54 protein-coding genes and 1 pseudogene are annotated in these 52,362 nt (G+C 70.4%); 23 read left to right on the plus strand and 32 right to left on the minus strand.

Annotated features, from left to right (window positions below):
• On the plus strand, positions 1-497 hold a 497-nt coding region (locus ACFPZ3_RS67035), incomplete at its 5' end, for a GNAT family N-acetyltransferase (protein WP_379524771.1).
• Between the two features lie 334 nt (positions 498-831).
• Here ACFPZ3_RS67035 and ACFPZ3_RS67040 read toward each other — a convergent pair.
• From ACFPZ3_RS67040 to ACFPZ3_RS67050, 3 genes are all read right to left on the minus strand, one after another.
• Positions 832-1,974 (minus strand): sensor histidine kinase, encoded by a 1,143-nt coding sequence (locus tag ACFPZ3_RS67040; protein WP_379524772.1) that lies wholly within the window; start codon positions 1,972-1,974, stop codon positions 832-834.
• A 627-nt stretch (positions 1,975-2,601) separates the two neighbouring features.
• Positions 2,602-2,856 carry a hypothetical protein gene (locus tag ACFPZ3_RS67045; protein ID WP_379524773.1) on the minus strand — a complete coding sequence of 85 codons (255 nt, stop codon included), beginning with the start codon at positions 2,854-2,856 and terminating at the stop codon, positions 2,602-2,604.
• 125 nt (positions 2,857-2,981) lie between these two features.
• Positions 2,982-3,575 (minus strand): helix-turn-helix domain-containing protein, encoded by a 594-nt coding sequence (locus tag ACFPZ3_RS67050; protein ID WP_379524774.1) that lies wholly within the window; start codon positions 3,573-3,575, stop codon positions 2,982-2,984.
• A 282-nt stretch (positions 3,576-3,857) separates the two neighbouring features.
• Here ACFPZ3_RS67050 and ACFPZ3_RS67055 point away from each other — a divergent pair, with 282 nt between their 5' ends.
• Entirely contained in the window at positions 3,858-4,364 is a 507-nt protein-coding gene (locus tag ACFPZ3_RS67055; protein WP_379524775.1) for a DinB family protein, read from the plus strand.
• Between the two features lie 665 nt (positions 4,365-5,029).
• Here ACFPZ3_RS67055 and ACFPZ3_RS67060 read toward each other — a convergent pair.
• From ACFPZ3_RS67060 to ACFPZ3_RS67080, 5 genes are all read right to left on the minus strand, one after another.
• Positions 5,030-5,404 carry a nuclear transport factor 2 family protein gene (locus tag ACFPZ3_RS67060; protein WP_379524776.1) on the minus strand — a complete coding sequence of 125 codons (375 nt, stop codon included), beginning with the start codon at positions 5,402-5,404 and terminating at the stop codon, positions 5,030-5,032.
• 125 nt (positions 5,405-5,529) lie between these two features.
• Positions 5,530-5,826, minus strand: a complete 297-nt coding sequence (locus ACFPZ3_RS67065; RefSeq protein ID WP_379524777.1) for a DUF952 domain-containing protein — start codon at positions 5,824-5,826, stop codon at positions 5,530-5,532.
• Positions 5,823-6,377 (minus strand): GNAT family N-acetyltransferase, encoded by a 555-nt coding sequence (locus ACFPZ3_RS67070; RefSeq protein ID WP_379524778.1) that lies wholly within the window; start codon positions 6,375-6,377, stop codon positions 5,823-5,825. Before ACFPZ3_RS67070 ends, ACFPZ3_RS67065 begins: the two co-directional genes overlap by 4 nt.
• A gap of 20 nt (positions 6,378-6,397) precedes the next feature.
• On the minus strand, positions 6,398-6,973 hold the full coding sequence (locus tag ACFPZ3_RS67075) for a TetR/AcrR family transcriptional regulator (protein ID WP_379524779.1): 576 nt from the start codon (positions 6,971-6,973) through the stop codon (positions 6,398-6,400).
• Positions 6,970-7,293, minus strand: coding sequence for a DMT family transporter (locus ACFPZ3_RS67080; protein ID WP_379524780.1), 324 nt, complete (start codon positions 7,291-7,293; stop codon positions 6,970-6,972). The genes ACFPZ3_RS67075 and ACFPZ3_RS67080 overlap by 4 nt, the downstream gene beginning before the upstream one ends.
• 110 nt (positions 7,294-7,403) lie before the next feature.
• Here ACFPZ3_RS67080 and ACFPZ3_RS67085 point away from each other — a divergent pair, with 110 nt between their 5' ends.
• Positions 7,404-8,357, plus strand: a complete 954-nt coding sequence (locus ACFPZ3_RS67085; protein WP_379524781.1) for a radical SAM protein — start codon at positions 7,404-7,406, stop codon at positions 8,355-8,357.
• 39 nt (positions 8,358-8,396) lie between these two features.
• Complete coding sequence (locus ACFPZ3_RS67090) at positions 8,397-9,125, plus strand: phytanoyl-CoA dioxygenase family protein (protein ID WP_379524782.1); 729 nt, start codon at positions 8,397-8,399, stop codon at positions 9,123-9,125.
• Between the two features lie 49 nt (positions 9,126-9,174).
• Here the strand turns inward: ACFPZ3_RS67090 and ACFPZ3_RS67095 are convergent, their stop codons facing one another.
• The 6 genes from ACFPZ3_RS67095 to ACFPZ3_RS67120 form a co-directional block, all read right to left on the minus strand.
• Positions 9,175-10,020, minus strand: coding sequence for an aldo/keto reductase (locus ACFPZ3_RS67095; RefSeq protein ID WP_379524783.1), 846 nt, complete (start codon positions 10,018-10,020; stop codon positions 9,175-9,177).
• Positions 10,017-10,856, minus strand: a complete 840-nt coding sequence (locus ACFPZ3_RS67100; protein ID WP_379524784.1) for a MurR/RpiR family transcriptional regulator — start codon at positions 10,854-10,856, stop codon at positions 10,017-10,019. Before ACFPZ3_RS67100 ends, ACFPZ3_RS67095 begins: the two co-directional genes overlap by 4 nt.
• 676 nt (positions 10,857-11,532) lie before the next feature.
• Positions 11,533-11,787 carry a helix-turn-helix domain-containing protein gene (locus ACFPZ3_RS67105; RefSeq protein ID WP_379524785.1) on the minus strand — a complete coding sequence of 85 codons (255 nt, stop codon included), beginning with the start codon at positions 11,785-11,787 and terminating at the stop codon, positions 11,533-11,535.
• A gap of 170 nt (positions 11,788-11,957) precedes the next feature.
• Positions 11,958-12,632: a GAP family protein gene (locus ACFPZ3_RS67110; RefSeq protein WP_379524786.1), complete on the minus strand. Its 675-nt coding sequence runs from the start codon at positions 12,630-12,632 to the stop codon at positions 11,958-11,960.
• Positions 12,625-14,244: a SulP family inorganic anion transporter gene (locus ACFPZ3_RS67115; protein ID WP_379524787.1), complete on the minus strand. Its 1,620-nt coding sequence runs from the start codon at positions 14,242-14,244 to the stop codon at positions 12,625-12,627. The genes ACFPZ3_RS67110 and ACFPZ3_RS67115 overlap by 8 nt, the downstream gene beginning before the upstream one ends.
• Positions 14,241-14,378: a hypothetical protein gene (locus ACFPZ3_RS67120; RefSeq protein ID WP_379524788.1), complete on the minus strand. Its 138-nt coding sequence runs from the start codon at positions 14,376-14,378 to the stop codon at positions 14,241-14,243. The genes ACFPZ3_RS67115 and ACFPZ3_RS67120 overlap by 4 nt, the downstream gene beginning before the upstream one ends.
• Positions 14,379-14,423: 45 nt before the next feature.
• Here ACFPZ3_RS67120 and ACFPZ3_RS67125 point away from each other — a divergent pair, with 45 nt between their 5' ends.
• The 3 genes from ACFPZ3_RS67125 to ACFPZ3_RS67135 all read left to right on the plus strand — a co-directional run bounded on the left by ACFPZ3_RS67125 (position 14,424) and on the right by ACFPZ3_RS67135 (position 17,212).
• Entirely contained in the window at positions 14,424-14,630 is a 207-nt protein-coding gene (locus ACFPZ3_RS67125) for a hypothetical protein (protein WP_379524789.1), read from the plus strand.
• A 126-nt stretch (positions 14,631-14,756) separates the two neighbouring features.
• Positions 14,757-15,902 (plus strand): MFS transporter, encoded by a 1,146-nt coding sequence (locus ACFPZ3_RS67130; protein ID WP_379524790.1) that lies wholly within the window; start codon positions 14,757-14,759, stop codon positions 15,900-15,902.
• 164 nt (positions 15,903-16,066) lie between these two features.
• The gene (locus ACFPZ3_RS67135; RefSeq protein ID WP_379524791.1) at positions 16,067-17,212 is read left to right on the plus strand and encodes an epoxide hydrolase family protein; all 1,146 of its coding nucleotides are present in this window, start codon (positions 16,067-16,069) and stop codon (positions 17,210-17,212) included.
• A gap of 25 nt (positions 17,213-17,237) precedes the next feature.
• On the opposite strand, the gene ACFPZ3_RS67140 is transcribed toward ACFPZ3_RS67135, so the two are convergent.
• From ACFPZ3_RS67140 to ACFPZ3_RS67150, 3 genes are all read right to left on the minus strand, one after another.
• Positions 17,238-17,525 (minus strand): hypothetical protein, encoded by a 288-nt coding sequence (locus tag ACFPZ3_RS67140; protein ID WP_379524792.1) that lies wholly within the window; start codon positions 17,523-17,525, stop codon positions 17,238-17,240.
• A gap of 6 nt (positions 17,526-17,531) precedes the next feature.
• Entirely contained in the window at positions 17,532-17,693 is a 162-nt protein-coding gene (locus tag ACFPZ3_RS67145) for a hypothetical protein (protein WP_379524793.1), read from the minus strand.
• Positions 17,694-18,224: 531 nt separating this feature from the next.
• Positions 18,225-19,028 carry a MerR family transcriptional regulator gene (locus tag ACFPZ3_RS67150; protein WP_379524794.1) on the minus strand — a complete coding sequence of 268 codons (804 nt, stop codon included), beginning with the start codon at positions 19,026-19,028 and terminating at the stop codon, positions 18,225-18,227.
• 70 nt (positions 19,029-19,098) lie between these two features.
• Between ACFPZ3_RS67150 and ACFPZ3_RS67155 the strand changes: the two genes are divergently transcribed.
• Positions 19,099-19,863 (plus strand): MerR family transcriptional regulator, encoded by a 765-nt coding sequence (locus tag ACFPZ3_RS67155; protein WP_379524795.1) that lies wholly within the window; start codon positions 19,099-19,101, stop codon positions 19,861-19,863.
• Between the two features lie 63 nt (positions 19,864-19,926).
• Here the strand turns inward: ACFPZ3_RS67155 and ACFPZ3_RS67160 are convergent, their stop codons facing one another.
• Both ACFPZ3_RS67160 and ACFPZ3_RS67165 read right to left on the minus strand, forming a co-directional pair.
• Entirely contained in the window at positions 19,927-20,967 is a 1,041-nt protein-coding gene (locus tag ACFPZ3_RS67160) for a DUF4037 domain-containing protein (protein ID WP_379524796.1), read from the minus strand.
• A gap of 70 nt (positions 20,968-21,037) precedes the next feature.
• Positions 21,038-21,535, minus strand: coding sequence for an FBP domain-containing protein (locus tag ACFPZ3_RS67165; protein WP_379524797.1), 498 nt, complete (start codon positions 21,533-21,535; stop codon positions 21,038-21,040).
• A gap of 64 nt (positions 21,536-21,599) precedes the next feature.
• Here ACFPZ3_RS67165 and ACFPZ3_RS67170 point away from each other — a divergent pair, with 64 nt between their 5' ends.
• Positions 21,600-22,175, plus strand: a complete 576-nt coding sequence (locus tag ACFPZ3_RS67170) for a TetR/AcrR family transcriptional regulator (RefSeq protein ID WP_379524798.1) — start codon at positions 21,600-21,602, stop codon at positions 22,173-22,175.
• A gap of 88 nt (positions 22,176-22,263) precedes the next feature.
• Here ACFPZ3_RS67170 and ACFPZ3_RS67175 read toward each other — a convergent pair whose 3' ends face one another.
• The 4 genes from ACFPZ3_RS67175 to ACFPZ3_RS67190 form a co-directional block, all read right to left on the minus strand.
• Positions 22,264-23,046, minus strand: a complete 783-nt coding sequence (locus tag ACFPZ3_RS67175) for a GNAT family N-acetyltransferase (RefSeq protein ID WP_379524799.1) — start codon at positions 23,044-23,046, stop codon at positions 22,264-22,266.
• Positions 23,043-24,473: an adenylosuccinate lyase gene (gene purB / locus ACFPZ3_RS67180; RefSeq protein WP_379524800.1), complete on the minus strand. Its 1,431-nt coding sequence runs from the start codon at positions 24,471-24,473 to the stop codon at positions 23,043-23,045. The genes ACFPZ3_RS67175 and purB overlap by 4 nt, the downstream gene beginning before the upstream one ends.
• Positions 24,474-24,525: 52 nt before the next feature.
• Positions 24,526-25,371, minus strand: a complete 846-nt coding sequence (locus ACFPZ3_RS67185) for a TIGR03619 family F420-dependent LLM class oxidoreductase (protein WP_379524801.1) — start codon at positions 25,369-25,371, stop codon at positions 24,526-24,528.
• 161 nt (positions 25,372-25,532) lie between these two features.
• Entirely contained in the window at positions 25,533-26,312 is a 780-nt protein-coding gene (locus ACFPZ3_RS67190) for an SDR family NAD(P)-dependent oxidoreductase (RefSeq protein WP_379524802.1), read from the minus strand.
• 104 nt (positions 26,313-26,416) lie between these two features.
• Here ACFPZ3_RS67190 and ACFPZ3_RS67195 point away from each other — a divergent pair, with 104 nt between their 5' ends.
• The 7 genes and pseudogenes from ACFPZ3_RS67195 to ACFPZ3_RS67225 all read left to right on the plus strand — a co-directional run bounded on the left by ACFPZ3_RS67195 (position 26,417) and on the right by ACFPZ3_RS67225 (position 34,498).
• Entirely contained in the window at positions 26,417-27,112 is a 696-nt protein-coding gene (locus ACFPZ3_RS67195; protein WP_379524803.1) for a TetR/AcrR family transcriptional regulator, read from the plus strand.
• A gap of 171 nt (positions 27,113-27,283) precedes the next feature.
• Positions 27,284-27,505: a carboxylesterase family protein gene (locus ACFPZ3_RS67200; protein ID WP_379524804.1), complete on the plus strand. Its 222-nt coding sequence runs from the start codon at positions 27,284-27,286 to the stop codon at positions 27,503-27,505.
• Positions 27,414-27,770 (plus strand): annotated as a pseudogene (locus tag ACFPZ3_RS67205) (carboxylesterase family protein); the annotation flags it as partial. The gene ACFPZ3_RS67200 and the pseudogene ACFPZ3_RS67205, both read left to right, overlap by 92 nt.
• 30 nt (positions 27,771-27,800) lie before the next feature.
• Complete coding sequence (locus tag ACFPZ3_RS67210) at positions 27,801-28,313, plus strand: carboxylesterase family protein (RefSeq protein ID WP_379524824.1); 513 nt, start codon at positions 27,801-27,803, stop codon at positions 28,311-28,313.
• Positions 28,314-28,401: 88 nt separating this feature from the next.
• Complete coding sequence (locus tag ACFPZ3_RS67215) at positions 28,402-31,836, plus strand: protein kinase domain-containing protein (protein ID WP_379524805.1); 3,435 nt, start codon at positions 28,402-28,404, stop codon at positions 31,834-31,836.
• Between the two features lie 204 nt (positions 31,837-32,040).
• On the plus strand, positions 32,041-32,280 hold the full coding sequence (locus tag ACFPZ3_RS67220; protein ID WP_379524806.1) for a hypothetical protein: 240 nt from the start codon (positions 32,041-32,043) through the stop codon (positions 32,278-32,280).
• Between the two features lie 82 nt (positions 32,281-32,362).
• Positions 32,363-34,498 carry a hypothetical protein gene (locus tag ACFPZ3_RS67225; protein WP_379524807.1) on the plus strand — a complete coding sequence of 712 codons (2,136 nt, stop codon included), beginning with the start codon at positions 32,363-32,365 and terminating at the stop codon, positions 34,496-34,498.
• A 65-nt stretch (positions 34,499-34,563) separates the two neighbouring features.
• Here ACFPZ3_RS67225 and ACFPZ3_RS67230 read toward each other — a convergent pair whose 3' ends face one another.
• Both ACFPZ3_RS67230 and ACFPZ3_RS67235 read right to left on the minus strand, forming a co-directional pair.
• On the minus strand, positions 34,564-35,745 hold the full coding sequence (locus ACFPZ3_RS67230) for an MFS transporter (protein WP_379524808.1): 1,182 nt from the start codon (positions 35,743-35,745) through the stop codon (positions 34,564-34,566).
• Positions 35,746-35,801: 56 nt separating this feature from the next.
• Positions 35,802-36,770, minus strand: coding sequence for a winged helix-turn-helix domain-containing protein (locus ACFPZ3_RS67235; RefSeq protein ID WP_379524809.1), 969 nt, complete (start codon positions 36,768-36,770; stop codon positions 35,802-35,804).
• A gap of 107 nt (positions 36,771-36,877) precedes the next feature.
• On the opposite strand from ACFPZ3_RS67235, the gene ACFPZ3_RS67240 reads away from it, so the two are divergent.
• Both ACFPZ3_RS67240 and ACFPZ3_RS67245 read left to right on the plus strand, forming a co-directional pair.
• Entirely contained in the window at positions 36,878-37,417 is a 540-nt protein-coding gene (locus ACFPZ3_RS67240; RefSeq protein ID WP_379524810.1) for a dihydrofolate reductase family protein, read from the plus strand.
• Positions 37,418-37,426: 9 nt separating this feature from the next.
• The gene (locus tag ACFPZ3_RS67245; protein ID WP_379524811.1) at positions 37,427-37,957 is read left to right on the plus strand and encodes a dihydrofolate reductase family protein; all 531 of its coding nucleotides are present in this window, start codon (positions 37,427-37,429) and stop codon (positions 37,955-37,957) included.
• 412 nt (positions 37,958-38,369) lie between these two features.
• Here ACFPZ3_RS67245 and ACFPZ3_RS67250 read toward each other — a convergent pair whose 3' ends face one another.
• Complete coding sequence (locus ACFPZ3_RS67250) at positions 38,370-39,242, minus strand: class I SAM-dependent methyltransferase (protein ID WP_379524812.1); 873 nt, start codon at positions 39,240-39,242, stop codon at positions 38,370-38,372.
• A 283-nt stretch (positions 39,243-39,525) separates the two neighbouring features.
• On the opposite strand from ACFPZ3_RS67250, the gene ACFPZ3_RS67255 reads away from it, so the two are divergent.
• Positions 39,526-39,933, plus strand: coding sequence for a hypothetical protein (locus tag ACFPZ3_RS67255; RefSeq protein ID WP_379524813.1), 408 nt, complete (start codon positions 39,526-39,528; stop codon positions 39,931-39,933).
• A 212-nt stretch (positions 39,934-40,145) separates the two neighbouring features.
• On the opposite strand, the gene ACFPZ3_RS67260 is transcribed toward ACFPZ3_RS67255, so the two are convergent.
• The gene (locus tag ACFPZ3_RS67260; RefSeq protein WP_379524814.1) at positions 40,146-40,997 is read right to left on the minus strand and encodes an alpha/beta fold hydrolase; all 852 of its coding nucleotides are present in this window, start codon (positions 40,995-40,997) and stop codon (positions 40,146-40,148) included.
• Positions 40,998-41,380: 383 nt separating this feature from the next.
• Here ACFPZ3_RS67260 and ACFPZ3_RS67265 point away from each other — a divergent pair, with 383 nt between their 5' ends.
• Positions 41,381-41,896 carry a hypothetical protein gene (locus ACFPZ3_RS67265; RefSeq protein WP_379524815.1) on the plus strand — a complete coding sequence of 172 codons (516 nt, stop codon included), beginning with the start codon at positions 41,381-41,383 and terminating at the stop codon, positions 41,894-41,896.
• A gap of 508 nt (positions 41,897-42,404) precedes the next feature.
• Here the strand turns inward: ACFPZ3_RS67265 and ACFPZ3_RS67270 are convergent.
• The gene (locus ACFPZ3_RS67270) at positions 42,405-45,680 is read right to left on the minus strand and encodes an efflux RND transporter permease subunit (protein WP_379524816.1); all 3,276 of its coding nucleotides are present in this window, start codon (positions 45,678-45,680) and stop codon (positions 42,405-42,407) included.
• 105 nt (positions 45,681-45,785) lie between these two features.
• On the opposite strand from ACFPZ3_RS67270, the gene ACFPZ3_RS67275 reads away from it, so the two are divergent.
• On the plus strand, positions 45,786-46,238 hold the full coding sequence (locus tag ACFPZ3_RS67275; protein ID WP_379524817.1) for a MarR family winged helix-turn-helix transcriptional regulator: 453 nt from the start codon (positions 45,786-45,788) through the stop codon (positions 46,236-46,238).
• Positions 46,239-46,327: 89 nt separating this feature from the next.
• Here the strand turns inward: ACFPZ3_RS67275 and ACFPZ3_RS67280 are convergent, their stop codons facing one another.
• Both ACFPZ3_RS67280 and ACFPZ3_RS67285 read right to left on the minus strand, forming a co-directional pair.
• Entirely contained in the window at positions 46,328-48,613 is a 2,286-nt protein-coding gene (locus ACFPZ3_RS67280) for a HelD family protein (protein WP_379524818.1), read from the minus strand.
• 102 nt (positions 48,614-48,715) lie between these two features.
• Positions 48,716-49,450, minus strand: a complete 735-nt coding sequence (locus ACFPZ3_RS67285; protein ID WP_379524819.1) for a class I SAM-dependent methyltransferase — start codon at positions 49,448-49,450, stop codon at positions 48,716-48,718.
• A gap of 348 nt (positions 49,451-49,798) precedes the next feature.
• Between ACFPZ3_RS67285 and ACFPZ3_RS67290 the strand changes: the two genes are divergently transcribed.
• Positions 49,799-50,560 (plus strand): SDR family NAD(P)-dependent oxidoreductase, encoded by a 762-nt coding sequence (locus ACFPZ3_RS67290; RefSeq protein WP_379524820.1) that lies wholly within the window; start codon positions 49,799-49,801, stop codon positions 50,558-50,560.
• On the opposite strand, the gene ACFPZ3_RS67295 is transcribed toward ACFPZ3_RS67290, so the two are convergent.
• Positions 50,554-51,210, minus strand: coding sequence for a response regulator (locus ACFPZ3_RS67295; protein WP_379524821.1), 657 nt, complete (start codon positions 51,208-51,210; stop codon positions 50,554-50,556). The two genes, ACFPZ3_RS67290 and ACFPZ3_RS67295, sit on opposite strands and share 7 nt — an antisense overlap.
• A gap of 11 nt (positions 51,211-51,221) precedes the next feature.
• Here ACFPZ3_RS67295 and ACFPZ3_RS67300 point away from each other — a divergent pair, with 11 nt between their 5' ends.
• Positions 51,222-51,593, plus strand: coding sequence for a hypothetical protein (locus ACFPZ3_RS67300; RefSeq protein ID WP_379524822.1), 372 nt, complete (start codon positions 51,222-51,224; stop codon positions 51,591-51,593).
• A 25-nt stretch (positions 51,594-51,618) separates the two neighbouring features.
• On the opposite strand, the gene ACFPZ3_RS67305 is transcribed toward ACFPZ3_RS67300, so the two are convergent.
• Positions 51,619-52,362: HAMP domain-containing sensor histidine kinase (locus tag ACFPZ3_RS67305; RefSeq protein ID WP_379524823.1), on the minus strand; the 744-nt coding region annotated here is incomplete at its 5' end.

Here is a 52,362-nt window from a genome sequence, read left to right on the forward strand (position 1 = left end):
TCCTCCACCACCTCGACCTCACCCAACCCCTCCCCACACCCACCACACCCCCCACCTACACCCTCCGCCACCTCACCGGCCCCGACGACGCCCCCGCCCGCGCCACCATCCACCGCACAGCCTTCACCCAACCCGGCCACCCACCCTCCCGCGTCACCACCGACAGCTACCGCACCGTCATGAACACCGACCCCTACAACCCCCACCTCGACTGGATCGCCTGCACCCCCGACGGCACCCCCGCCGCCATCAGCCTCATCTGGTACGACCCCCACCACCACGACGCCCTCATCGAACCCACCGGCACCCACCCCGCCCACCGCCGCCGCGGCCTGGCCACCGCCACCACCCTCGCCGCCCTCCACACCGCCCGCGACCTCGGCGCCCGCACCGCCCGCGTCACCACCCGCGACAACGACCCCGCCCCCCGCGCCCTCTACCAAACCCTCGGCTTCCGCCCCCACACCCGCACCACCACCTACCACCGCCCCACATGAAAAAAAGGGGTGCCCGAGCGGGGGAGATGCCCGGACACCCCAGCGATGACACAGCCCGCCGGCCACATCACCACCCCCGTGCGGACCACCACCCGCACGACCGGAACCACCCGGCACCCCCAGCATCGCCCCCCGCACCCCCCACCCGGGTCACGCCCAGGACAGGACTGCCCGAGCAGACCTTTGAACAACCCCCCGCAACGGCGATCCAAACCCGCCACCACACCCCGAACACCAGGGGAGCGCACCCCACGTAAACGAACACTCACAACACGCGCACGGAAACAACGCGCCGCGGCCACCCCCTAACGAAGAAGCGCCTCCCCATCAGCGATCACCGCCCCTCCTCCCACCCCGCCACAACACCATCGCCACCCCGGCCAGGGAACACCGCCACCGTCCGGAACCACCCATCCCTCTGCTCCACCGTCAGCTCACCCCCCTGAGCCGCCAGACGATCCCGCAAAGCGGCCAGCCCACCCAACCGGACAACCCCCGCCTCACGCACACCATCATTGGCGACACAGATCCCCGCCTCAGAAAGAGCGATCCGCACCTGCCCAGCCTCGGCATGACGCAAAATATTGGTCGTCGTCTCCCGCAGAACCTGACCGAGCAACTCACCCACACCCACATCGACCTCAGCCTCACGATCGACACGCACCCCGATGCCCGCGGCCTCGAACAGATTCTTGGCGTTCTCCAGCTCCGCGGACAGATTCAGCCGCCGCTGACCGTAAGCCAGCTCCTTGGTCTGCGCGATCGTGTCACCGACCAGCACACGCACCTCCTCCAGCTCCTGCTCCACCCGCCCGACGTCACTGTGCAGCAGCTTCCTGGCCAGCGCGACCTTCAACTTCACCACATGAAGCGTGTGACCCTGAATATCGTGCAGATCACCGGCGAAACGCACACGCTCCCGCATCACCGCCATCTCCGCCTCACGCTCCCGCGCCCTCTCCAGCTCCCCGATCAAATCGTGAACCGCATAGGCAAGAGCCGCGAGAACGACACCGCTCACCGCGACAGCCGCGGAGACCAGAACGTACTGGACCAGAATTTCGACAGCGCTCTCACGCGCCACCACCAGCTTCACCCCGACCACCGCGACGACGAAGGCGGCGACCCCCGCGACCGCCGCCCGCCGACGACGCGGCAGCTCAAGAACCGTGATGGTGGCCACGATCGCGAAACCGTAGGACGGCGCCGTAGCATCCGCCACCAACACCCCGGCGAGCCACACGACCGCCGTCACGACCAGACCCGGAAGCGCGACACGCGAGAAACGCCCCACGGTCCACCGATTGACCACCACCAGCGTCACGGCCAAGCCCGCACCCATCAGCAGCGCATCCCACAAGGAACCGGCATCGATCGCCATCAGCAGCGCCCCGACCGCGGAGATCGCACTGAACACGATGCCCAGGTTCAGCCGGCGCAACTGGCCCTGCGTCTCCTCGGCCCGCTCCGACGTCATACGCGCAACCTTCCCGCTCGTGCCCACAACCACCACACACAGCCCACCACCGCCGGAGCATAGGCGGCGGTCCCGACCGCGCAGAACCGCCGCCCCTCGGCCCCGCTGAGGATGCCCTCCGTGACCGGGGGAGCGCCCCCAGTCTGCTTCCGCCCCCACCGCCTCCAACCAGTGACGCTGCGTCATGAGCAGTCCTGCGGGACGTCACAGTGACGCGGGCCCCACCTGGCGACCGCCAGCACGGCGGATCCGCCACGGGCCGGGGGAGTCTCGCTCAAAGGCAAGCGAAGATCATCGTGCCGGGGGAGAGGGGCGCCTATGGCCCACTCGCGTCACAGCGCGGGCGATACCCAGCCGCTTGTGCGGTTGTGCGCACCGTCGTTGTTGATCATCCCCATCCGGTGGCGCCAACGATAATCGGTACCGCAGGCGGTGCCGCTGACGTGGATGAACGCGTGTCACGCCCGCCCCTCAGGGACGCAGAACGCAACGTCATCACGGAAGCCTGAACAACTGATCCTGATGCGACACCAAAGCACGAAAAGGACAATATGAGCTATACCGGACAGAATTCAGCTTCTGTCCGGTATGACATATGTTGCCGTTTTCCGCCCGGGGGTGCGGGGGTCATAAACGGTTGACGTAGCGGGCGGCCGCACGCTGGCTCATGCCGGTTTCGCCGCGTACGAGAAAAACGGCTTCCTGGATCTGCCCGAGCGCCTTCAGCTCGCGAGCTTGATCGACGAGGTCGACGCTCACGCTGGGCCGGTTGCGGGGATTCCGGGTGAGCCGGACGGCGAGAATGATCAACCAGATGGCGGCGGCGGTGACCACGGCGGTGAGCGCGACGATGCTGGGTGTGGCGATCTCGAGGGCGGGCATGCTGGGGCGTCTGCCCGTGGCCGGGCGGTTTATTCAGCGCTTCCGTCGTTGCTTGATAATGAACATTATGTCAAGTAGACCGTTCGCGAAGAGGGGCCCTCACGGGCCGCCCGTCCCCGCGGGATCTATGCCTTCGCTCGAGCGGTGCGGTCGGCGTGCACGTGAGCGCGTGCTCCCTGCATATCGAACAGGACGAGAAGTTCCACCGCTCCGCCGTCCGCGCTTCCCAGCCAATGCGGCAACGAGGTGTCGAACTCGGCGGCGTTGTCCGCTGTCACCGTCAGATCACGCTCTCCGGTCACGAGTCGCAGCGTGCCGTTGAGGACGTACAGCCATTCGAAGCCCTCGTGGGTCTGCAATGCCGGTTCGGCCGGCTCCGGCCGTGCCGGAATGATCATCTTGAAGGCTTGTGTCCCGCCTGGCCGGCGGAACAGGGGTATGAACGTCATTCCGAAACGCCGGATCGGTTTCAGGTGGACTCGGGGGTCGCCGGCGCGCGGGGCGCCCACGAGATCGTCCAGCGGGACGTCATAGGCGTGGGACAGGTGCAGCAGCAGTTCGAGGGTTGCGCGGCGCTGGCCGCTTTCCAGGCGGGACAGTGTGCTTTCCGATACTCCGGTGGTCGCGGACAGTTCGGCGAGGGTGATGTCGCGTGTGTGCCGGAGCGCGCGCAGTCGGGGTCCGACCGCGTCGAGCACGTCTTCCATTGCGGGGTTCATGGGGTCAGCTTGCCAAAACGGCAAGGATGGGCGCTACTTCGGGGCGTGTGGGCTGAGACTGGGCCGTACGGAACCCGAGGGAGGGAACGTGATGGAGCGCTCCGGCGCGGTGAGGTGCTGGGACGCGGTGTGCGCGCCGTCTGCCGGACCGGGCGCTGGTGCGCCTCTCCCCCGTGTGGTCGACGGATGTGCGGCGCCGGCCCTGGCGGGCGTACCGCCGTGGTCGCCGGCCGTGTCCTGTTGATCCGCCGTACCGAGTGATATCGCCCCGACGAGCACCGCATGAAGGAGAACGCTGTGCCCACTGCTTCCCGCCGTCATGACTCCCCTCCGCCTCCTACCGCGAACAGTGAGGCTGACGTCCTGCGCGGATTCCTGGACTATCTGCGTGCCTCGATCGCCGCGAAGGTCGACGGGGCCGCGGAACCTGAGGTCCGGACGTCGGTGGTGCCCTCGGGGACGACTTTGCTCGGCCTGCTGAACCATCTGATCGCTGTCGAGAGCGCGACGTTTCTCGGCGAGAGGGTCGCTGATTGGCAGGCGACGTTCCGGCCTGCCGCTGAGGATGGTGTCGCCGATGTCGTGGCTCGTTACCGGGCGACCGTCGAGCGTGCGAACGAGGTTCTCGACGCGTGCGCCGATCTTGGCGCGCCACTCCCCCGGCGGGGGCGTTCGGGCTCGGCGCCGAGTGTCCGCTGGGCGCTCACGCACATGATCGAGGAGACCGGGCGCCACGCGGGTCACGCGGATATCCTGCGCGAGCTCATCGACGGTGTCACCGGGCGCTGAGGCTTGCCTTTCGTTTGCGGGAGGGTTCAGGGCCGGGTGCGTGGGACGGGGCGGTGGTGTCAGGTGGGCTCGGTGGGAAGATTCTTTTGGGCGGGATGTGATCGTTCGCTGGGGTGCGGGTGTGGGGTGGCGGGGGTGCTGAGCGGGGGTTTCGGGGTGCCGGGTGGTGGTGTGGCGGGGGTCTTCGGGTTGTTGACCGGGAGTTTGACGCTCTGTTGATTCGCTGTCCTTGGTGGGATGTGTGGTTTTAGGGTGGAGCTCCTGCTATACGCGCCGCGAGAGGAGCAGCACGTGGGGAACCAGTCAGTGTTATGCCCGGTGTGTCAGGGGGTTCTGCCCGCTTCTGGTAAGGAGTCGTACACGCCGCTGCGGGGGCGGTTGATCGTGACGAACGGGTACTGTCCGGGTGGGTGCGCCGAGCGGCGTGCCGAGGCGGCCGAGCAGGCTCAGCAGCAGGCTATGCAGCAGACGCAGCAGATGGCGCGTCCGCAGTCCTCCCCCGCTCCCGCTCCCGCTGCGGCTCCGGCCGGGGGTGCGGTGCGTGCGCCTTTGCGTGTGGTGCGCTGAGGTTCTTTAGCTGATTTGGTGGTGCCGGCCTGTGCGGGGTCGGTGGGTTGCCCCGGTGCCGGTGGTGTCGGGGCTGGTTGTGTGTGTCGTGGGCCGGTTCATTGGTGGCCGTCGGTGGTGTGCCAGTAGTCGCGGGTTCGCACGGCGAGGCCGTCTGGGTCGAATTGGGCGAAGACGCAGCCGGCCAGGGTGATGGGGCGGCCGTTGTCGTGTGCGTGGACCCGGAATTCGATGGCTGCCTGGTCGCCGTCGACGATGGGGGCGGCGAAGGTGACGTGGGGTGCGGTTTCGCCGGTGAAGGACCACGTGATGTAGTCGGTGATGGCTTGTTTGCCGTGGTGCGGGGGGCGGAACGGCATGCTGGTGTGGACGGCGTCGTCGCGGTAGAGGGCGGTGATGGCGGCGCTGTCGTGGTGGGTCCAGCCGTGTTGCCAGGTGTCGGCGAAGCGTTGGGCGGCCGTGCGGGTGTCCATGGGGTCCATTGTGGTGCGGGCGACTGGTGGGCTGTGTGCCTGTTGTGGCGGGTGCGTGCGGGGTTCTTTCTCTGGGTGTCTCTCCCCCGGATGACCGCTCCCCTGTGCCGCCGTTGGGCCGGGCGTCAGGGTGTGTAGGGGCGGGTGGTGGTGACAGCGGTGATGGGCAGGGGGCCGTACAGGTGGGGGAAGCCGTTCTCGAGGCGGATGTCGAGTCCGGCGGGGTCGATGTCGAGGATGAGCAGCGCTTCGGTGATGTGGCTGTAGAAGGCGGTGTGGACGCCGTGTAGCTGGGTGAGGTCGCGGCTGCAGTGGATGAAGCCTTCTTGGTCGAGGGTGCGGCCGAGGGTGGAGATGCGGTACTCCCCTGTTTTCTGGGCGTTCTCCCAGTCGGTGCGCAGCGCGAGGTGGTGGATGGTCATGGGGTCCATTCGGTTTCGAGGATGGCGTAGATGGTTTCGCTGGCCCATTCGCCTTTGACGATCTCGTTGTCGATGAGGGTGGCTTCGCGGCGCATGTGGAGTTTTTCGAGTACGCGGGCGGATGCGGTGTTGCGGGCGTCGAGGCGGCCGGTGATGCGGTGCAGGCCGAGTGCGGTGAAGCCGAGGTTGAGCATGGCGTGGGCGGCTTCGGTGGCGTAGCCGTGGCCGTGGTGGTCGGGGTGGAGGATGTAGCCGATTTCGCCTTGGCGATGGGTGCGGCTGGTCCAGATGAGCAGGCAGTTGCCGATGAGGTGGCCGGTGGTGCGGTGGGTGATGGCCAGGTCGATGGCGTCGCCTTCGTCGTGGATGGCGGTGCGGGTGATCTTTTTGTCGAGGTAGGTGCGGCTGGTGTCGCGGTCGCGGGGGTCCCAGTAGAGGTAGCGGGTGACGTGGGGCAGGGATTCGTAGGCGTTGAGGGGGTCGAGGTCGTCGGGGGTGAAGGGGCGCAGGTGGAGGCGGGGGGTGGTGATGGGGTAGTCGGGTGTGAGCACGGAGGCAGTGTAGGGAGGGGTCAGGTGGGTGGCAATGTGTTGCGGATGGCGAGGGTGAGCAGGTTGCGGGCGTCGTGGAGGGGGCGTTGTTCCACGACGTGTTCGAGCCAGAGGGTGGAGATGGTGGTGTAGAGGAGGCGTACGCGGGGGTCGGTTTCTGGCAGGTGGAGGGTGTCGGCGACGATGCGGACGCAGCCGTCGGTCCAGCGGCGGGCGATGTGCTGGAGTACGGGGTCGCGGCCGGCGTGGACGTACAGTTCCCACAGGCCGAGCTGGCGGGTGCGGTCGGCGGTGGCGAGCTGGTCGGTGAGGCCGGTCAGGCCGTGGCTGGTGGCCCAGGTGCGGGTGGTGGCGAGTTCGGTTTCGACGAGCTGGGCGAAGGCTTCGGCGAGGAGCTGGTCGCGTGAGGTGAAGTAGTAGGTGGTGGCGGCCAGGGGCAGGTGGGCGCGCTGGGCGACGGCTCGGTGGGTGACGGCGGCGAATCCGCCTTCGGTGAGCAGGTCGACGGCGGCGTTGAGGAGGGTGGCGCGGCGGCGGCGGCCTCGTGCCTGGGCGGGGGCTGTGTGGGGGGTGCCGGGGTCTGGGTGGGGGTTCAATGGCCACCTGCGAGGTTGAGGACGATGACGCCGCCGATGATGAGGAGGATACCGCCGATCTTGAGGGGGGTGAGGGTCTCTCCCATGAAGGCGGCGCCGATGAGGGCGATGGCGGCGGTGCCGGCTCCGGACCAGACGGCGTAGGCGGTGCCCATGTCGAGGTGGAGTTTGAGTACGCGGGCCAGCAGGGTGAAGGAGGTGATGTAGCCGGCGGCGACGACGATGCTCCAGCCGAGGTGGGTGAAGCCGTTGCTGAGTTTGAGTGCGGTGGTGGCGAGGATTTCGGAGGCGATGGCGAGGGCGAGCAGGAGCCAGGCCATGGGTTTCGTTTCTCCAGCCGATGAAGTGGTACGGGCGTCCCAATTCTAGGGTGGGCGTGCCTGCGGGAATCGCTTGAAAACCGAGTCGAATACGTGTTCCACTGGTCGGTGTGGGTTGGGACGCGCTTGCGCTGGTTGACGCCGCCGACGACCGTCCGCTGATCGAGCGGCGCGCGGTGCTGCGCGGCGATTTCTACGAGCTGCAGGCCCGCACGGTGATCGAGCGGGTCTCGCCCGCCGCGGGCATCGCCCAGCAGTGGGCCGTCTCCCCCTATCGTGGCTGCGCTCACGCGTGCCGTGGTTGTGGCGCGCGGGCCGGGCATCGGCGGCTGGGCCTGGACTCCGGGCGTGATTTCGACACGCGGATCGTGGTCAGGGCGAACGTGGTGGAGCGGCTGCGGTCGGAGCTGGCGCGCTGGGACGGCCGGGAGATCGCGGTGGGCGTCGGCGGTGACTGCTACCAGGTGGCCGAGGAGACCTACCGGCTGATGCCGGGCGTGATCGGGGCGCTGGCGGCGTCGGGGACGCCGTTCACGGTCTACACCAAGAGCGCGCGGGTGTTGCGTGATGCGGAGCCGCTGGTGCGGGCGGGTGCCCGGGTGGCGGTGTCGATCGCGTTCGTGGACGAGCGGTTCCGGCGGGCGGTGGAGCCGGGGGCGCCGACGGCGCAGGCGCGGCTGGAGCTGGTCTCGGCGCTGGTGGAGGCGGGGGTGGACTGCCGGGTGCTGATGGCGCCGGTGCTGCCGCTGCTCAGCGACGCCGCCGACCAGCTGGCGGCGACGGTGCGGCGGATCGCGGCGACCGGGGCGCGGGTGGTGGAGCCGGTGGTGCTGCGGCTGCCGCCGGGGACGCGGGAGTGGTACGTGGAGTGGCTGGCGCAGGCGCATCCGGGCCTGGTGGAGCGCTACGAGGAGCTGTACGACCGGGCGGGCCTGCCGTCGCCGGGCTATGAGGGCCGCATCACGGGGCAGATCGCTCAGCTGTGCCGCATGTACGGGATGGAGTGCGGCGCGCCGGTGGCCGAGCCGCGCGAGCCGGCGGCGGCGCAGCTGTCGCTGGTGTGAGCGGGAAAACCGGTGGACAGCGCTGTTAGCGTGCCGTTCATGGACGTCATCGATGTGGACGCGTTCGTGGCCGACGGTTTCGCCAAGGTCGAGGCGGTGGTGCCGCGCGAGGTGGCGGACCAGGCACGGGCGTTGTTGTGGAAGCGGATCGGCCTGTCCCCCGGTGACCCGGCGGGGTGGACCCAGCCGGTGGTGTGGACGGCGGATCTGACGGGTGAGGGGCCGTTCGGGGAGATCGTGCGCGCTCCCCGGTTGCACGCCGCGCTGGACGCGGTGGCCGGTCCGGGCGGGTGGGTGCCGCGTGGTTCGGTGGGCAACATGCCGGTGCGGTTCCCGCGTGTGCCCCCGGCCGAGGACCGGGGGTGGCACATCGACGGCAGCACCCGCCGTCCTGACGGCACGTACGGGATGAGCGGCCGGCCGGAGACGTTGCTGCTGCTGGTGCTGTTCTCGCAGGTGGGGCCATCCGACGCGCCGACGCGGATCCGGGCGGGCTCGCAGCGGGACATGGCGGCGCTGCTGGATGAGCGGGTGCTGGACCCCATGAAGCACGGCCCGATGTTCGACGAGGCCGGGCGGGATCGGCCGGTGCGGCTGGCGACGGGCGCGCCGGGCGATGTGTACGTGGTGCATCCGTTCACGGTGCACGCCGCGCAGGAGCATCGGGGTAGTGAGCCGCGGTTCATGGCGCAGGCGCCGGTGTTCCTGGCCGAGCCGCTGGCGCCGGGTGCGGCTTCCCCGCTGGGGCGGGCGGCCGGCCTCTCCTGACCGGCCTCTCCTGACCGGCCTCTCCTGACCGGCCTCTCCTGATCGGCGTCTACGAGGGGCTGGTCAGGCGGTCCAGGGCGGCCAGATCGTCCGGGGTGAGTTCGAGGGCGGCCGCGTTCAGGTTCTCCTCCAGGTGGGCGAGCGATCCCGTGCCCGGTGTGGGCAGGATGACCGGTGAGCGGTGCAGCAGCCACGCCAGCGCCACCTGCCCGGGAGCCGCCCTGTGGCGGCGGGCGACCTCGGGCAGTCCGGTGCGGGCCAGGACGCCGTTGCCCAGCGGGAACCAGGGCAGGAACGCCAGGCCCCGTTCCTCGCACATCCGCAGGACGGGTGTGGAGTCGCGGTCGTGCAGGTTGAAGCGGTTCTGTACCGAGGCGATCGGTGTGATCTCCAGGGCGCGCTCCAGTTCGCCCGTGGTCACGGTGTCGAGGCCGATGTGCCGGATCTTGCCCGCGGCCCGCAGTTCGGCCAGTGTGCCGAGCTGGTCGGCCAGCGGGACGTCCGGGTCGATGCGGTGGAGCTGGTAGAGGTCGATGGTGTCGGTCCTGAGCCGGCGCAGGCTCGCCTCGCACATGGCCCGCAGCCGCTCCGGCCGCCCGTCGGTGTGCCAGAGGTTGGGCCCTGTACGGACGACGCCGCCCTTCGTCGCCACCACCAGATGGTCGGGGTACGGGTGCAGGGCTCGTGCCAGGAGTTCCTCGGCGAGGTCCGGCCCGTAGTTGTCGGCTGTGTCCAGGAGCGTCACTCCGCGTTCGACGGCGCGGCGCAGCACGGCCACGGCGTCGGCGGGCTCCAGGCGTGGCCCCCAGTAGCCGGGCCCGGTCAGCATGCCGGTGCCGTATCCCAGCCGCCGCACGCGCAGGTCTCCGGCGATGTCGAAGGTGTGGCTGATCAAGGGGAGGGTCGTCCTCTCAAGTAGCTGTGGCCGGCGGTGACGTCGGCGGAGGCCGCCACGGCCCGTTCGGCCCGGTCGCCGCCCAGCGCGAGCAGCATCATGGACAGGGTGTCGACGATGGTGAGGTGGGCCAGGCGGCTGGCCACCGCTTCCATGCCGAGGACGAGGTCCTGGCCGCCGCCGACCAGCACCCAGGTGCTCTCCTCCGCCAGCGGCGAGCTGGCGTAGCTGGTGATCGTCACGATCGCGGCTCCCGCGGCGCGGGCGCGGCGGGCTGTCTCGACGGTGGAGCGGGTGGCTCCGCTGTGGCTGATCGCCAGGCACACCGACTGTTCGGGCAGCAGTTCGGCGGCCAGGTGCGCGGTGAGCGGGTCGGGTGGCAGGTCTGCCGCGAGGCCCAGGGCGCGCAGGCGGTAGGCGGCGTCGGCGGCCACCGCCCCGGACAGGCCGGTGGCCGCCACCAGCACCCGGCCGGCGTCGTTGAGTGCTTGGGCGGCGTCGTTGAGGTGGGCGCGTGAGAGTGTGGCGGGCAGCCCGCCGAGGGCTTCTTGTGCCGTGCGGATGGTGGCGGTGAGCGGGTCGTCCTCGTCGTGGGGTCCCGGGGGCGCCTCGCGGGCGGCGGTGATCTTCAGTTCCTGGTAGCCGCGGAACCCCAGTTTCCGGCACGACCGTACGACGGTGGAGGCGGACGTTCCGGCCAGTCGGGCCACGTCGCTCACGCTCAGGTGGACGAGCTGGGCGCCCTGGTCGAGAACCACGTGGGCGACGCGTGCCTCGGCGTCGTGCAGCCCGGAGAGTCTCGCTCGCACGGCGGCGGTGAGGGAATTCCATTCCACGGGGAGACAGTAGCACGGAAGAGAATTCCATCTCTGTGGCGCCATGACGCCGACCGCCGCCCACCGGCCGGCCGGGAGGTGAGCGCCCGGCAGCGCCTGCAGGGGCGGATGAGGAGCCGACGACCTGAGCGGTCCTAGGACGTGTGCGGCCGCCTCATCCCCTACGCCGGGCTCATCCCCGGCTCGCGCGCCGGGACCGTCACGGTCACGCACGGCAAGGACTGCGACGGGCACCCCGAGCGTCCAATGTCGCCTACGACCTCGCGGCACCGATCCCGCACGCATCCAAAGAGCTGCGCCGGTTCGCCACCGGATACCTTGCGCTCTTGCGCTCTTGCGCTCTTGCGCTCTTGCGCTCTTGCGCTCTTGCGCTCTTGCGCTCTTGCGCTCCTGCGCTCCTGCGCTCCTGCGCTCCTGCGCTCCTGCGCTCCTGCGCTCCTGCGCTCCTGCGCTCCTGCGAGGAGATGATCACCTGGTCCCCTGCGGTCATGCCACACCGCGGCATCCTTGCCGATCCGGGTGGCGTCCGCCGACCTCGCGCAGACGGCCAGCGCCCCACCCGGGCCCAGGGGGCACGCCAGGTGAACTCGGCGATGGCGGCGGCGCGCGGAGGGGCCAAGGAAGCCGTTCCCGACATGTCGGGCCGGTCATGTCAGGCCTGGCGGGAAGGCCGGGGTCAGGGGGTGGCGGCGGGGGTGGAGCGGATGGCGAGGCGGTCGAGGGAGACGCCGAGGACGTCGGACAGGGCCGCGATGGTGAAGAACGCCGGGGTGGCGATGCGGCCGGTCTCGATCTTGCGGAGGGTTTCGGCGGACATGCCGGCGGCGGCGGCGACCTCGACGATGCTGCGTTCGCCGCGAGCCTGGCGCAGGACGAAGCCGAGTTGCTCGCCGCGGAGCCGCTCTTCGGGGGTCAGCGGAGGTCGCACCATGGAGGCCACTCTATACCCCCCGGGATAGAAATACCGGCAAACATGAGCCGCACAGCGTTCGGTCGCGTGGCGGGACGGACGACAGCATCGAGCACGAAGACGATATGAACGTCCTGAGCCTGCTGGCCGCCGTACTGGAACATCCGGTTCGCGATCGTGACGCCGTCAACCTACGCAAGCAGGCCGCGCAGGCCCTTGGCGAGGAACAGCAGGCCGAACACCAGGATCAGCAGCAGGGTGAGGGCGCCGTTGTGCCGGATCAGCCAGCCGCGCATCCGTTGGAGTCGTTGTTCGCCGCCTCCGGTGAGCGCGGTGGTGTAGGGGGCGAGCACGCCGATGCTGCCGATGACGACGAACACGGCGGCGAGGATGAGTTGCCGGCCGACGGGCAGGGGCTCGTGGGCGGCGGCGATGGCGCCGCCGGCCAGCGAGGCGAGGTTGACCGGGTTGGCCACGATGAGCAGGGCCGCCACCCCGATGATCTTCGGGGTGGTCATGGTGTCCATGGCGGCGATCCAGCGGGGCACCTGCGGGGTCTCTCCCCTCTTGCGGCGGGCAGCCCTGCGGAGACCGGCGAGCGCCGTCAGGAGCAGGAGCACGCCGATGGTCAGGGCGAGCCAGCTGAGCCAGGCGGGTTTGGCGTGGCCGGTGGCGCCGAGGGCGCTCAGCAGGGCGATGAGGGCGAGCAGCACGATCCAGCTCATGATCAGCCAGGTGAGCTCGAACAGCAGCGCCTTGGTCCGGCCGTTCACGCTGATCAGCAGGGCGATGACGGCCACGACCGGGAACGGCGAGACGATCAGGCCGAGGGTGTAGGGCAGCATGTCGGCGAACGCCTTACCCATGGTCACTCTCCCGGTAGGCGGCGGCCGCGGCCTCGTTGGAGTCGTAGAAGGTGAGCCCGGTCAGGCCGTAGTGGGCCAGCAGGTGGCGCAGGGCGGTGGTGGCGCGGGCCACGGCGAAGGTGACGCCACGTTCGCGTAGCATGCCGGCGGTTTCGCGCAGGGCCCCCGCGCCGGTCGTGTCGACATCGGTGATGGCCTCGGCGTCCAGGACGATCCACCGGGCCCCCTGGTCGGCCAGGTGGGTGATCTCGGTTTTGAAGGTGCCGGCGTTGGCGAAGAAGAGCTGGCTTTCGAAGCGGTAGACGGTGAGCGGTCCCTCGGCCGGGCCGCGGACGTAGCGGCCGTGTTCCCCCGGTGTCAGGGTGGCGGTGCTGGGGCGGGAGGCACGCCGTACCACGTCGACCGCGGAGAGCAGGAAGGCGATGATGACGGCGGTGAGCGAGCCGAGGACGGGGACGCCGAGCAGGCACGCCACGGCGATCCAGAACTCCGAGCGGCGCAGCCGCCACAGCTCGGCCAGCTTGCGCACGTCGATGAGCCGCACGACGGCGACGGCGACGATGCCGGCCAGGGCCGTGTTGGGCAGGTAGGCGAGCACACCGGAGAAGAACGCGACCAGGACGGCGACCACGATCGCGCACACGGCGCTGGGAATCTGTGAGCGGGATCCGGTGGCGTCCATGGCGGCCGTGCGCGAGGCGCTGGAGCCGATGGTCATCGATTGGGTGAGGCCGGCGGCGACGTTGGCCAGGCCGAAGGCGCGCAATTCGGTGTTGGCGTCGATCGGGTAGCCGTGCTGTTCGGCGTAGCGGCGGGCGGTGAGCAGGCCGTCGGCCAGGGTGACGGCGCAGATGGCGATCGCGCCGGGGATGAGCGCGGCCCACTGGCCGAGCGTGACCTGCGGCCAGTGCGGGACGGGCAGCCCGGAGGGGACGGGGCCCAGCACCGACACGCCGTGCGCGTCGAGACCGGCCCAGGCCACCACCGCGGTGGCGGCCACGAGCGCGATCAGCGGGCCCGGTAGCGCGGGGGCGAGCCGGCGCAGAACGACGATCACCAGCATGGTGGCGACGCCGACGACGACGCTCCACAGGTGTGCTTGAGGGATCTTCGTGATGATCTCCCACAGCTCAGGGAAGAACCGCTCGGCGGTGGTGCGGATGCCGAGGATCTTCTCGGCCTGGCTGGTGAGGATCTCGACGGCCAGGCCCGCGATGAAGCCGACCAGGACGGGCTCGGACAGGAAGCTTGCCAGGAAACCCAGCTTGAAGGCGTAGAACAGCAGGAACACCACGGCGCAGACGAGCGCCTGGGCGTAGGCCAGCTCCACGTACTGCGGGCTGCCGGGGCGGGCGGCGATCGCGGCGAGCAGGGAGGCGATGAGCGCGGCGATGGGCGCGTCCGGGCTGGCGACAAGCTGGCGCGAGGAACACAGCAGCGCGAACACCAGCATCGGCACGATCGCCGCGTACAGGCCCACCACCGGCGGCAACCCGGCGATCTGCGCGTAGCCGATGTTGAGCGGAATGGCCAGCGCCGCCAGCGTGACCCCTGCGGTGATCTCTCTGGGCCAGTTCAGCGGGCCGCGGATGCCGGCGGCGAACCAGGTCACGGCAGCGGCCCGCCGAGCGTCTTGCCGACCGGCGGGCCGCTATCCGGCGGTACGCACATCACCGCCATGACCGGGACCGGGCTGACCGCCGCGGCCATGGCGAAAGGCGGCAGCCCAACAAGAATCCGGCCCATGTCACTCTCCCCCAGTTGCGACTGGAGTACCCCATCTGAGCTGGGATGACGCTTGATATTCGCACCGGCTCCGGCGGCCCGAGCCCCGGCGTCCGCTATCCGCATGACGACGCCCTGTCCGGCGAGCCGATCAACTCGCAGCTGATCGAGAACCAACGGCCCTGCCGCGCCGCCGTACAGGCCCCCTCCTGGCATGAAGCGCTGTGCCCGGCGGGCCACCCGTCGAGGCTGAAGGCGCGAAGCGAGGGATGAATTCGGTTGCACCGGGGCTGCTGAGCTTGGTGGGGTATGTGCATGAATGGTGCCACTGAGCAGGTGCAACGGGCCAGGACAGACCGTACGATCCCGCGACGTCCGGCTCCATGGCACAGGCTGGCGGTGCTCGGGGCTCTGATGCTGGCCGCCCTCACCTTCAACACCGCGGAGAACCTGCCGGTCGGCCTCCTGAAACTCATGTCCGAAGACCTACGGGTGTCCCTGTCGGCGGTTGGTCTCCTGGTCACCGGCTACGGCGTCACCGTGGCCATCGCATCTGTGCCGATCGCCCACGTCGTGCGGGCCGTGCCCCGGCGTTATGTGCTCACGGGGCTGCTGGCCGCGCTCGTGGTGTCCAGTCTCGTCGCCGCGCTGGCGCCCTCTTACTGGCTGCTCCTCGTGGCGCGGCTGCTGACTGCGCTCGCCCAGGCGCTGTTCTGGGCCGTGATGGGGCCGGTCGCGGTGGGCCTGTTCGCGCCCGGGGTCCGGGGGCGTGTGGTCGGGGCGCTGTCCGTGGCTGGTTCGCTCGCCCTCGTGTTCGGTGTTCCCGCTGGGACCTGGCTGGGTCAGCGGAGTACCTGGCAGGTGCCCATCGCCATGCTGGCGGTGCTGGGGCTTGTCTCTTTGGTGACGATCGCCGTGCTGCTGCCGGCTTCGCGGCCGGAAGAGGAGCCCGCCGCGTACGCGACCGATCCCGACGTGCGGCGGTTCGGGATGGTGCTGGCGGCCGGGGCCTTGTCCGCCGCCGGGGCGTTCACGGGATACACCTACATCGTGACGTTCCTGGGCGACGTGAGCGGGTTCTCTCCGAGCGCGGTCAGCGTCCTGTTCGTGGTTTTCGGTATCGCGTGCCTGGCCGGAGTGAGCATCACCGGGGCGTTGCTGGACCGCTTCCCCCAGTCCGCCTTGACCACCGCTGTGAGCACGCAGGCAGTGGGCATGCTCGGTCTGTACGCGTTCGGCGCCCACCCGGTGGCGGCGGTGATGTTCCTTGCGCTGATGGGCGGCGCCCTCGGCCCGGTGTTCATGACCACGCAGAACGCGATGCTGCACTACGCGCCGGGCCGTACGGACATCGCCCTCGCGGCGAACTCCGGCGCCTACAACGCCGGCATCGCGGCAGGTGCCGCGGTCGGGGGATTCATCCTGCCGCTCGCCGACGTACGGGCCGCCTTCCTCGCCGGCGGGCTGCTGACCGTCGGATCCTGCGCGGTCCTCCTCGGCGGCCGGCTGCTGCGCGGGCGCCCAGAACGCTCTGCACGCCCATGAGGGACGCACCTGTTCGTCATCGACGGCGCCACCCACATCGGCCTGTACGCCAAGGACGAGCCCGGGCCGCCGCCGAGCTCACCGGGTTCTTCACCAAGCACCTGACCGGCACGACGTCACCCCTAGGACCCGAACCGTCCTAACCCGCTCCTAGCATGACAAACATGAACGAAGACGAGCGAATCATCCCATTCCGGATCGACATCCCGCAGGAACAACTGGACGACCTGCACCACCGGCTCACAACAACCCGCTGGCCGGACGACCTACCCGCAGTGGGCTGGTCCTACGGCGTCCCCACCAGCTACGCCCAGCACCTCACCGACTACTGGCGCACCAGCTTCGACTGGCGCGCCGCCGAAGCACGACTCAACGCCTTCCCCCAGTTCACCACCCGCATCGACGGGCAGAACATCCACTTCCTGCACGCCCGCTCACCCGAACCCGACGCACTCCCACTGATCATCACCCACGGCTGGCCAGGCTCGATCGCCGAATTCCTCACCATCATCGGCCCCCTCACCGACCCCGCCGCACACGGCGCGAACCCCCGCGACGCCTTCCACGTCATCGCCCCCTCCATCCCCGGATTCGCCTTCTCCGGCCCCACCACCGAAACCGGCTGGGACCTGCACCGCATCGCACGAACATGGGCACACCTCATGAACCGGCTCGGCTACCACCGATACGGCGCACAAGGCGGCGACAGCGGCTCCGTCATCGCACCGGCACTCGGCCGCACCGCACCCCGCAACGTCGCCGGCGTCCACGTCAACGGCGCACTCGGCTTCCCCACCGGCGACCCCGCCGAACACGACAACCTCACCCCCGCCGAACTCACCCGCCTCGCCCAATACCAGGACCAGGACCGCAGCGGCTACGCCATCATCCAGGCCACCCGCCCGCAAACCCTCGCCTTCGGACTGCACGACTCACCCACGGCACAACTGACGTGGATCGTGGAGAAATTCAAGGAATGGACCGACCCGGCCCACGAACTACCCGAAGACGCCGTCGACATCGACCAACTGCTCACCAACGTGAGCATCTACTGGTTCACCGCAACCGCCGCCTCAGCCGCCCGCCTCTACAAAGAAGGACAGAAAAGCTGGGGAACCGCCACCGAATACTCCCCGCTGCCCCACGGCGTCGCCGTCTTCCCCGGCGACCCCGGAGTCCGGACGATCGCCGAACGCGAACACAACGTCGTCCACTGGTCCGAATTCGACCGCGGCGGCCACTTCGCCGCAATGGAGGCACCCGACCTGCTCGTCAACGACATCCAGGCCTTCTTCCGCCCCCTGCGATGACCGCCGGAACCCTGCCCCCCGGCCGTCACAGTCCCGGGGCCGTCCGGCCCTCACCCGGGTAATAACCGCAGATCAAGCGACACAACAAACCCGTGACCATGCTCAGGCCCGCCCCGCACACGCCCCGCACGACCAGCCACGACCCCAGGACCCCGCACAGGCTCACGCGCCCGGCCCGCAGCCGCCGGAACCACCACGCCCGCACCGGACCGGACAACTCCACCCGGCCCACCAGAACACCGTAATAACCCCGGCACCGGGCCCGCACCACACCCCACCCGCCCGAGGCCACCACCCCGCCGGGTGACACCACCAGCCCTCAGCGGCGATAACGTACGCCGCCCGGGCGGCCGTCGCGCATCACCACGCACACGCCCATCCTGCCCGCCACCGGGCCCGCCATCCCGCAGGCCACGTCCCGGCGGACGATCCCGGCCCCGAAGCACAACACCACCCCGGCCACCGGCACGCACCGCCACACCAGCCGTTCCTCGTCCCATCACCAGCCCTAACCCCACTCGATCAGCGCCCGCACCCTCCAAAGCCGGGACAACACACGCCCCACGGCCCGACCAGCAACAAGCGGAAACAGTCATCACCGAGGGCACCCCCAGACGACAGACGACGCGACGCGACACCCCACACGAGCGCCGATCGCGCCCAGCAGTCGCCCGACCTCGGCAACCTCCTGCCGACGCCCCACAAAACTTCTCGCCTCCACCGGAGGACCGCCAACACGCCGGCCCCGGAAGGCATCCGTCGTCACCGCTGTCATCGTGCCTCGCGACGACCCGGGAAGCGGGGTCACCATTGGCACCACCACCCCGTCGTCGCCCCCAGGGTATGTCCCACCCAGCGCGCGGGGGTGCCCTGGTCAAGAAGCCACAGGAAGTTTTGACCATGCCATGGCAGTACGACGGCCCACCCATGGCCGCCACCCCCCGGACACACCAAAAAGCCGGCGGTGACAGCACCCAGAAGGCACCCCACCACCGGCTCAGAAAGACGCGACCTACCGCTCCTCCTCCAGACAGATCATCACCTGCGTCACCAACTCATCCGGCGGCGTCACCGCCGGATCCGACACGTACACCTCCCGGATCGCACCCCGCACCACACGCCGCCGCTCCGCACACCACGCCAGAACCGCATGCGCAGTCAACGAAATCTGCTCATAAGGCCCCACATGCGTCGCACAGGCGAACAAGCCACCCGGCAACTCCCGAACCTCCCCACCCACCGGCTCCCACCCCACGTCATCCCCGAGCACCACACAGACCGACACCTCCACCACCTCACCCAGATCAACCGGAAACAACCCGATCAACCGCACCGGCCCGCCACCCACACCCGCCGCCAGCAACCGCGCCACCCCCGCCGACGTCGCCCGGCCCAGATCCTCCGGCCCCGCAGCCCGCTCCCGCACCACCGCAACCCGATACGACGGCACCTCCACCACCCGCACCCCAGCCGCAGGCAACCCCTCCGCCATCACCCGCTCCAACGACGCCAACGTCCGCCGCCGCCGCGCCAACTCCTCCTCCAGCGCGTCCCGCACCCCCTCAAGCGCCCCCTCCACCCCCGACAACACCTGACCCACCACCGCCAACGGCACATCCATCGACCGCAACAACCCGATCGACAACGCCACCCGCGCCTGCGAAGCCCGGTAATACCGGTAACCCGTCTCCCCATCCACATACGCCGGCCGCAACAACCCCAGCTCGTCATAACGCCGCAACTGCTTCACACTCAACCGGCCCAACCGGGCGAACTCCCCGATCGGCAGCAACTCCTCATCCACACCCACCAGCATGAACCCTCCCCCGCCACCAAAGCCCAACCGGCTTGACCCTCACGCCACGTCACCCGGCACAGTAGAGACCATGAGCTTCTCCGTCGGACAGGTCGCCCGGCTCGCCGGCATCACCGTGCGCACCCTGCACCACTACGACGAGATCGGCCTGCTCACCCCCGGCGAACGCACCCACGCCGGCTACCGCCGCTACACCGACGCCGACCTCACCCGCCTGCAGCAGATCCTCCTCTACCGCGAACTCGGCTTCCCCCTCGACGACATCGCCGTCATCCTCGACGAACCCCGCATCGACGACCTCACCCACCTGCGCCGCCAGCACGAACTCCTCACCCGCAAAGCCGAGCGCCTCCACGAGGTCATCACCGCCGTCGAACGCGCCATGCAGGCACGCACCACCGGCATCACCCTCACCCCCGCGGAACGCCTGGAGATCTTCGGCCGCTTCCGCCCCGAAGACCACGACGCCGAAGTCGAACGCCGCTGGGGACACACCCCCCAATACGAGCAGAGCCGCCGCCGCGTCGCCTCCTACACCCAAGCCGACTGGCTCCAGCTCAAAGCCGAGGCCGCCGCCATCTCCGACGACCTGGTCGCCGCCTGCAAGGACGGGCTGCCCGCCGACGGCGAGCACGCCATGGACGTGGCCGAACGCCACCGCCGTCACATCTGCCGCTGGTTCTACGACTGCGAGCACGACCTGCACCGATGCCTCGGCGACCGGTACGTCGACGACCCCCGCTTCACCGCCATCTACGACGCTCTCGCTCCTGGCCTGGCCACCTACTTCCGCCAGGCCATTCACGCCAACGCCGGGCGTCATGAACCTAGTTGAGGGGGTTTTATGAGGGGTGAGGGATTTTTGACCAAACCCACGCCCTTTACAATGTAGATCAAACTAGCTGGTGAGGCCCAGCGCCGCCACCGTCACCGCCCGCGCCAGTCCCGGCGTCACCAGCAGGTCGACCGAATCCGACACCTGATCCACGCACCCCACCGCGGGCAGTCCCCTGATCAGCGGGTCCGACACCGACGACATCAGCGCCTCGGCGAACCGGTCTCCCCCGATCACCCGGAACGGCCGGTCGAAGAAGCCCCGTACGCTCTCGTCCTGCCGTTCGGCCAGCGCGACCCGGTTCTGCCAGGCCGCCACCCGCGCGTACGCCGCGGACAGCCCCTCCTCGCGCTCCCGCCACGACCGCGCCGCCACCGCCGCGCCCAGCGACACCCCCAGTTCCGCCGAGCCCGGCATCCGCGCCAGCGCGCTGCCCAGCCATTTCGCGTACGGCGGGTACCGCCGGCGCAGCAGCAGCGCCAGCCGCATCACCTCCCGGGCCAGCCGCGCCCCCACCACCGCCGACCCCAGCTCATCGCCGACCTCGCCGCACCGGCCGGGGAACGGCTCCTCCTGCGCGATCCGCCGCCACTGGCACGCCAGCACGTACCGCCACACGTCCGGCGGATACCACCGCAGCGCCGCCCTGGCCGCCTCCAGCCCCGGCTCGCCCAGCCCGTCGTGGTACACCTCACCCCGTGTCACCTCGGCCAGGCTCTGCCACGGCGCCGACAGCCAGTCCAGCAGCGACACCCCGGCCCGCGGGTCGAAGCCGAGCCGCCGTACCAGCCACTGGCCCAGCTCCGCCACCACGACGCCGTGGCCCACCGTGCCGTGATAGTCGAACACGGTCGGCAACCCGCCGAAACGCTCCGGCAGCCCCGCGGCCACCTTCGCCTCCACCTCGGCCACCCGGTCGGCCGCCACGAACACCAGCACCCGCGGCCCCCAGTCATGGTCGGTTGACCGCCCGGTGTCGAACTCCAGCACCTCCGACCCGGGCCCGATCAATCCCGCACTATGCGCCACTCCGGAAACCAGCGGCGCCACCACTTCGCCATAGAAGGCGCGCGACAACTCGATACCAGGTACAAAATCGGACATCACCCCGTCAACTGTGCACGAGCGCACCCGGAACCACATCCGATTTTCCCCGGCCCCGCCCGGCAGGGGCCTACGCGACCACTTTCCCGATGAAGACGTTCAGGTTGCCCCGCGTGCGGGCGACCCGCTCCTCCACCGTGAGGGTCTCCTCGAAGTCTGCCCCGGCCGTCTCCTTCCTGCCCCGCGTGTAGAGGGAACAGGCCAGGTCGGAGCAGAGGTACTGGCCCACGGTGTTCCCCAGCCGCCCTGCCTCCCCGGTGCGGCGCGCGCTCATCAGCGTCACGCCTCCCCCGGTACGGATGGTCAGGCACAGCGAGCACATACTGCGTGAGGTGAACCCCCGCCCCGCCCCCTGCGCCGCCCGCAACGCGATCCCCACCAGGCCGCCGTCCTCGCGCTCGGCGACCACGTAGCCGCGGTCGGGCGCGCCGGGATCGCGCCAGCCGAGGAAATCGAGGTCCTCCCACGGCTGGTCATCGAGATCCTTCGGCACGTTCAGCCGCTTGGCCTCACCCTTGGAACAGTTGACGAACGACCTGCGGATATCGCTCTCGGTTATTGGTCTCATGTTCCGCAGGCTAGTCAGCCTAATATAATTAGGCAAATGCTTAATTTGCTTAGTGGAGGCTCTCATGGCACGCGCGGGCGTCACCGTCGAACGCCTCACCCGCACAGCGGCGGAACTGGCCGACGAGATCGGCTTCGACCAGCTGACCGGCTCGGCCGTCGCCCGCCGCCTCGGCGTCAAGGAACCCAGCCTGTACGCGCACATCCGCAACGCCCGGGAGCTGAAGGTACGCGTCGCGCTGCTGGCCCTGGAAGAACTGGCCGACCAGGCCGCCGCCGCGCTCGCCGGACGCGCGGGCAAGGACGCCCTGGTCGGCCTGGCCAACGTCTACCGCGACTATGCCAGGAGACACCCCGGCCGCTACACCGCCTCCCGCTACGAACTCGACCCCCAGACCGCCGCCGGCAGCGCCGGACCCCGACACAACGAGATGTTCCGGGCGCTCCTGCGCGGCTACGACCTGCCCGAACCCGACCAGACCGACGCCGTACGCTTCCTCGGCGCCGCCGTCCACGGATACGTGAGCCTGGAGACGGCCGGCAGCTTCAGCCATACCCCGCGCGACACCGACGCCTCCTGGGCCTGGACCCTGGACACCCTCCACCTCGCCCTCACCACCCGATCCGCGAACCCGGCATGACCAGCGGGATCAGCCCGCCCCTCACCACCAGGCCCGTCGCGCGCCGCCCACCGGCCGACGCACCCTCCAGCCGATCAGCCCGCCACGATCAGCCCGCCACATGGGAGGCCAGCACCCGCAGCCGCCGATACCCGATCCGCTCGTACAGCCCGATCGCCGCGGCGTTGGTGTCGTCCACCATCAACGCCGCCCGCCCGTGCGCCGCCACCAGTTCCCGCGACACCCACCGGCACACCCGCCCGGCCAGCCCCCTGCCGCGAAACCGCGCCTCGGTGGCCACCCCGGCCAGCAGCCCCACGCTCGGCGCCGACCACGCGTCCGCCGCCACCGCGGCCAGCACCCCGTCCACGCGCACGCCCGCCCACCGGCTCACCCCGTCCACGCCGGGCACCGCGTAGGAGTGCGGCGCGCCGGCCGCCAGCAACGCCGCCACCTCGTCCTCCGCACCCCGATCCAGCCACCCGGCCTCACCGGCATCCGGACCGCCGTCCAGGCCGCCATCCGGGCCGCCGCCGTCCAGACCACCGTGGTCCAGGTGGCGGCGATCCAGGCTCATCCAGGAGAACCGGCCGCTCTCCTCCACCCCGTCCAGCTTGGCCGTCACCTCACGCACCAGCTCCACCTCACCGAAAGGCCGGTATGTCGCCCCTAACTCACCCAGCGCGTGCCGTACGAGCTCCACCACGCACGACGTACCACCCCAGACGCCTAACCGATCACGGCGCGACACCCCCGGACAGGCGGACACCACGGCGTCGCCCAGCGCCCAGGCCCGCGCTCTCCCACGCAGGCCCTGCGCCGCCCACACCACCAGATCGTCATCACCGCACGCCGCCCGCAACTCTCCGTCGGAGCGCAGCTCCCGGATCACAGGATCGCGCCGGGACGGTAGGCCGCCGCGTCCGGATGCGCCGCCGCGACCTCGGCCACCGCCTGCGCGATCGCCTCCACCTGGTCGGCCGCCGCGCCGGTGAAGGAGACCCCGTCGGCCAGCAGCGCGTCGAGCCGCGCCCGGTCCAGCGGGAAACGGTCGTCGGCGGCCAGCCGGTCCAGCAGTTCGTTGGCCGCGCCGCGCGAGCGCATGGCCAGCGCCGCCCCAACCGCGTGCTCCTTGATCAGCTCGTGGGCCTGCTCACGCCCGACCCCCGCCCGTACCGCCGCCATCAGCATCTTGGTCGTGGCCAGGAACGGCAGGTAGCGGCCCAGCTCGGCGGCGATCACCGCCGGGAACGCCCCGAACTCGTCCAGCACCGTCAGCATCGTCTCCACCAGCCCGTCGAAGGCGAAGAACGCGTCCGGCAGCGCCACCCGGCGTACCACCGAGCAGGACACGTCGCCCTCGTTCCACTGGTCGCCGGCCAGCTCTCCCGTCATGGAGGCGTAGCCGCGCAGCACCACGGCCAGGCCGTTGACGCGCTCGCAGGAGCGGGTGTTCATCTTGTGCGGCATCGCCGAGGAGCCGACCTGGCCCTCCTTGAAGCCCTCGGTGACCAGCTCGTGCCCGGCCATCAGCCGGATCGTCTTGGCCAGCGACGACGGCGCCGCCGCGAGCTGCACCAGCGCGGAGACCACCTCGAAGTCGAGTGAGCGCGGGTAGACCTGGCCCACGCTGGTGAAGCGGTGCTCGAACCCGAGGTGGGCGGCCACCCGGCCCTCCAGCCCGGCCAGCTTGGCGCGGTCGCCGCCGCGCAGGTCGAGCATGTCCTGCGCGGTGCCGACCGGCCCCTTGATCCCGCGCAGCGGGTAGCGGGCGATCAGCTCCTCCAGCCGCCGGTAGGCCACCAGCAGCTCATCGGCCGCCGTGGCGAACCGCTTGCCCAGCGTCGTGGCCTGCGCGGCCACGTTGTGCGAGCGGCCCGCCATCACCGTGGCGGCGTGCTCCCCCGCCAGCGTCGCCAGGCGCGCCAGCAACGCCACCACCCGGTCGCGTACCAGCAGCAGGCTGTCGCGGATCTGGAGCTGCTCGACGTTCTCGGTCAGGTCGCGCGAGGTCATGCCCTTGTGCACCTGCTCGTGCCCGGCCAGCGCGTTGAACTCCTCGATGCGCGCCTTCACATCGTGCCGGGTGACCCGCTCACGCGCCGCGATGGAGTCCAGATCGACCTGCTCGACCACCTTGGCGTAGTCGTCGAGCGCCCCCTCGGGCACCGCCACGCCCAGCTCGGCCTGCGCCCGCAACACCGCCAGCCACAACCGCCGCTCAGCGACGATCTTGTACTCGGGCGACCACAGGCGGGCCAGCTCCGCGGAGGCATAGCGGCCGGCCAGGACATTGGGGATACGCGGCTTGGAAGTCACGTTGGACAAGTGTATTCACACGGCCCCGGCCGGCCACACACACGCCCGCTCTCTACAGCAGGGCGAACCGCTCGGCGAAGGCCGACATCTGCTCATGCCGCCGCTCCTGCCCGTCGGCGGTGACGCCCACGACGATCCGGGTCACGCCCTGTGCCGCCAGCGCCTCGACCTCGCCGGCCGTCATGTCGATCGATCCCGGCCGCGTGTACTCCAGCCTCTCGGCGCTCCGGCCGGCCTCGGCGGCGGCCGAGCGCATGACCTCCAGCAGAGCGGCGCCGTCATGCGGGCGGGCGGGGAAGAACCCGTCGCCGCGCCGGCCTGCGCGGCGTGCCGCCACCCGGCTCGACCCGCCGACATGGATCGGCAGCCGGGTCGCCCCATAGGGCTTGGGGAACTGGCACAGGTCCTCGAAGGAGAAGAACTCCCCGTCGAAACCGACCCCCTCCTCACCGCCCGCCCACAACAGCCGCATCACGTCGATCGCCTCGTCCGCGCGCCGCCCGCGCGTGGCGAAGTCGACCCCCATCGCCCGGGCCTCACCCGGCAGCGCGCCCAGCCCCACGGTCAGCAGCCGCATCCGGCCCTTGGACAACACATCGATGGTCGCCAGCCGCTTGGCGAGAACCACCGGATGGTGGTACGGCAGCAGCAGCACCGCCGTACCCAGCAGGATCCGGTCCGTGGCCGCGGCCACGAAACTCAGGCAGTCGAGCGGATCAAGGTAGGGCAGCGACGGCGGCAACTCGAAAGACCCGATCGTCGCACCCGGATACAGGGCGATGTGCTCCGGCACGAACAACGACTCGAAACCGCAGGCCTCGGCGTGCCGGGCGAGGCCCATGATCTTGTCGGGGTCGGGCCCGTAATAGGGCGTGCTGATACCGATGCCGAACTTCACCCGTCGCTCCTCCGTACCGTAAAAGGGTCGGAGCCACGCTAGAACCTTGTCACCAGCGTCAAGGCAATCGCAGCTGGGGTTTTGGTCGTCGTCGTGCATGATCGGCAACAGACCATCGCCTTTACAAAGTAGATCAACTCGTGGCGCCGGCCGGTAGTGGGTCAGGCGGCGTCGTGCTTGAGTGCCGGACCGAGCAGAAGGCCGCCGTCGACGACGTATTCGGAGCCGGTGGCGAAGGACGCCTCGTCGGAGGTGAGGAACAGCAGCAGGCGGGTGACGTCGGCGGGTTCCCCCATCCGCGGGATCGCGAAGGGCTCGGGTGAGTAGAAGTCGGAGATGGGGGCGTCGCTGCCGGCGGCTGGTTCGGTGATGAACGGGGTGGCGATGACGCCGGGGTGGATGGCGTTGACGCGGATGCCGTCGCGGCCCAGTTCCAGGGCGGCGGTCTTGGTCAGGCCGCGGACGGCCCACTTGCCGGCGACGTAGGGGGCGTAGAAGGCGGTACCGCCGATGCCGGAGGTGGAGGCGATGTTGACGATCGCACCTCCGCCGGCCCGGCGCAGCGACGGGACGGCCGCCTTGATGCCCAGGAAGGCGCCGGTCAGGTTGATGTCGAGGATCCGCTGCCACACGCGCAGGTCGGTGGCCTCGATCGGGGCTGCGGCGTTCTGCACTCCGGCGTTGTTGACAAGGATCGACAGGGGGCCGAAGCGCTCCTCGGCGGCCGCGACGGCGGCGGTCCAGGACTGCTCGTCGGTGACGTCCAGACGGACGAACAGGGCGCGGTCGCCGAGTTCGGCGGCGAGGGCAAGGCCGCGTTCTTCGGCGACGCCGGCGATCACGACGTTGGCGCCTTCGGCGTGGTAGGCGCGGGTGTGGCTGGCCCCCTGCCCGCCGGCGCCCCCGGTGACAAGCACGGTGCGGTCTTCAAAACGTCTCATGGGTGTTCTCCCTAGCGATGGTGAGTCGAGCGACTCGCCTCACTATGGACGTTAGCGATCCGAAGATGGTGAGTCAAGTGGCTCACCTCGTCTAGGGTGGGGGTATGATGACCGAGCCCTCGGCCTACCACCGGCGCGTCGCGGCGCAGAAGAGGGAAGCGATCCTGGGTGCCGCGACCAGGCTGTTCCTCGATTCCGGGTACGCCGGGACCTCGCTGGCCAAGGTCGCGGAGGCCGCGGAGGTGTCGAAGGCGACGCTGTTCAAGCAGTTCCCGACCAAGGCGGCGTTGTTCGACGCGATCGTCACCACCTCGTGGCGGACCGGCGAGGACGACGGCGCCCAGCCCCCCGCGGGCGACCCCGTCACAGGGCTCACCATGATCGGCCGCCGTTATGTCGCCCTGCTCACCCGCCCGGACATGGCCGACCTGTTCCGCATCGTCATCGCCGAGATGCCGCGTTTCCCGGAATTGGCCGAAGCCCAGTTCAACCGCGGCAAGATGCCCTACTTCGAGTCCGTCCGCAGTTATCTGGAGGCCGAACGCGCGGCGGGCACGATCGTGGTGGACGACCTCGACCTGGCCGCCACGCAGTTCCTCGGGATGATCTCCAACTACGTGTTCTGGCCGCGGATGCTGCTTCCGCACTGGGCGCCCGACAAGGCGTCCATGGACCACGTGGTGGACGAGGCCGTCCTCATGATGCGGGCCAGGTACGGCGCGGGTCGGAGATCCGGTGCGGGTCAGAGGTCCGGCACCGCCGTGATCCCGGCAGGATCGCCGAGACCGGGCCGAGGCTGATCAGGCCGCTCGCGGCCTCCGCCAGCCCGCCTGCGGCCGCCCGGTAGGCGGCCTGCTCCCCCGCTCCCCGTAGCCGGGCACGGAACGAAACATTTTGTTCAAGACACCCTGGCCCTGAGCTTGTGATGCTCGCTCTCGTGTCCGGCACGGCTCCGAACGGCAGGAGAGGCGATGGCGAAGACCGTGGACAGCGCGCCCGAGGCTCAGGTGGCGAGTGGCCGGCTGCGGGGCCTGATGGATCAGGGGGTGGCGGCGTTCCTCGGGATCCCCTACGCCGCCCCGCCCTTCGGGGCGCGCCGCCTGCGGCACCCTGATGGCCATGCCCCGCGCCCGGGGCCTGTTCCGCCAGGCGGTCACGCAGAGCGGGGCCTGCGCCCAGGTGCTCACCGCTGAGACCGCCGCGGGCATCGCCTCAAGGCTGGCCGAGTCGCTCGGGGTCGCCCCGACCCGGGAGGCCTTCAGCGAGGTGCCGGTCGAACGGCTCAAGCGGGCGGCGACCCTCCTCAAGGAGGTCCAGAGCGCCGCGGATCCGGCCAGGTGGGACAGCCTCCCCTTCGCCCCGGTCGTCGACGGCGACATCCTCCCCCACCACCCGCTCGACGCGTTGCGCGGCGGCGCCGGCAGCGGCGTGCGCCTCCTGGCCGGGTGGAACCGGGACGACACCCGGTTCGGCCTGGTCCCCACCGGCATGATCGACCTCGTCGACGGACCCATCCTCGCCGCGGTCGTGGCCGCCCTCGGCGCGCCCGGCGGGACGGCCGGGCGCTACCGGGCGGCCCGGCCGGGAGCGAGCGACGGGGACCTGCTCTCCGCCGTGACCACCGACTGCTTCATCCGGGTTCCGGCCATCCGGGTCGCCGAGGCACGCCTGCGGGCGGGCGAGGCCGGCACCTGGATGTACCGCTTCGACCACGGGTCGCCGAGTTTCGCCGGCCGCCTCGGCGCCGCCCACGCGGTGGAGATCCCCTACGTGTTCGACCTTCTTGAGGAGGAGTCCATGCACGCCCTCATCGGCGGCGACCCACCGCAGGCCGTCGCCGATACGGCGCACGGCGCCTGGGTCCGCTTCGTCGCCGGCGGCGACCCGGGCTGGCCCCGATACGATCTGGCCGGCCGGTCCACCGCGCTGATCGGCGAGGGGATCGCCGTCGCCCGCGACCCCGGCGGTGCCGAGCGGGAGGTGTGGGCCGGCCGGCGCTGATCGGAGGCGGGAATGCCGTGGGGGATGCGAACTTTGTCGGGGCCAGCCACATCGAAGCACGCGTAGTCACTGACAGACGGGGTGAGGGATGGCGACGGCACTGCTCGACGGAGATCCGCAGCGGCTGGGGCCGTACTGGCTGGCCGGGCGGCTGGGCACGGGCGGCCAGGGCGTGGTCTACGAGGCCTACACGGAGGACGCCCGCCGCGTCGCGATCAAGGTTCTGCACAGCGACCAGGCCGCTCAGCTGGGCAGGGAGGCGACAGCCGCGCAGCGGGTGGCCGCGTTCTGCACCGCGAGCGTGCTCGAAGCCCAGCTGGAGGGGCCCCGCCCGTACATCGTCAGCGAGTACGTCGAAGGGCCGAGCCTGCGCCAGATCGTGGCCGGCGGCCGCCGGTTCGCGGGCGGTGACCTGCACCGCCTGGCCACCGCCATCGCCACCGCGCTGACCGCCGTCCACGACGCGGGCGTGATCCACCGCGACCTCAAGCCGGACAACGTGCTGCTCGGCCCGGACGGCCCGCGAGTGATCGACTTCGGCATCTCCCGGACGATGGAGATGTCGCTCACCGAGACCGGCCTGGTCACGGGCACGCCCACGTACATGGCTCCCGAGGTTTTCACCGGGCACCGGGCGGGCGCGCCGGCGGATGTGTTCGCCTGGGGCGGCATCGTGATGTTCGCCGCCACCGGCGCCGACCCGTTCCAGGCCGAGAGCCTGGGCGGGGTCATGCACCGCGTGTTGTCGGCCAGCCCCGATCTCAGCGTGCTGCCGCAGTCGCTGCAGCCGCTGGTGGCCGCCGCTCTCGCCAAGGATCCGCTGGACCGCCCGACCTCCCGTGAGCTGCTGCTCACCCTGGTCAGCGGCGGCGGGCGGCTGGACACCGCCCGGCTGCTCGCCGAGGGCGGGCGCGAGGCCACCCGGATCGCCGTGCAGGCCGACGACCCGGCGCTGGGCGCGCTGGCGGAGCAGGCGTACGGCATGCTCGGGCCCGCCGAGCGGGAGCTGGTGCCTGAGGTGTTCCTGCGGCTGGTCACCGTGGACGAGCGCGGGGATCTGACCGTACGGCGAGCGGCCCAGGCGGAGTTCCTCCAGGGAAGAGCGCAGCACGAGGTCTCGGCGATCAACCGCGTCCTGGAGGTGTTCGCGTACCTGCTGGCCAGGAGCGGCGAGGAGATCTGGCTGGCCCGGCCGGCCCTGCCGCACACCTGGCCCAGGTTCAGGCACTGGATCGACAACAACCGCGACGGGCTGGCGGTGCACAAGGAGATCCTCACGGCGGCGCGCCGATGGGACGGAGCCGGCCGGCGGGACGGCGACCTGTTCCGCGGCAGCAGCCTCGACGACGCCCTGCACTGGGCGGCGAACTCGCGGCGCAACATCACGCTGGCCCCGGTGGAGCGGGGTTTCCTCCAGGCGAGCGCGGACCTGGCCAGGCGCGGCGCCAAGCGCGCCCGGCTGGTCTCGCTCAGCCTCGGCGGGTTGCTGGTGATCTCGCTGGTGGCCGGAGGGCTGGCCGTGCAGCAGGGTCTGGTCGCCGACCGGCGCGCCGAGGAGCTCGCGGCCTCGCTCGGCAGGTCGGAGGCGACCCGGCTGACCGGGCTCGCGCAACAGGTACGCGTCACGGACCCGATGCTGGCGATGCGGCTGAGCGTGGCGGCGTGGAGCCTGGACCGCACGCCGCTCACGAGGGCGGGGCTGTTGACGGCACTCGCCCAGCGCGAGTCGGCGACGTTCACGGACCGGGCGGGCGCCGCCGACACGGTCCGGGCGCTCGGCGCCGACGGGCACACCCTGGCCGGCGTCGGCCGTGACTCCGCCCAGGTGTGGGACGTGCGCACGGGCAGGCGGATCGGCGGGATCAACCGGCTGGGACTCGCCGGAGACCAGGTCGCCGCCGTCGCCCTGGCGCCCTCGGGCCGCACGCTCGTCGTCCTGACCGACAAGCGGCTGCGCGCCTGGGACCTGCCCAGCGCGAAGGCGATCAGAACCTGGAGCTTCGGCCGCCCGCTCGACCTCGTCAACAGCTGGGCGGACATCACTCATGTGGACGACCGGGCGGTGACGATCCGTGAGCCCGGCAAGAACCAGCGGTGGAATCTGCGCACCGGAGAGCGCACGGGGCTTTCCGCGGCCGGCACAGCGGCTGACACGGTGGCTAGCACTGTGGTGAGCGCGGACGGTATGTGGCTGGCGACGCCGCGAGCGAAGGCGGTGCGCCTGACCAACCTCCGGGACAGGTCCGTCGCGGACATCGGCGTCAAGGACGGTGCCGGCACGCAGGGGACCTGGAACGGCGGCAGGGTGACGGTCAGCGGGGACGGGAAGCTGGCCGCCTCGATCACCGGCGAGGAGGTCCAGTTCTGGCGGATGTCCGATGCCCAGCTTCTTACCACGGTGCCGCTGCTGGGCAATGCCGATACCGGCGGCGAGGAGCCTCAGAGCGCCTTCGACGGCCGGACGTTCCGCTACCTCATCGAGGATCGGGTCTTCTCCGTCGATGTCACCGACCTCGCCGTCACGCCGGCGGGCTCCCCGGCCGATTTCGGCAAGCTGAGCCCGGGCGGGCGGGTCCTGGTGTCCCAGAGCGGCGAGGTGACCCGGCTACGCGACGTCCGCGACGGCAAGGCGATGGGCGCGCTGCCCGCCATGCAGGACGCCTTCTTCAGCCAGGACGGCAGGCTGCTGGCGGCGGCCGGCCAGGACGAGGTGAAGATCGTGGACGTCGCCTCCCGGGCCGTCCTGGGCCAGGTCGTCCCCGGCGCGGGAGAGCTGGAGCCCGCCGTCGTGAGCTTCAGTCCTGACGGCACCCGCCTCGCGCTCGTCCTGCGCAGCCCGGACGACGGCCGCGGCGTGCGCGAGCACACCGCGCAGGTATGGGATTGGAAGGCCGGGCGGAAGCTCTGGGGCGCGAAGCTCCCGGAGACGAACGACGTGGCCTTCTCCCCCGACGGCACCAAGCTGGCTGTCGCCGGCGCCGGCCAGCGCCTGCTCGACGCCGCCACCGGCCGGTCGCTCACCACGTCCTTCAGCGCCACCGGAAAGGACACCACCGGCGCCCGGATCTTCTTCCTGCACAACGGCCGGGGCGTGGTGGTCCTGGACTCCCGAGGCCGCCTGACCCTGTGGGACACCGCGGGCAAGCGCCTCGGGCCGGTCGTGCGTGAGAGGTCCGGTGAGCTGTCGATCGCCGCCTACTCCCCGCGTGAAGACGTCATCGCGGTCGGCGCGGGTGAGGGCAGGGTGCGGTTGCTCGATCCGACCACGGGATCGAGCCTCGGCACGCTGCCCGACTCCGGAGGAGGGCAGGACCCTGACATGGGGGAGCTCCAGTCGATCGCCTTCACGGCCGACGGGAGCGGCGTCCTCACCCTTGGCCTGAACGGCGTGGCGCACACACACCTCGTCGAACCCGCCGGTGTCATCAGGGCGATCTGCCGGCGGGCGGGAGGCTCCCTGACCGCCGCCGAATGGAGGACCCACATCCCCGCCCTCCCGTACCGCGAGAGCTGCCCCACGTGAGGCCGTCCCGGGGATCTCCGCTGCGGCCGGCGCGCAGTGCGTTACCTGGCGGCGTGCGATCGGCCGAGCCGGTGAGCGCCGGTGCGCCCGGATGGGAGATCACGGTCCCGTCGCGACCGGGCCGGCTGCCGGGGGTCACGATGGCGGGGTTCGGCGATCAGGCGAACGAGTTCCTCAACGTGGCGCTGGTCCCGCATCCCGCGGTTGCGTGCCGCCGGGTCGTGGGAGGACCGGTTCGCGATCGCGGAGGCCGTGCCGGCCCACCGTCTCGCCGCCGGCCACAGCGCGGCCTCGGTGGCGGCGGAGAGCGGCTACGCCGACCAGTCCCACCTGCACAGAGACGTCATGGCCTTCGCCGGGATGACGCCGGCCGCGCTCGCGCTCTCGCCGTTCGTCGCGGTCGACGATGTCGCGTGGCCCGCCACGCACGCATCCGGCTGGTGACCAGAGCGCGTGCTGTTGAAAAATGCGAGACACGGCAATGACGGCTCTGCCAGCCTGAAGAGATGACCATGGAAAAGGCCTCGTGAGCGGCGACGGCAAGTCCCGCCTCGGGGAGTTCAGCGCCCGGCTGGAGAGCGACGAGATCGACGTCGTCCGCGAGGCTCTGGACGAATATCAGCAGGCACAGGCGGACACCAGGTGGGGTGTGGACAACCCCTACTGGCCGCTGGCCAACGAGGTGCGCTTCGCCGCCCGAGCCCTCCTCGGCCGGCCTCCGTCCGGCAGCAGCCATGACAGCGCTCTGACCGTGATGTGGCATCTCGCCAAGGAGGAGGACGCGGACTTGATCGCCGACGCTCTCGAAAGGGCCACGGACGCCGGGGAGCGAGAGACGGCGCTGCTCGCGGCCGGCACCGCCCTCACGGAGGGCGAGGAGCCGAACCGGCGACTGCTGGCGCTGATCACCGCGATGGTGCTGGACGAGAGCCTCGATGTGCAGGATCGCAGGGACGCCATGCGCGCCCTGGACGACCTCGATCTTCCGGAGGTGGAGGACCTCATCGTCGGTGTCAGCGAGTCGCCCGAACGGGAACTCCAGGTGTGCGCGGCAGGTTATCTCGCGACGCCCCTGCGGCTCCGCGTCCACCGCGACCACGTCAGGCGGCTCGCGGAGACCTGGCCGCAGGACGCGGGCTGGGAGGCCGAGCAGATCCGGGAGGCGCTCGAGGGCTTCCACAGCATCTTCTGGAAAAACACCGAGCTGGACGATCCGGTGCTCAGGAGGGCCCATGAAGAGTTGATGTTCCCGCTCAGCGACGAGGGATGCCTGCGAGCATTCGCCACCCTGCTCCGCAGTGAGTCCCCGGTCGCTGTGGGCATCGCGCTCGACCATTACGAGTCCTCAAAGGGGCTGCCTCATGTCCTGCAAGACGAGGAACGCGCCGATGCCTGCCTGCCCGAGGTGCTGGCTCGCGCCCGGGAGGTGCTCCGGCGGCCGATGTCTCCCGCTGAGGTGAGCGCCCTGAACATGATCAAGGGACGGCCCGCCGAGCCTGGCGACGCCGACCTCCTGCTGGACGTTCTCACCCGCACGGGCTCGGACGCGGCGCGCAGTGAGGCCATCTGGATGGCCCGCGGCGTACTCGACAAGGCCGAAGTGAAGGACGACAGGCTCGTCGCCGCCCTGGGCGAGCTGATCTTCGACCCGTCCGCCGGCCCGAAGGAGACGGCGATCCGCGTCCTGGCCGAAAGCCTCGGCGCGGACGCGGACGACATTCTCCTGCGGGCGCTGCGCGAGGGCGAGCCGAAGGTACAGGCCACCGCCTCCTATTACCTGATCCGTACGGGAGGCCTGGAACGGCACCGCGTCATCCTGGAAGAGGTCGCGGAGAGCTGGGGCGAGCGGCCTCCCCTGCTTCCTTGGGGCCAGAACCCCATTGAAATGATCTTCGGCACGCCACACAGCATCCACTGGGAAGGACACCGGCTGGCTGACCCTGACCTGTACCGCGCCCACAAAAGGCTGAGGGCTCCCACGGTGGACGAGTCGTACCATCAGGCGCTTCGCGCACTGCTCGAAAGCGACGACCAGGCGGCCGTGGGCATCGCCCTCGACCACTGGTGGAGTCCCGACGGTGCCATGAAGCGGGGCGGCGAGCAAGCGCGTGAGCCGGAGAGGGCACTTGTCCTGGACCGCATCCGGGAGATGCTGCGGCAGCCTGCTTCGCAGGCCAAACCGAGCCGCACGTACGGGCCCGAGGCCATGCATCTCACCGCGCTGTCGGCGCTGGAGGTCGTGGCAGCCCGGGAGCCATCCCTTCTGGCCGAGATCGTGGAGGCCGCCGCGAGCGATTACGTTCGCCGGCGAGCTCTCGACGCGGTGGAAGCGGTGTTCACGGACGCGGAGGAAACCGACCTATGGCTCGTCGAGTCCCTCGGGAATGTGGCCTGCGAGAAGAACGTGCCGTTGCACGACCGCGTCAGGGCACTGGAACTGCTCGACGAGTCTCCGGGAAGCAACTCCGTGGACGCGCTCCTCCGGGCGACGCGCTGCCCCGAGGTGGAGGTTCAAGCCGTTGCGGCATGGGGGCTGATGTGGGAAGAGGTCATCGAGGACCATCGCGCCATACTTGAGGAGCTGAGCGCGAGCTGGCCGGTAAAGGACGCCCCGTGGGAGGTCATGCGGGCGCGGGACATGCTCAACGCAACCAAGAAGTGAGATGGGCCGCGTGCGCGAGCGGAGACTGTCGACGACGGCCGCTGCCGGCTGCAGGAAGGCTGGGGTCAGCTCGACCGGCGGGCGGCAGCGGGCATCAGGATGAAGGCGAACAGGGCGCACAGGATGCCCGTCGCGGCGCAGGCCCACCACAGCGCGTGGGCGTGGAACAGGATGGCGCCGATGGCAGGTCCGGCGAAGCGGGCGATGGCGGTGGTCCAGCCGTACAGTGCCTGGTAGGTGCCGTGCGCGCCGTCAGGGGTGAGGTCGGCGATCAGGGCCGCCTCGAAGCCCGCCATGCCGATCTCGCCGATCGACCACAGCACCACGGTGGCCACGTAGTGCCAGGGCTGGCTGGCCATGCCGGTCAGTGCCAGGCCGATGCCGACTACGGTCATGGAGACGCCGAGGACGGGCAGGCGGGGCAGTCGGGACAGCCAGGTGATGAACAGCGGCTGGAAGATCACCACGATGGCGCCGTTGACGGTGATGAGCAGCCCGTACAGGGAGGCCGGGAGCCCGTCGGCGGCCAGGGCCAGGGGCAGCGCGTATGAGGCCTGGGCATACAGGATGAGGCCGATCAGCAGGAAGATCAGCGCGGCGATCAGCACCCGGTCGCGGGCCGCGATCGCGTAGCCGTTGCGCGCGGGCTTGGGCGCGGCGTTGTCGTGGCCGCGCGGGATGCCGACGTACACGATCACGGCGAACGCGACGCTCGTGGTGATGTCCAGGATCACCAGGAGCCAGAACCCGTGGGCGAGCAGCAGGCCGGCGATGGCGCCGGCGGCGGCGGTGCCGACGTTGACCGCCCAGTGCATGAGCCCGAACGCCTTCGGGCGCAGGTGCGGCGGGGTGGTCTCGGCGACCAGCGCTGAGGCGGCGGGCCGGTAGACGTCGCCGGCCAGTCCCATGGCCAGGGCGGATGCCATGAGCCAGGTCAGGCTGCCGGCGACGCCGATGAGGATCAGGCAGGTCGCGGTGGCCAGCAGGCCGCCGATCAGGGTGAGGCGGCGGCCGAAGCGGTCGGCCAGGTACCCGCCCAGGGGTTGCCCACCCAGGCCGCCCAGCCCGTACGCGGAGATGACGGCGGCGATCTGCGCGGCCGCGTACCCGCGGCCGGTCAGGTAGAACACCAGGAACGGCAGCACGACACCGCCGAACCGGTTGACCAGCTGGCCGGAGAACAGCAGCCAGAACACCTTGGGCAGCCCCTGGAACACGGTGGGGCGGGCGGGAGCCGTGATCGTCATGCCAGCATGGTGCGGGCGGCCCTTCGCGTGAGGCGACACATTCGGCGTGCGCCGAATCAGCCGTCGAGCAGCACCTGGGCGCGGGGGGTGCGTACGTAGAGCACGGCCCGGCCGACGCGGTGCTTGGTGACCAGGCCGGCCGACAGCAGCAGGGTCAGCTGTTCGGAGACGTTCGCGGCCGACAGTCCGGTACGGCGGGACAAATCCGTGGTGGAGGCCGGCGTGTCCAGCTCGGCCAGCAGCAGGGCGCGGGAGCGGCCGATGACGGCGGCCAGCGCGTCGGGGGCGGGCGCGGTGCCGCGCTCCCACAGGGTGGCGATGGCGCGCACCGGATAGGTGATGATCGGCTGCCCGGGTGAGTCGGTGCGGTAGAAGATGCCCGGCCAGACGAAGACGGATGCGGCCAGCAGCAGTCCCTCGCCGGCCAGCAGCCGGGACATCTCCTCTGGACGCTGTTCCAGGTGCAGGTTGCGGCCTTCCCAGCGGACGGTCGGGTGCATGTCCGTGAACACCCCGGCGGGGCCGTGTTCGGCGTATTGCCTGGTGCGATAGAGCAGGTCGCCTTCGAGGAGGTTGCGCATGCGTGGCCAGTGCGGGGCGATGGCGAGCTGCCAGTAGGTTTCGATGGCGTGCGCCAGTCGTTCGAGGCCCGAGGCCGGATCCTGGTGCAGCTGCGCGGCGCAGCCGGTCAGCGGGCCGAGCTCGCTCGCCATGCGGTCGAGGTCGCCGCGGATGACTTCGTGGGGGGTGGCGCGCAGCACCGCCAGTTCGCCTGCCAGGTCCGGGGTCGGGCTGGTGGGGACGGGGCAGAGGAAGTCGGGGATGTAGCCGCCGCCGGTGATGAGGTCGAGCAGCGGCGTGTGCTCGCTGCCGAGTTGCGGGCGTACCTGCTTGAACCAGGGCAGGTGCAGGGCGCGCCTGGCGGGTGTGCGCAGCGCGTGGACGCTGGCGGCGACCTCCCGCAGCGGGGAGAAGGCGAACCTGAGGAAGGACAGGTCGTAGGCGGAGAACGCCAGCGTGAGCATGCCCAGGGCCCCCTTGGATTCGGCTGCGGCCGAATGTATCGCACGGGTCTGTAACCAGGCCACACCATGGGTCCCACAACGGCTCGCCCCTACCGCAGGAGTTCTCGATGAGGAAGATCGTCGCGGAGTTGTTCACGTCACTGGACGGCGTCGTCGGCTCGCCGGACCAGTGGCACGGCCCCCATCACAGCGAGGAGATGGAACACGACATCCAGGCGGGCCTGGCCGCCTCGGACACCATGCTGCTGGGCCGCCGCACCTACCAGGAACACGCGGGGTTCTGGCCAGGAGAGAGCGGTGGCCTGGCGGACCTGATGAACGGCATCGACAAGATCGTCTTCTCCGCCACGCTGACCGAGCTCGACTGGGTCAACTCCCGGCCGGCCACCGGCGACCTCACCGAGGAGGTCACGCGGCTCAAGCGGCAGCCCGGCAAGGACATCCTGGTCACCGGAAGCGTCACGCTGGTCCAGAGCCTGCTGCGGGCCGGCCTGCTGGATGAGCTGCGGCTGCTCATCGACCCGGTCGTCGTCGGCGACGGCAGGAGACTGTTCGAGTCCGAGGGCGAACGGCTGTCCTGCGCGCTCGCCGGCTCACGCACCTACACCAGCGGCACCATCTCCGCCACCTACGCGATCAACCACTAGGAGAACCACATGCGCAAGGTCGTGCTCTACCATCTGATGTCGCTGGACGGAATCGCCTACGAGGACGGCGACTGGCTGGCCGACGACGGCCCCCAGCTCATCGCCTACCTCGGCCAGGTCATCGCCACCCAGGACGACGTCCTGCTGGGACACGGGACCTACGACTACTGGGCCGGCCACTGGCCCACGTCGGACTTCCAGCCCTTCGCCGACTTCATCAACGGCACCCGCAAGCACATCGTCACCTCCAGCGCGCCCACCCAGGAATGGGCGAACTCCACCCCGGTCACCACCCCGGTGCGCGACTACGTGACCGCACTGAAGCAGAGATCCGGCGGTGACATCGGTATCCACGGCAGCATCAAACTGGCGCGTTCCCTCCTGCAGGCCGGGCTCGTCGACGAGCTGCGGCTGGTGGTCGCACCGGCGGTCGTCGGGCACGGCAGGCGGGTTTTCGAGGGCGACGACGTCCAGTCGTGGAAGTTGCTCGACCTCGAACGCGGCAAGAACGGCACGCTGTTCCTCGGCTACGGCCGCTGAACCATTCGCGCCACCTTGAATCGCGGCGGATCGCCGCGTACAACTCGACCTCGGGCTTGGGCTTGGGCTGCACCAGCGCCACCTCATCCCGCGAACCACACCAATGCTCTCACCGCAAGCTCCCGAGCGCTGTTACTTCTCAGCGGCGAGGCGAACGCTATTGCGCCATCGGCGTCGATCCCGGGATGACCTCACCGGGTCTCACGTCAACGGTTTTCGCTGGTCAGTCGAACGTGTTGGATATTCGGCGATTGCTACGGCAACCCCGGACAGGCGTCCAGGTGTGCGGTGATGAGGGCCCGCGCGAGGTTGTGGGCATCGCCGATGGCCAGATTGCGCGGATCGTTCGGATCGTTCGGCGGCGGTCGTGGACTGCCGCCTCCGGTCAACGCTGGAAGTGCCAGAACAACGGTCAGCGCTGGAAGTGCCAGAACAACATCGACGGCCTCCCCGCGATGGCCGCGTGCGCCGCCTCGGGTGCCAGGTCGGACAGGGCCCACGGCCACACCTCCCATGGCCCCAGGACGTCGGCCCGCTCGCGCGGCTCCCCTGGCGCGTGCCTGGGCTCCTCGCAGCGCCGCACCTGGAGCCCGGCCGCCAGCGCGGCACGTACGTAGTCGCCGACCAGGTGGCGGTAGGTGGCCACCCTCCCCGGCCGTCCGTCCGGCAGCCGTACGGACGGGACCACCCCCAGAGCCACACCCTCGGGATGGATGTCGGCGATCACCACATGCCCGCCGGGCCGCAACACCCGGGCGAACTCGGCCAGCACCGGGCCCAGCACCGGCACATGCGTCAACGCCAGCGAGCAGACCAGCAGGTCGACGGACTCGCCTGGCACCGGCAGCGACGACAGGTCGCCCAGCTGGAACTCTGCCTGCGGCACCCGCCTGCGCGCCCGCTCCAGCATGTCGGGCGAGCTGTCCACGCCGCGCACCCGATGGCCACGACCGGCCAGGTAAGCCGCCATCCTGCCGGTGCCGCACGCCGCGTCAAGCGCGTCGCCGGCCGGCAGCGCGTCGACGATCTCCCTGATGAAGGGCTCGTCGAGGTCGAACGCGGTATTGGGCCCGTCATAGGTCTGCGACCAGATCCGGTAACCCTCCCCGGTATCCACACGGGCGACCTCGACGGCGGCCTCGGCCAAGGAGTCGTCGTCGAGGAACTTACGGATCTCGGCCAGGCGATCCTCGACGAACGCGCGGTCGTGCTCGCCGGTGAACGACCGCATCAGGGCAATGCCCTCCAGGCCGAGCACGTACGCCAAAGGATGCTCGTAGATCACCGTGACACGCTAACGACGACCGCCACGCGGAAGCCACCGAATTTCGAGCCGCACGCGGCGGTGCCTCCTCCGGTGGCGGAGATCAGCTTCTCCCGGGCACATCCAGATCTTCGGCTGGGCGGATCGCGAGCCCGGCGCGACGCCCTCTCCCCCGACGACGCGGCCGACGGCGAAGCCGAACTGAAGTCCGAATGAAGGCGTGGTCGCGTTCACTTGGGACTCCAACGAACGGCAGAAGGGAACCGACATGCGCACCTGGCGGAAACTGTCGAAGCTCACGGCCGTGGCCACGATGGCCGGATGCCTCGCGTTCACGGGAACCTCGGCGGCGGTCGCCGAGACTCCCGCCCAGCAAAAAGCCTCCGCGCTCACCTGTGGCGGCAACGTGTTCCTTGATGGCCTCCGGGCCCTTGAGATCACCGAGAACGGCCGCGACGAGGTGTACATCGGGGATCTCAACGGCAACAAGATCTGGCCGACGACCGCGGCCTACGTGTCGATCGGTGTGGGCCAGCGGGTCGAGGTCGACAAGTGCGTCTCCCCCAGCGCCCAACTCATCCTCTGGGAAGAGGACACCGCTGATTTCGACGACTTCATCGGCTCGATCACCATCGCCGGGGACGTGACCCGAGACTACACATTCTGCTGTGCGGGCAACGGCGGCAATTACCGGATCGGCGCCGTCGCCTGATCCGCTCCTACCGCACCGCACCGCCGCAGGTCCTCTTGCGCCGATGAAGGGCCCCGGAAACAGCCCCGCTGTCCCACAGGGACACTGTTGGCAATTGATCCAAGACTGGCTATGAGGGAATCGGCTCACCCTCCGAGCCGTCAAGCGCAGTGAGCACGTGACGAACACCACGCGGCTGTTCATCGGCGCGGTCTCGCCCCCGGCAAGGCGGGTCACAGCCGGATCAGGTCGGCGACCTCCTCGGGCAGGCCGGGTGAAGTCATGACATGGCCCATCCCGGGCACGACGTGCAGTACCGCGCCCGGAATCGCGGCGGCCAGGGCCTCGCCGTGACCGAGCGGATAGACCGGATCCTGGTCGCCGTGCACGATCGAGGTCGGCGCGTTGATCGACGACAGCGGGGCGAGCAGGTCAGGGGCGTCCCTCCACGCGGCACGGTTGTGGTTGGCCGCGGCCGCCGGATCGGTGGCCCGCGAGAGCGCCAGCTCCAGCATCGCCCGGGCGGCCGGCTCGTCGAACGGCCGAACCGGCCCGTTGAAGACCTGGAACAAGGCCACGTCGGACTCCACATCCGGCGGCAGCCCGGCGGCCAGATGCGCGAGAAACGCCGGCGAGGGCGGCGGCAGATCATCCGGGTCGGCCGGCTCCCCGGCCCGCGCCCGTGTCCACGCCGGACTCGGATCATGACCCATCGGCGAGCTGGACATCACCGTCAAAGACCGGACCCGGTCCGGCGCGTGCACACCCAGCCACTGCGCGATCATGCCGCCCATGGAAGTCCCGGCTATATGGGCGGAAACCAGTCCATAACCGTCCAGCACCGCCAGGCAGTCGCGAGCCATGTCCCCGATCGTGTACGGATGAGCATCGAAGTCGACAACGCTGGACCGGCCGGTGTCCCGATGATCGAACCGGATCACCTGAACCCCACGCTCGACAAGCCGGCCGACCAGCGCGTCAGGGCAGCTGACACCCTGAGCAGCCGACCCCATGATCATCAAAACGGCGGGAAGCCCAGGATCTCCGATCCGCTCAGTCCACATCCGCAGCGGCCCGGAGGGCACGAATCGCTCGTGCGCATTCAACATGGAGGCACGGTAGCGGCTACCTGCTGCCCAACGCCCGACATTTACCGATGGCCCGGCCGGGAACAGGGTGCCGCAACCGATAGAACCGGTCGCATCTCAGTAACTGCCTCCGCGCCCGAGCTGCCCAACCTCTGCCGCCGCGCCTGCCTCAACTCCAGGGGCACGGTCGTGCCGATGCCTCGACTCAACTGGCAGACGACATTCGGGCAGGGGTGACGCTCCCCCTCATACTCAGTGCGACCGTCGTGTGAGCTGGGTGTTCCTGCCCAGGCAGGAACACCGCGACAAACCGAGCCAAGACCCGATGAGATTGATCCCAGCAGGCCACCTGGCCGGCATCTCAGGAAGGCTCCCTCGAAGTGAAAAAGCTCCTCATACGGCTCCCCGCCATCGCCCTCACCATGACGGCCGGAATCACCCTCGCCGCCGCTTCCTCCGCAGCAAGTAGCGGACCCTCCTCCACCGGCACAACCGCCTACCCCGTCGCAAGGTTCAGCAACTGGGCGACCCAAGACTGCATCAGCACCAACTCCAGCCACGACCTCTTCAGTCAGAAGTGCCGCGCCGGCGGCGACGCCAAGTACTCCTACCAGCAATGGGAGATCATCCCCGGCGACCAAACCGGCGTGTACCTCCTGCGCAACGTCGCCACCAAGCGCTGCCTGCGCTACTGGAATACAGACACCAACGGGGTCATCACCGAACCCTGCGACAAGCCGCTCGCCCGTCAAAATTGGTTCGTAGAGGACCAAAAGATCCTCAGCCTCGTGAGCCACCGCATCCTCTACGACGAAGCACGCACCAGCGACATCCGCGTAACCTCCTCTGGCACGGTGACTCCGGCTAACTACGGGCGCTGGTCCCAGATCAGCTGAGCAGCGGCCCCGTCAACTACATCCCCCGCGGACGCGGGCCCCGATTACACCGCCGCGCCCGCACCTCCCGCTCCACCATCAAAAGCAGTGTCAGCAGGTGATGAACCCGGGCAACTGGGTGCGTGGAATGCGAGGGCCGCGTGATCTTGGCTTTCCTCAGCTTGACGTACCGCGTCCACCGCTCGTCGCTGATGATGGCCAGGTGGGCGCCAGGCCGGAACACCTTCCGCCGGCAGCGCGACGCCCTGCCGCCCGGCACTGCGGATCGTGGATCTGCAACATCCCCGCCGCGAAGCCACGATCCATGACCTGCCGGACCATCTCGGCACTCCACGGGATGAGGCTGCCGTCCCCGTCGGAGATACCCGAAGTATTGCCGGTGCGGTTACGCCCGAACCGGGAGTAGGCGGCACCGGGCTCCGCCTGACCGATCGCCCCGGCCCGATCCAGCGAAATGCCCGGCGGGGATGCAACAACCCCGCCGGGCACCTGACGCTTCAAAGGCGAGTCACGCCGGCTGGCCGGCCAGCTTCTCCTCCCCCGCCTCCACGTGCGAACCACCCGAAGCCGCGTGCCGCGGACCACGGTCACGCTTCCTGGTCACCACCACGTACAGGGTCGGGACCAGGATGAGCGTGAGCAGCGTCGAGGAGATCAGGCCGCCGATCACCACGATCGCCAGAGGCTGCGAGATGAACCCGCCCGACCCCGTCACACCCAGCGCCATCGGCGTCAGCGCGCAGATCGTGGCCACCGCGGTCATCAGGATCGGCCGCAACCTGCGCCGGCCGCCCTCGATCACCGCCTCCACCACGCCCATGCCCTGGTCGCGATACTGGTTGATCAGGTCGATCAGCACGATCGCGTTCGTCACCACGATGCCGATGAGCATCAGCATGCCGATCATCGCCGGCACGCCCAGCGCCGTGCCGGTGGCCACCAGCAGACCGATCGCGCCCGTCGCCGCGAACGGGATCGACACCAGCAGGATCAGCGGCTGCACGAAGCTGCGGAACGTCGCCACCATGATCAGGAACACGATCGCGATCGCCGCCAGCATCGCCAGCCCCAGGTCGGAGAACGCGTCCGCCTGGTCGGCCGACACACCGCCGATCTCGTAGGAGGCGCCCGTCGTCAGCGCCAGCGAGTCCAGCTTCGTCGTCAGCGCCTGCGTCACCGTACCCAGGTCGCTCGCGTCCGCGGCCTTCGCCGACACCGTCGCCGAGCGCTCACCGTCGATCCTGGTCACCTGCGTCGGCCCGGCCACCCGGCGCACGTCCGCCACCGACGATAGCTTCACCAGCCCGCCGGCGGTGGGCAGCTTCAGGTCCTCGATCGCCTTGATGTCGTCCGGCGCGTCCGCGCCGCGCAGCACCAGGTCGCTCGCCCGGCCGTCCAGCGTGATCTGCCCCAGCGGAGCGCCGCGGAACGCCTGCGCGACCGCCTGCCCCACCGCGGCCTCCGAGACGCCGCGCTCGGCGGCCTCCTCCCGGTCGACCACGACCTCGACCCGCGGCGCGCTCGTCTCCAGGTTCGACGACAGGTCCCGCAGCCCGGACACCTCGCCCATCGCCGCCTTGACCTGGTCGGTGGCCGTGCGCAGCGTCTCGGTGTCGGACGCCCGCACGATCACGTCGATGGAGTCGGAGGCGAACCCGCCCCCGCCTGCGCCGCCGACGGTGACCTCGCCGACGCCCGACAGGCCCGCGACCGCGTTGCGCAGGTCCTGCTCGGCCTTGGCGGTGTCGGCGTCCTCCTTCAGCGTCACCGAGTACGAGGCCCGGTCCGCGCCGCCGCCGGTGCCGCCGGCCATGGCGTTGCCGCCGCCCACGTTCACCTGGTACGTGTCCACCGCGTCCAGGTCCGCCAGCGCCGCCTCGACCTTCTTGGCCGCCTTGTCGGTGGTCGCCAGATCCGTGCCGACCGGCATGCGCTGCGACAACGACACCGTGTTCTGCCCGGAGGAGTCCAGGAAGTTCGTCTGCAGCCCGCCGGCCAGGCCCATCGTGGCGACGAACACCGCCACCCCGATCAGGATCGTCACCAGCTTGAACCTGGTGGCGAAACGCAGCACCGGCAGGTACGCCCGCTGCAACGGCGAGCGCAGCTCCTTCGCCTCGGCCTCCTCGCGCTGCTTGCGCGCCTCCTCCGGCGTCAGCTCCGGCGTCTTGAGGAACCAGAACGCCAGCACCGGCACCACCGTCAGCGACACCACCAGCGAGGCCAGCAACGCCACCGTCACCGTCACCGCGAACGGGCTGAACAGCTCGCCCACCATGCCGCCGACCATCGCGATCGGCGCGAACACCGCCACCGTGGTCAGCGTCGAGGCCGTCACCGCCCCCGACACCTCGCGCACGGCGCCCAGGATCGCGGGCAGCTTCGCCTCACCGTAGGCCAGATGTCGTTTGATGTTCTCCAGCACGACGATCGAGTCGTCCACGACCCGGCCCACCGCGATCGTCAGCGCGCCCAGCGTCAGCATGTTGAGCGAGTAGTCGCCCGCCCACAACACGATCAGCGCGATCACCACCGACAGCGGGATCGACACCGCCGTCACCAGCGTCGAGCGCACCGACAGCAGGAACACCAGGATGACCAGCACCGCGAACACCAGGCCCAGCAGGCCCTCGGTGGTCAGGCTCTCGATCGACTGCTCCACATACGGCGCCTGGTCGAACACCACCGACACCGCGGTGTCGGAGGAGTCGCCCAGCGCCTTGGTCAGGTCAGGCAGCTTGTCGGCGATGGCGTGCGAGATCGCCACCGCGTTGCCGTCGGGCACCATCGTCACCGACACGCCGAGGCTCGTCTTGCCGTCGGTACGGGTGATCGTCGTCGCGTCCGCCAGCCCGCGCGTGATCTTCGCCATGTCGCCCAGCTTGACCGGCTTGAGCGGCTTGGGCCGTACCAACTGCTGCTGCTGCGCTGTCGCCTGCCCCTGACCAGGCTGAGCGGTCTGACCCGTCTGACCCGTCTGGCCCGTCTGACCAGGCTGGCCGGTCTGAGGGCGGGCCTGCTGAGGTTGCTGAGGCTGGGCCGCCGGCTGGGCGGGCGTCAGGTACAGGTCCTTCAGCTTGGCCACCGAGTCGACCCGCGTGCCGACCTGCACCGTCAGCGACTTCTCCGCGGAGGTCAGCGTGCCGGCCGGGATCGGCGTCCCGTTCGCCTTCAGCACCTCGGGGATCTGCGCCGCCGACACGCCCGCCAGCGCCATCTTCTTGGCGTCCGGCTCGATCGTCACGACCTCGTCACGGGTGCCCGTGATCGCCGCCTCCCGCACCCCCTCGACGCCCTGCAGCTCCGGCACCACGATGCGGCGCAGCTTGTCGGCCATCGCGCGCTCGTCACCGCCGTCGCCCACCGCCAGCACCAGCACCGGGATGTCGTCGGTGCTGCCCGCGACCACCTGCGGATCCACGCCGTCCGGCAGCGGCACCTTGCTGATGGCCTGCTGCATCTTGTTCAGCGAGGACTCGATGTCGGTGCCGTACTCGAAGGCCACCTGGACCTGGGCCAGGCCCTCCTTCGAGGTCGAGGTCATCTGCTCCATCCCGGCCAGCCCCTGGAAGGAGTCCTCGATCGGAGCCGTGACCTGGTCCTCGACGATCTCAGGCGAGGCACCCGGGTACGGCGCGATCACGAACGCGCCAGGGAACGACAACGACGGCAGCAGCTGCTGTTTCAACTGCGGGATCGTGAACGCGCCGAACGCGCTGAGTACGACCGCTATCAGAATCACCAGCGTGCGGTTGACCAAGCTCAACCGGGCGAATGCAGTCATAGACTCCCCCTCCAAGAGTTCGCCCCAGACTAACACTTCGCCTTGTACGAATATTTAGACGGATCGAGCTTTCCTGATAACCTTCTCAGGAAGCGAGAGGTGAGCGTGAGCAACGAACGCGAAGACCTGATCCGCCGGATCACCGAGACACAGCGGGGCCTGGGACGTCTGTTCGCCCAGCAACACTCCCCACTGTTCAGTTCCAACCTCACCATGAGGCAGCTCAAGGTCATCATGATCCTGTCCATGAGCGGCTCCGCCTCTGGACAGGACCTTGCGCACAACCTCGGCGTCGGTCTCGGCACCGTCACCGGCATCGTCGACCGGCTCGTCGCCCACGGCCTCGTCAGCCGGCACGAGGACCCCCATGACCGCCGCGTCCGCCGCGTCGAACTCACCCCCGCGGGCGCCGGCCTCATCGAGGAGATCAACAACGCCGGAATCCAGCACTTCCGGCGCATCATGGCCCACCTCGACACCGAGACCCTGCGCACGCTCGACCACGTCACCCGTACGATCCGGGACGTCGCGGACAAACTCTCCCACGACGACGCCTGACCCTCCGCACCGGGTTCCACCGCCGCGGCTTTTCCTTGTGGCGGCGGGCCGGGAACATCACCGGCCCGCCGCCTTTACATTGTAGATTTCTAAGCGAGGCGGGACAGGACCGGCGGCAGGTCGCCCTCATGGACCACGGTCAGCCGCCGCGTCGCCCGCGTCACCGCCACGTACAGGTCCTGGCCGCCCATCGGCGACTGCCCCAGGATGCCCGAAGGATCCACCACCACCACCGCGTCGAACTCCAGCCCCTTGGCCTGCACCACCGTCAGCACCACCACCGGCGCGTCCAGATCCCCCCGCGGGAACAGCCCGGACACCTGCGCGTGCAGCGCGTCCGGCGTCACCACGCCCAGCCGGCCCTCGCCGACCTCCGCCAGCTCCTGACCGACCAACTCCGGCAGCAGCTCCGCCAGCTCGGACGCGGGCATGCGCACCGCCCTCGGCTCCGCCTCGCCCTCGCGCACCGACTCCGGCGGCTCCTGCTCCGGCGCGTAGGCACTCAGCACGTCCGCCGCCACCCGCATGATCTCCACCGGGGTGCGGTAGTTGACCAGCAGCCGTTCCTCACGCCACCGGCCCTCCAGATGCGGGTCCAGCACCTCGCCCCACGTACGGGCGCCGGCCGCGGACCCGGTCTGCGCCAGGTCGCCCACCACGGTCAGCGACTTGGCCGGCACCCGCCGCATGATCATCCGCCAGGCCATCGGCGACAACTCCTGCGCCTCGTCCACGATCACGTGCCCGTAGGCCCAGGTGCGGTCGGCCGCCGCCCGGTCCGCCGTGGTCAGGCCCGAGCCTTCGTCGGCGTGCCGCTCGGCCAGCACGTCGGCCCGCTCGAAGATGCCCTGCTCGGCCACGCCCGTGGCGTCCAGCACCTCCCGCGCGTACAACTCCTGCTCGGCCTGCTCCTCCCCCGCTTCCCTGGCCGCCACCCGCCGCGCCGAGTCGTCCTCGCCCAGCAGCTCGGCGGCCTCGTCGAGCAGCGGCACGTCGCCGGCCGTCCAGGGCGCGTCCGGCTCGCGCAGCAGCTCCCGCCAGTCCAGCCCCATCGGCGCCGCCTCCCACAGCGTCGCCTGGGAGGACAGCAGCTCGGCCACCAGGCGCCGCGGCGTCAGCTCCGGCCACAGCTCCTCCACCGCGAGCCGTACCTCCGGCTCGCCCCACAACCGCTGCGAGGCCAGCCGCAGGTCCAGCTCGTCCAGGTCGCTCTCCAGGTCGAGCGGCTCGTTCAGCTCCGGCTCGTCGACCACCAGCTCCTCGATGTGCAGCGACTCCTCCAGAGCCCGCGCCTCGGCCTTGGCCAGATCCTTGAGCAACTCGGTGACGTACAGCTTGCGGGCCATGTTGTGCGGCAGCCGCACCGCCCGCGCGCGCTCGCGCAGCCGTACGCACGTCTCGTGCGGCACTCGCAGCCGCAGCCCGTCCAGCTCGACGACCAGGTCGCCGTCCGGCGCCCGCTGGCGCAGCCGCACCGCCTCGGCCAGCAGCTCGGCCATCCGCACGTCGCCCTTGACCACAGCGGCCGAGGGCCCGTCGGCCGCGACCGCCCGCACTCCCGGGAACATCTCCCCGACCGTGGTCATCACCACCTGCGTCTCACCCAGCGCGGGAAGCACCTGGCCGATGTAGCGCAGGAACATCGAGTTCGGGCCCACCACGAGCACTCCGCGCCGCTCCAGCGTGGCCCGGTGGGTGTAGAGCAGGTACGCCGCCCGGTGCAGCGCCGCCACCGTCTTGCCCGTGCCCGGCCCGCCCTGCACCACCAGCGCGCCCTGCAGCCCGGAGCGGATCACCCGGTCCTGCTCGGTCTGGATGGTCGCCACCACGTCGCCCATCCGTCCCGTACGGCCGCGGCGCAGCGCCGCCAGCAGCGCCGCCTCGCCCACCAGCGAATGCCGGTCCCCCTCGCTCATCCCCTCCAGGTCGAACACCTCATCGTCGATCCCGACGACGAGACGGTCCTTCAGGTGCAGGTGGCGGCGGCGTACCAGCCCGCCGGGATCGGTGGCCGTGGCCACGTAGAACTGCCGCGCCGCCGGCGCCCGCCAGTCGATCAGGGCCGACTCGTGCTGCTCGTCCCGCAGGCCGATCCTGCCGATGTAGGTGCTCTGCCCCTCGCCGTCGTCGATGCGGCCGAAGCACAGACCTCGCTCGACCGCGTTGAGCTGGGTCAGCCGCCGCGCCTGCTCCGAGGCCAGCGCCTCGCGTTCGACCATCGCCTGCCGGGTGCCCGAGGTGCCGCCCCTGGCGTACACCTCGCGCAGCGTCGCCTGCGCCCGGTCCCTGGCGACGTCGAGCCTGTTGTAGAGCCACGACACAGTGCGCTGCTCGGTGTCAAGGGCTTGCGCGAGACCATCTTGACGATTAGTCATTCCGTGGTATACTCCTAACGGGAGGTCTGTGAAGGCCCTGTGCTTGGGACGTGCAATGTTCGAGCTTAACCCCGGCGCCCGCCCGTGCGCAATCCCCGCAGCTCATCCGCCGGTGACCGCTTGTCTCCTGAAGAGCGCGGCCAGCAGGAACGAGGCGCCGAAGAGCGGCGCGTCCCGCGGATGCTCCGCCATCGGGCGCACCTCCACCTCGGTGTAGTCGGAGAAGATCCACCGCAACTCGCCCGGGGTGAACGCCAGGCCCCCGTGCAGGCCGCCGTCACGATAAAGGTCCGCGTCGGGCCGCTCCGAGCCCATGCCGCCGGCCGCGAAGCACGTCAGGCCCAGGTGACCGCCGGGGGCCAGGACACCTTCCAGCAGGGCCCGGTAGGTGACGCGGCGGTGCGGGGGCAGATGATGCAGGCAGCCGGAGTCGTACACCAGGTCGTACGGGCCGCTCAACTCCGCGGTGAAAGCGTCGCCGCACAGGAAACGCACCCGCGCCCCCGCCTGTCTGGCCCGCTCCTGACCCCACTCCACGGCGGCCGGCGACAGATCGACGGCGTCCACCTCGAAGCCGAGCGAGGCCAGGTAGATCGCGTTGCGGCCCGGACCGCAGCCCAGGTCCAGCGCCCGGCCCGGGGTCAGCAGGCCGCGTTCCACATAGGACGCCAGGCTCTCGTCCGGGCCCGGCACGAAGAACGGCACCGCTTTGGAGCGGTCGGCGTAGAAGTCGTCCCACCAGGTGGAGGCGTTGCCCGTCCATCGGTCGGCGCCGGGGGCGAACATGTGGTCCAGCAGGTCCATGACGTCGTCGATCGTGCGGATGGTCCGGTTCACTCAGGAGCTCCAGGAAACAGCGGCCGCCGCGCGCGGCCGGGTCTGCCGATCTTATGGCTCCGGCGATGGGTTCGCGCTGCTCAGAGGCCGTTTCCGGGAGCGCGGAGACGGTGGTGTGCGGGACTTGCCGTTCGTGCCGGGCCCTTCCCCTCCGGGGTGCGGGCGGCGTCCCGGAGTCCGGCCCTGGGGGGCGGGCGCGGGCATCTCAGGAGCGTTCCCGCCCCTGCTCCCGGCGCGTACGTGTGTGGTGTTGATCACATGCGGCGGCCGAAGCGGCGCTTCGACTCCGGTACGAGCGGGCAGGGGTCGCGGGAGGCCGTGCCGAGCGGGGTGCTAGCTTGACCGTCCATGTCCGAGTATCTGCGGGAGCTGTTCTCCCTTCAGGGCCGGCGCGCGCTGGTGACCGGCGGCAGTTCCGGGATCGGGTACGCCATGGCCGAGGCGATCGGGCGTGCCGGGGCCGAGGTCGTGGTGGTCGCCCGCAGGGAGCACGAACTGGACAAGGCGGTCGGCCGGCTGCGCGAGCACGGCGTCACCGCGGACCGGATCAGCGCGGACCTCGGTGAGCGTGCGGACGTCGAGCGGGTCTGCGCCACGGCCGGCGACATCGACATCCTGGTCAACGACGCGGGCAACAACATCCGCAAGCCGATGGCCGACCTCACCACGGACGACTACGAGCGCACCCTCGCCGTGAACTTCACCGCCCCCTACCTCCTGGGCCAGCACTTCGGGCCGAAGATGGCCGGGCGAGGATGGGGGCGCATCATCAACGTCGGCTCGCAGCAGTCCATCAGCGCGTTCGGCGACAGCGGCATCTACGGCGCCGCCAAGGCCGCCCTCGCCGGGCTGACCCGTTCCCAGGCCGAGGCGTGGTCGGCGAGCGGGGTGTGCGTCAACACGATCATCCCCGGCTTCGTGCTGACCCCGCTGACCGAGCCCGCCCAGGCCGTCCCCGGCCGCGTCGAGGCCCTGGCCGCCCGCCACATGGCGGGCCGCAACGGGATTCCGCGGGACTTCGCGGGGGCGGCGGTGTTCCTGGCCGGTGACGCCTGTTCCTTCGTCACGGGCCAGATGCTCTTCGTCGACGGCGGCTTCTCCGTTCACTGAGCCGGGGAGACCAGGCCGGCGTCGTATGCGGCGATGACGAGTTGCACGCGGTCGCGGGCGGCGAGCTTGGTGAGCAGGCTGGCGATGTGAGCCTTGGCGGTGCCGGGGCTGATGTGCAGGTGGACGGCGATCTCGGCGTTGGACAGGCCGCGTCCCGCCAGGGTCAGCACCTCGTGTTCCCGCGCGGTGACGCCGGGCAGCTCGCGTGGCCGGGGACGGGGTTCCGGGCGGGCGGCGAACTGCTCGATGAGGCGGCGGGTGACGCTGGGCGCGATCAGGGCGTCGCCGGCCGCGACCACGTGGACGGCGGACAGGATGTCCTCCAGCGCCATGTCCTTGACCAGGAACCCGCTCGCCCCGGCTCGCAGCGACGCGTAGACGTTGCCGTCGTCGTCGAACGTGGTGAGCATGATCACGCGGGTGGCGGGGGACTCGGTGGTGATGGTGTGGGTGGCCTCGATGCCGTCCATGCCGGGCATGCGGATGTCCATCACGACCACGTCGGGAGACAGCAGCCTGGTCAGCTGAACGGCCTGGGCGCCCGTCCCGGCCTCGCCGGCGACCTCCACGTCAGGAGTGCCGTCGATGACCATGCGCAGGCCGGCGCGGATGAGCGGCTGGTCGTCGGCCAGCACGACGCGGATGGTCAACGCGCCTCCATGTGAGCGGTCGGGGAATCGGTCTGAGAGGACGCCTGCGCGGAGGCGGTCTGTGCGGAGGCGGTCTGTGCGGAGGCGGCGGGGAGCGGGAGGGTGGCGGTGACGCGGAAGCCGCCCTCGGGGAGTGGTGCGGCGCTGAGGCGGCCGTGCAGCAGGGCGGCTCTCTCGCGCATGCCGGCGACCTGGCCATCCCGGCGAGCGCGGCCGGCCTGTCGGCCCCCGGCACCATCGAGGCCGTACGCGGGATCGCGCTCACCCGCGCCCACGTCGCGGCCTTCTTCGACCTGCACCTCAAGGGCAGGAAGCAGCCCCTGCTCGACGCCCCCGGCTCGGCCGGCCCCGAAGTCGCCTTCCAGGCTCCGGCCGCCTCATAAGGCGGCGCACCGCCCTCCGTCCGCGTCATGAGGGCAGGTCGAGGGTGGCCAGGGCGCCGCCTTCCGGCGGGTTGGTAAAGGTCAGGCGGGCCCCTAGGACGGCGGCCTGGCCCGCGGCGATGGTCAGGCCCAGCCCGTGACCGCCGCCCGTCCGGTCGCCGCCCTTGCGGAACCGCACCGGGCCGTCGCGCAGCAGATGGCCCGGGAAGCCGGGCCCGTGGTCGCGGACGGCGATGCGGGTGCCGTCCACCTCGACGGTGACCGGAGGGCGGCCGTGCCGGGTGGCGTTGGAGAGCAGGTTGGCCAGGATGCGCTCCAGGCGGCGCGGGTCGGTGGCCACGACGGTGCCGGTGTGCAGGTGTACCCGCGCGCCGGGTGCGAACGCCGCCGCCCGGCGCGTGGTGAAATCGCCGAGGGCGACGTCGGACAGGGCGGGGCGTTCGGTGGCAGTGTCCAGGCGGGCCACCTCCAGGACGTCCTCGACGAGGGCGCGCAGCACTTTCACCCGGTCCTGGACGAGGTCGGTCATCCGGCCCGACGGCAGGAGTTCTGCGGCGGTGGTGAGGCCGGTGAGCGGGGTGCGCAGCTCGTGGGCGATGTCGGCGGTGACCTGGCGTTCGGCCTCCAGGCGGGCCTGCAGGGCCTCGGCCATCGCGTCGACGGCCTGGGCGAGTTCGGCGGCCTCGTCGTGGGAGCGGCCGCCGATCGCCGTACCGACCCGGGCGGCCGTGTCACCGGAGCTGACCAGGCGGGCGGCGGCGGCGGCCCG

The organism is Nonomuraea insulae, from assembly GCF_042656245.1.

What these genes read in the sequence shown, in the direction of transcription:
- ACFPZ3_RS67170 (WP_379524798.1), top strand. Translation starts at nt 21,600, where the DNA reads ATGGCACGCGCGGGCGTCACCGTCGAACGCCTCACCCGCACAGCGGCG.
- ACFPZ3_RS67160 (WP_379524796.1), bottom strand. Translation starts at nt 20,967, where the DNA reads ATGTCCGATTTTGTACCTGGTATCGAGTTGTCGCGCGCCTTCTATGGC.
- ACFPZ3_RS67080 (WP_379524780.1), bottom strand. Translation starts at nt 7,293, where the DNA reads ATGGCCTGGCTCCTGCTCGCCCTCGCCATCGCCTCCGAAATCCTCGCC.
- ACFPZ3_RS67060 (WP_379524776.1), bottom strand. Translation starts at nt 5,404, where the DNA reads ATGGACACCCGCACGGCCGCCCAACGCTTCGCCGACACCTGGCAACAC.
- ACFPZ3_RS67135 (WP_379524791.1), top strand. Translation starts at nt 16,067, where the DNA reads ATGAACGAAGACGAGCGAATCATCCCATTCCGGATCGACATCCCGCAG.
- ACFPZ3_RS67055 (WP_379524775.1), top strand. Translation starts at nt 3,858, where the DNA reads ATGAAGGAGAACGCTGTGCCCACTGCTTCCCGCCGTCATGACTCCCCT.
- ACFPZ3_RS67235 (WP_379524809.1), bottom strand. Translation starts at nt 36,770, where the DNA reads ATGCTCACGCTGGCGTTCTCCGCCTACGACCTGTCCTTCCTCAGGTTC.
- ACFPZ3_RS67150 (WP_379524794.1), bottom strand. Translation starts at nt 19,028, where the DNA reads ATGCTGGTGGGTGTGGATGAGGAGTTGCTGCCGATCGGGGAGTTCGCC.
- ACFPZ3_RS67280 (WP_379524818.1), bottom strand. Translation starts at nt 48,613, where the DNA reads ATGACTAATCGTCAAGATGGTCTCGCGCAAGCCCTTGACACCGAGCAG.
- ACFPZ3_RS67105 (WP_379524785.1), bottom strand. Translation starts at nt 11,787, where the DNA reads ATGGTGCGACCTCCGCTGACCCCCGAAGAGCGGCTCCGCGGCGAGCAA.
- ACFPZ3_RS67045 (WP_379524773.1), bottom strand. Translation starts at nt 2,856, where the DNA reads ATGCCCGCCCTCGAGATCGCCACACCCAGCATCGTCGCGCTCACCGCC.
- ACFPZ3_RS67270 (WP_379524816.1), bottom strand. Translation starts at nt 45,680, where the DNA reads ATGACTGCATTCGCCCGGTTGAGCTTGGTCAACCGCACGCTGGTGATT.
- ACFPZ3_RS67155 (WP_379524795.1), top strand. Translation starts at nt 19,099, where the DNA reads ATGAGCTTCTCCGTCGGACAGGTCGCCCGGCTCGCCGGCATCACCGTG.
- ACFPZ3_RS67245 (WP_379524811.1), top strand. Translation starts at nt 37,427, where the DNA reads ATGCGCAAGGTCGTGCTCTACCATCTGATGTCGCTGGACGGAATCGCC.
- ACFPZ3_RS67290 (WP_379524820.1), top strand. Translation starts at nt 49,799, where the DNA reads ATGTCCGAGTATCTGCGGGAGCTGTTCTCCCTTCAGGGCCGGCGCGCG.
- ACFPZ3_RS67110 (WP_379524786.1), bottom strand. Translation starts at nt 12,632, where the DNA reads ATGGGTAAGGCGTTCGCCGACATGCTGCCCTACACCCTCGGCCTGATC.
- ACFPZ3_RS67210 (WP_379524824.1), top strand. Translation starts at nt 27,801, where the DNA reads ATGATCGACCTCGTCGACGGACCCATCCTCGCCGCGGTCGTGGCCGCC.
- ACFPZ3_RS67125 (WP_379524789.1), top strand. Translation starts at nt 14,424, where the DNA reads ATGACGCTTGATATTCGCACCGGCTCCGGCGGCCCGAGCCCCGGCGTC.
- ACFPZ3_RS67195 (WP_379524803.1), top strand. Translation starts at nt 26,417, where the DNA reads ATGATGACCGAGCCCTCGGCCTACCACCGGCGCGTCGCGGCGCAGAAG.
- ACFPZ3_RS67120 (WP_379524788.1), bottom strand. Translation starts at nt 14,378, where the DNA reads ATGGGCCGGATTCTTGTTGGGCTGCCGCCTTTCGCCATGGCCGCGGCG.
- ACFPZ3_RS67065 (WP_379524777.1), bottom strand. Translation starts at nt 5,826, where the DNA reads ATGACCATCCACCACCTCGCGCTGCGCACCGACTGGGAGAACGCCCAG.
- ACFPZ3_RS67050 (WP_379524774.1), bottom strand. Translation starts at nt 3,575, where the DNA reads ATGAACCCCGCAATGGAAGACGTGCTCGACGCGGTCGGACCCCGACTG.
- ACFPZ3_RS67240 (WP_379524810.1), top strand. Translation starts at nt 36,878, where the DNA reads ATGAGGAAGATCGTCGCGGAGTTGTTCACGTCACTGGACGGCGTCGTC.
- ACFPZ3_RS67200 (WP_379524804.1), top strand. Translation starts at nt 27,284, where the DNA reads ATGGCGAAGACCGTGGACAGCGCGCCCGAGGCTCAGGTGGCGAGTGGC.
- ACFPZ3_RS67165 (WP_379524797.1), bottom strand. Translation starts at nt 21,535, where the DNA reads ATGAGACCAATAACCGAGAGCGATATCCGCAGGTCGTTCGTCAACTGT.
- ACFPZ3_RS67215 (WP_379524805.1), top strand. Translation starts at nt 28,402, where the DNA reads ATGGCGACGGCACTGCTCGACGGAGATCCGCAGCGGCTGGGGCCGTAC.
- ACFPZ3_RS67230 (WP_379524808.1), bottom strand. Translation starts at nt 35,745, where the DNA reads ATGACGATCACGGCTCCCGCCCGCCCCACCGTGTTCCAGGGGCTGCCC.
- ACFPZ3_RS67090 (WP_379524782.1), top strand. Translation starts at nt 8,397, where the DNA reads ATGGACGTCATCGATGTGGACGCGTTCGTGGCCGACGGTTTCGCCAAG.
- ACFPZ3_RS67040 (WP_379524772.1), bottom strand. Translation starts at nt 1,974, where the DNA reads ATGACGTCGGAGCGGGCCGAGGAGACGCAGGGCCAGTTGCGCCGGCTG.
- ACFPZ3_RS67190 (WP_379524802.1), bottom strand. Translation starts at nt 26,312, where the DNA reads ATGAGACGTTTTGAAGACCGCACCGTGCTTGTCACCGGGGGCGCCGGC.